Genomic DNA, 57671 nt, shown 5'->3' on the forward strand with positions numbered 1-57671 from the left:
TTTGCGACCCGCCTACGGCTACAGCAGCCGCTGTTTATTGCCGCCGCGGCCAAACTACAGCCACAGCTAAGCCAGCTGCTGATTCGTATCGTCCACGCCGCACCATCGCCACAGCGCTCTGCCGATACCACTCGCCAACTCTCTGAGCGCAGCGTCGAGACTTTAACCGAGTTTGCAGCCCAACTCGATAAGGAGAGTCCGCTGAGGGCGATTCTAACCCGAATAGCGGCCCAAACTCCACGCCAAAATTGAATTTAGAGGGGGGCTAACGCCGGCAGTAGCGAGGCGAGGGGGGGGGCAAGCGGCTGCTGTTCACCAAAACTGACCTCTTCCCACGCACTCTGATCGGCCATTAAGGCGTGTAGCAGCCGATTATTCATCGCATGGCCCGACTTATAGCCCCGAAACGCGCCTAAAATCGGCCGGCCAAGCAGATAGAGATCGCCGATTGCATCGAGAATTTTATGTTTCACAAACTCATTGGCATAGCGCAACCCATCTTCGTTCATCACCCGATACTCATCCAGTACAATGGCGTTATCCAGACTACCGCCCCGAGCCAAATTATTGCTACGAAGCTGCTCGATTTGGCTCATAAAACCGAAGGTTCTAGCGCGACTCAATTCACGCACGAAGGAGCTATTGCTAAAATCGATCTCGGCACAGTTAGCGCTACGATCAATCGCAGGGTGGTTAAAGTCGATCTCCATGGCGACACGAAACCCCTCATAGGGCTCTAGCTCGACCCACTTATCCCCCTCTTCAATCCGAATCGATTTGTTGATGCGTACAAACCGTTTCGCCGCCTGCTGCTCAACGAGTCCGGCAGACTGCAATAAAAAGACGAACGGACTGGCGCTACCATCCATAATCGGCACCTCGGCGGCACTGAGTTCAACCACCGCATTATCGACCCCTAGCCCTGCCATCGCGGCTAATAGGTGCTCTACTGTCGATATTTTAGCGCCACCTTGGGCAAGGGTAGAGGAGAGGATCGTCTCCCCCACCTGCGCATAGTGGGCTGGAATCTCGACAATCGGATCAAGATCGACCCGACGAAAGAGGATGCCACTATCGACCGGCGCCGGTCTTAAGGTCAGATAGACCTTCTCTCCGGTATGGAGGCCTACGCCGGTGGCGCGAATGCTGTTTTTAAGGGTACGCTGTTTAATCATAACGGTTAATTTCCGGCTTAAAGTGAAAGATAGAGTTAACAATAGTATCACAGCTAGTTAGTCACTCAAACTGTGAACAGCATCATAAATCACAAAATCAATCATTTAAAGCACTATTTTAATAAATTACCTTAAAAACAGGGTAGCGAACCGACATCTAATCGGCCTGACGACGCAAAAATGCCGGAATATCAAGCACATCTAAATTGGCATTATCGGGCTGGCCATTGCGAATCACCGTTGGTCGATCTAGGCCGCCATAATCGACATGGCCATCGGTACCGGTTCTCACCGCAGCTAAACGGGGCGCTTCGCTCTTACCCTCATTTAAGCCGGTTGCCACGACTGTCACCCGAATCTCTTCACTCAGCTCAGAATCGATCGCGGTACCGACCACTACCGTTGCTGTCTCAGAGGCAAAATTGTGCACAATATCCCCCACCTCATTAAATTCGCCAATGGAGATATCTTTACTAGCGGTAATATTGACCAAAATACCGCGTGCGCCCTTTAGGTTAATATCCTCCAGTAGAGGGCTATTAATCGCCTTTTCAGCCGCCATTCGGGCACGATCGGCCCCATTCGCCGAACCGCTGCCCATCATCGCAATCCCCATCTCCGACATCACGGTGCGCACATCGGCGAAGTCAACATTAATCAGCCCCGGACGGGTAATCAGCTCAGCTATCCCCTGTACCGCGCCGAGCAGTACATCGTTAGCCTCACCAAACGCCTCTAGCAGGCTGATATCCTTGCCCAGCACGCTCATTAGCTTCTCGTTAGGGATGGTAATGAGTGAATCGACATACTGTTTTAACTCATCGATCCCTTGGTTGGCGATCTCCATCCGCCGCTTCCCCTCAAACGAGAAGGGCCGAGTCACCACCGCAACGGTCAAAATGCCCATCTCTTTAGCGACCTGTGCCATGACGGGGGCCGCCCCTGTTCCCGTGCCGCCCCCCATGCCGGCGGTAATGAAGACCATATCAGACCCCTCCATCACCTCGGCAATACGATCTTTATCCTCGTTGGCCGACTGCCGTCCAATCTCTGGATTAGCCCCAGCCCCTAGCCCTTTGGTAATACTGCTACCGAGCTGAATTAAGGTTTTACTGGTCGATCGCTCCAGCGCCTGGGCATCGGTATTAGCGCAGATAAACTCTACCCCATCAATAGAGCGATCTAGCATGTGCTCTACCGCGTTACCGCCGCCGCCACCAACACCGATGACCTTAATGACCGCACCCTGTTTGTGAGTATCGATTAGTGTAAATGCCATTTTGACTGTCCCCTCTTAAATGAAATGACTAAAAAACTCAATTTCGCATCTAAAAGATGCTAAAAATTTCCCTGAAACCAGTTTTTCATCTTCTGAAAAACTATCGGTAAACCACCGCCATCACCTAGCTCAGCTAACGCGACACTGCGATTATTAACGCCGAACTGTAATAGACCGACACCGGTCGCGTGGATAGGGTTGCTCACCTCATGTACCAGTCCAGAGACCCCGCGGGGTAGCCCTAAACGAACCGGCATGTGAAAAATCTCCTCGGCTAGTTCAACCACACCAGCCATCTTCGAAGCCCCTCCGGTCAAGACGATCCCAGCGGCGCATAGCTCCTCAAAGCCGCTACGACGCAGCTCCGCCTGTATCAGGGTAAACAGCTCCTCATAACGGGGCTGCACTACCTCAGCTAGCGTCTGCCGTGCCATCTGTCTCGGTGGGCGATCACCCACTCCGGGCACTTCGATTAACTCTCTAGGATCGGCCAGATGGGTTAAGGCGCAGGCAAACCGCTTTTTAATGTCTTCGGCATACTGAGTCGGTGTTCTTAAAGCGACGGCAATATCACTAGTGACCTGATCTCCGGCTATCGGAATCACCGCCGTATGCCGAATCGCCCCTTCGGTAAAGACGGCAATATCGGTCGTGCCACCGCCGATATCGACTAAGCAGATCCCCAGCTCCTTCTCATCTTCACTCAACACTGCATAGCTTGAGGCTAACTGCTCTAGGATAATGTCATCAACCTCCAGCTCACAGCGCCGAATACATTTAATAATATTCTGCGCCGCACTCACCGAGCCTATCACCAGATGGACTCTCGCCTCTAGCCGCACCCCCGACATCCCAACAGGCTCCCGTATCCCCTCCTGCTGATCGATGACAAACTCTTGCGGTAACACATGTAGAATTTTCTGATCCGCCGGAATCGCAACCGCCTTAGCCGCATCGATCACCCGTTCGACATCGGCGGCGGTCACCTCTTTATCGCGAATCGCCACAATACCGTGGGAGTTAAGGCTCTTTATGTGGCTCCCGGCAATGCCGGCAAAGACCGCATGGACTTGACAACCGGCCATCAGCTCCGCCTCTTCAACCGCACGCTGAATCGACTGTACCGTCGCCTCAATATTGACCACCACCCCCTTCTTTAACCCTTTAGAGGGGCGTGAACCGATACCGATAATCTCTATCTCCTCCTCGCTATCGCCCACTTCGCCGACGATACAGACCACTTTTGAGGTGCCGATATCCAGACCGACAACCAGACTCTTTTCTGCTCTTTTAGACACCTAGTTCCTGTCCTCTGTATAAATGATTCATCCGCCAACGAATTGCCAACCCATTGGTATAGCGTAAATCGATCCAATCGATTCGCTCCAACCACGCCTCAATGCCGGCAGGGTAGATACGCAATAACCGCTCCACTCGCTGCACCTGATCACTGCGCCCCACTTTTAATAGCAGCCCCGAGGCCAGCTCTAGCTCTAACGAACGACGCTCATCAAGATCAAAGCGGACTAGCGCCATCGCTGAACGCTCAGCGAGCTGCTGTAGCTGCAAAAAGAGTCCGGCACTCTGCTCCCTAGCCCCTGTCGGAGCATAGATCTCCGGCAGCGCTAACTGCTCTAGCTGCTCTGGCGGCGGGTAGAACAGTTCGCCACGACGATTGATCACCGCTTTGCGGTTCCAAAGTGCTAAAGGCTGCTGCTCCTCTAGGCTGATTAGTAGGCTCTGGGGCCAGAGCCGTCTGACCCTCACCCGATCTAACCAGACTAACTGTTGTAACGACTGCTCTAACTCCTCTATATCGAGATGGAGAAATCCAGCCGCCAACTGCGGTACGATACGCTGCTCTAGCTGCTGTGGCATAACATAGTGCAGCTCCCCTTCGACCGAGACTGAGGTCACCGGCCAGCTCAAGACAAAGTAGAGCTGGCGCAGCCAGTAGCCGATACCAAACAGCAGTAGGGCGAGAAGCAGTAGGCTCACCCATCGCCCACCCGGCAGGAGGATCGGCGGCTCGACTCGCTCACCGCTATCCATGATCGCCCCCTGTTGCTGTTGCGGTTAAAATGTTGACCAGTAGCTGGTCAAAATCGATCCCAGCGGCTGCGGCCGCCTTGGGTACTAGGGAGTGTTCGGTCATCCCCGGCACACTATTCACCTCCAGCAGCCAGCTCTGCCCTCGACTATCGACCATAAGATCAACCCGTCCCCACCCTTGACACCCTAAGGCGTGATAGGCCCTAAGCGCTAGCTGCTGCAACGCCTGCTCTGTCACCGCCTCTAAACCACAAGGGATCAGATAGCGGGTATCGCCGCTGAGATATTTGGCGCTGTAGTCATAAAAGATATGTCCGGTTTCGAGCTTAATGACCGGCAGAGCGCTATCGGCGACAATGGCGATGGTATATTCGTCGCCCGTTATCCACTGTTCAGCGATCACCAAGGTATCAAATCGGCTCGCCTGCTGCCACGCCGCATAGAGCTGTTCGATGCAATTGACCCGACTCATACCAAGGCTCGACCCCTCCCGCGCCGGCTTCACCATCACCTCGCCACCGAGCTGCTGTAGTAGCTCGGCACGGCAGTTATCCTCAGTTAGCGCTACCGCTGGGGGTGTCGGTAGCCCCGCCCCACGCCACAGCAGCTTACTGCGCCACTTATCCATCGCCACCGCCGAGGCAAGCACGCCGCTACCGGTGTAGGGGAGGTGCAGCAGCTCCAAGAGCCCCTGTACCGACCCATCTTCGCCACCACGACCATGTAGCGCGATAAAGGCGTGCTCATACTGCCCCTGCTGTAGCGCGGCGATCCACTCGCCACTGGTATCGATGCCGGTGACATTAAACCCCTGTCGCGCCAAGCTAGCGAGCACCGCAGCGCCGCTCCTCAATGACACCTCTCGCTCCGCCGACTCGCCCCCATAGAGAACGACGATCCGCTGCTCTCTCATCTTATCGCTCATCCTACCTCTCATCAGGCCACCTCCCGCTGTGGGGCGGCGCGAGGGTCGCCAATCACCCTCACCTCCGGCTCTAACAGGAGACCAAACTGCTGCGCCACCCGCTGCTGCACCTCCCCTATTAGGGTCTCAATCTCGGTCGCTGTTGCCCCGCCAAGGTTGATAATAAAATTGGCGTGCTGTGGCGAGACCATTGCCCCCCCCATTCGTAGCCCCTTTAGGCCAGCGGCCTCAATTAATCTGGCCGCATACTCTCCCTCCGGGTTACGAAACACCGAGCCTGCGTTCGGCCAGCGGGTCGGCTGCGTCGCGCCACGGCGCTGCCATAGCGCCTTAATCTCCTGTTTTAGTTGCTCTTTGTCAGATTGAACACCCTGCATTAGCGCGGCGATAAACCACTCATCGGCTACCTTAGGGAGAACGCGCCGATAGCCGATATCAAACTCGGCCACACCGCGCTCAATCGACTCCCCGCGGCGATTCATCATCACGACCTGTCGAACTAGACTCCAAGTCTCGCTACCAAAACAGCCGGCATTCATCGCCAGCGCGCCACCGACCGTGCCGGGAATTGAGCCCATAAAGCTCAACCCCCCTAAGCCGCGATGGGCGGCAAAGCGAGCCAGTTTGGCTAGCGGTACCCCCGCTTCAACCATCACCTGCTCACCACGGCACTGCTCTAGCCGATCTACCCCTCCCTGTAGCGCGATCACGGTGCCATTAAAGCCCCCATCTCGTACCAGCAGATTACTCCCTAAACCGAGCCACAATAGCGGCTCATCCGCAGGCAGAGCGGCTAAAAAGGTGGCTAAATCGTCGCGATCAGCCGGCCGATACCAGCGGCGAGCCGCGCCACCGACACGCCAACTAGTATAGTCACAGAGCGGCACCTGATAGCGAAGCTCACCGCGTAGTCGATCACCCGCTGCCAAGCTCATCGCGTTAACGCCTGCGCTAGCTGTTGTGGCAGGGTAGCTGCGGTCGCGCCAATGCTGCCCGCCCCTAAGGTCAGCACCAGATCGCCCCCGCTCACAACCCCAGCTAACAGCGTCGGCAGATGGTCGGGGGAGTCAACAAAGATTGGTTCTAGCCGCCCCCGCACCCGAATCGCTCGGCAGAGATCGCGGCTATCGGCCCCCACTAGCGGCGCTTCGCCAGCGGCGTAAATCTCTAACAGCAGTAGCTGATCGGCCTGCTCCAGCACAGAGCAGAAATCTTCGAACAGATCACGGGTACGGCTATAGCGGTGGGGCTGAAACGCCACCACCAGACGCCGCTCAGGCCACGCCTGCCGAGCAGCTTTTAGGGTCGCCGCCACTTCGCTCGGGTGGTGGCCGTAGTCGTCGATAAACAGAATCGATCCGGTAGCCAACTGTAGCTCGCCTGTGGTCTGAAAGCGGCGCCCAATACCATCAAAACTGGCCAGCGCCTGCTGAATAGTGCCTATCTCAATCCCTAGCTGTAGCGCGACCGCAATCGCGGCTAGCCCATTTTGAACATTATGCTCCCCCGGCAGCGGCAGCTCGATCGCGCATAGCTCCCCCTGCTCTGAGTGGTTCACTTTAAAGCGGCTGACACAGCGCTGCTGCTCGATCTCGGTGGCAAAAAAGTCGGCATCAGCACGATTAACCCCATAGGTAACTACCCGCCGAGGCAGTTCGGGAATAAGTTCGGCCACCACCGGATCATCGAGACAGAGCACCGCGAGCCCGTAGAAGGGGAGGTGGTGCAGGAACTCAATAAAGGTCTGCCTGAGGCGGTTAAAGTCACCGCCGTAGGTTGACATGTGATCCGCCTCAATGTTGGTCACCACTGCGGTCATCGGCTGTAGATAGAGAAATGAGGCGTCACTCTCATCGGCCTCGGCCACTAGGTAGTGTCCCGCCCCCAGTTTCGCGTTCGTTCCGGCTCGATTCAGTCGGCCACCAATCACATAGGTCGGATCGAGCCCCGCCTCGGCCAAAATGGAGGCGATGAGGCTGGTGGTCGTCGTCTTACCGTGGGTACCGGCAACGGCGATTCCGTGCCGAAATCGCATTAACTCTGCCAACATCTCCGCTCGCGGTACCACCGGCAACCGCTCTGCTCTAGCTGCCCGCACCTCCGGATTATCGTCCCCAACCGCCGAGGAGATGACCACCACATCGCACCCGCGAATATTATCGCCATGGTGGTCAAAGTAGAGCGTCGCCCCGAGCTGCTGCAGGCGGCTAGTGGTCACCGATGCTTTTAGATCAGAGCCAGAGATCCGATAGCCTAAATTCAGCAGCACCTCAGCAATACCACTCATTCCCGCTCCGCCGATACCGACCATATAGATATGGCGAATATGGCCCATCTGTACCGCTTCTGCCCTCATCGCCGTCGCTCCATTAACGCCAGACAGGCGCTCGCTACCCGCTCGGTAGCATCACTCGGAAAACGGCGGGCAGCTCGCGCCCCCATCGCCTCTAAACGGCGTCGCCCCTGATCGGGATCGGTGCTATAACGGGCAATATGGGCTGCCAGCCCCTCAACGCTCAAATCGGCCTCAACCATGACCTCCGCCGCCTCCGCTTCCACTAGGTAGCGGGCATTAGCTAGCTGATGGTTATCGACCGCATAGGGGTAGGGGATAAAGAGCGCCGCTCGACCCGCCTGCGCTACCTCGCTCACCGTCAACGCCCCGGCACGGCAGATCACCCAATCGGCCCAGCGATAGGCTGCCGCCATATCCTCAATAAAGGGCTCAACTCGCGCCTCGACACCGGCGCTAGCGTAGGCGGCCAAACTCTGCTCATATTTCGAAGTACCACTCTGGTGCCACACGGTAGGCCGTGCCTGTGGTGTCAAGAAGCCTAGCGCCTCGGGCAGGGTACGGTTTAGCGCCGCCGCGCCCAGACTCCCCCCTAAGACCAAGACTCTAAGCGCCTCACCTAGGCGTGGTGCCCTCTCATCATCCGGCTGTGAGGTCACCAAACTTGCCCGTAACGGATTACCGCTCACCTCGACCCGCTTACCGCGAATCGATCCGGGAAAGGCGACCATCATTCGCTGCGCTAGTGGGGCTAACAGCCGATTGGTTAAGCCGGCAATCGCATTCTGCTCATGCAGCAGAAGGGGGGTTGCCGTCAATCGCGCCGCAAGCCCCCCCGGAGCGGTCACGAACCCCCCCATGCCGACCACTAGATCGGGCCGAAAATGGCGCACCACCCGTACCGCTTGCCATGCAGCTCGAACGACTCGCCATGGTGCGAGTAACCACCCCTTCACCCCCTTGCCGCGCAGGGCACGAATCGAAACGGTATGGAGTCGATAACCGTAGCGCGGCACTAGCTGCTCCTCCATTCCACCGCAGGCACCGAGCCACTCAACCTCGACCTCTCGCTGCTTTAGATGGTCGGCCAGCGCCAGCGCCGGAAATAGATGTCCGCCGGTTCCCCCCGCCACCATCAGGAGCCGCTTCACGATCTTCGCTCCGCTTGCGCCGTCTCAGTCACGACCCGCATCACCAGCGCCAAGGCGATAAAGATCATCAATAGATTAGAGCCGCCATAGCTCAGTAGCGGCAGCGAGAGCCCTTTAGTCGGCAACAGCCCCATATTGACCCCCATATTGATAATCGTCTGTAGCGCTAGCCAGATAGCGATGCCGTAACAGAGATAGCCGCCAAAGATCAGTCGCTGCGACATCGCCCGCTGACCGATAATAAATAGCCGCGCAATGAGCCAACCAAAGAGCAGTAGCAGCAGCGCCGCCCCCAACACCCCTAACTCCTCCGCCACAACGGCATAGACAAAATCGGTATGCGCCTCGGGTAGATAGAACAGCTTCTGCACACTGCTACCGAGACCGGCACCGATCCAGTCGCCACGACCAAACGCAATGAGCGCCTGAGTCAACTGATAGCCGCTGCCATACTGATCACTCCACGGATCGAGATAGGATTGTAATCGCTCCAGACGGTAGGGGGAGGTGAATGCCAATAGCGCCAAGCCGGCCATAGCAACCAATCCCGCTGAAGCGAAGATCCATATCCTAACCCCAGCGAGAAACAGCATGCCCATCGCAGTGGCCAAAATGACCACTACCGAGCCAAAATCGGGCTCCAAAATCAGCAGCAGTGCCGCCACCATCACCAACAGCATCGGCCGTAGGAAGGCGCTAAACTGCTCTCTTAGCGGCTGTTGACGACGGACGATATAGCCCGACAGGTAGAGAATTAGCGCCAGTTTGGCAAACTCTGAGACCTGAAAGTTAATCAGCCCCAAATTGAGCCAACGGGTGCTGCCATTGACTGTCCTGCCTAGCCCGGGGATAAAGACCGCCAGCAGTAGCACGATCGCGACCAGAAATAGCAGCGGCGAGAGCGTCTCCAATACCTGTAGCGGAATACGCCACACCGCCAGCGCCAACCCCAAACTAATCAGTAAATAGATCGCTTGGCGCTGCATAAAGTAGCCGCTATCGCCGGCCAGCCTCTCGCCAATCCCCACTGAAGCCGAGGCGACCATCAACACCCCAAATAGCGACAGCCCGATCCCTAAGAGCAAAAGCTGGCGGTCGATTGCATCGACTGCCATCTGCTGTAACAGTTTAAGCGCCATCAAGCGGCCCTTTGCAGCATCTTAACCGCTGCGGTAAAGGCTTCGCCTCGGGCGATATAGTGGCTAAACATATCGAAGCTCGCACACGCCGGCGAGAGTAGTACCGCATCGCCGGGGGAGGCTAATCGCGCCGCCTCAGCAACCGCCTCAGCCATTGAGGCGACCCTCACCACCGGCACTACCCCCTCAACCGCCGCCGCAATCGCCGGACTATCGATCCCCAGTAGCACAACCGCTCGGGTCGATCGCGCCACCGCCTGTCGCAGCGGTGAAAAGTCGGCCCCCTTGCCGACCCCTCCGGCAATCAAGACCACCGGCTGTTCAAATCCCGCCAGCGCCGCCACTGTCGCCCCCACATTAGTCCCTTTTGAGTCGTTAAACCAGCTCACCCCATTGAGAGAGGCCACCCATTGGCAGCGGTGCGGCAGGCCGCTAAATCGAGCCGCTGCCGCTCTCGCCGCCGCTCTGTCGAGCCCTAACGCCTCAATGACACTCCAAGCCGCCAACAGATTGACTCGATTATGGCCACCAGAGAGCTTCAGCTCTGCTAGCGGCATCAGCCGCTCGCTCTTTGTGACGATCCAGAGCTGCTCATCGGCCCCCCTCGCTACCCCTAACTGCTGTGGCCCTGAGGGCGGCTGTAGGGAGTAGCGCCACTCTCGTGCCGCCTTAGGTAGCCACGGTTCGGCCAGCGCCGCCACCGTCGGCTCATCGCTCTGCCAGACGATCTGTCTGGCGTGGTGAAAGATGCGCTGCTTAAGCTGGCCGTAGCGCTCTAGACTGCCGTGGCGATCGAGATGATCGGCGGTTAAATTGAGCAGTAGCGCCACCTCTAGCGCCAGCGACTCGGTCAACTCTAGCTGAAAGCTCGACAGCTCCAGCAGATAGAGCTCCTTCCCCTTATCGAGCAGATCGAGCGCTGGGGTGCCTAAATTGCCGCCGACAGCGACCTTCACCCCAGTGGCCGCAATCATCTCGCCTAATAGAGCGGTTACCGTGCTTTTGCCATTAGAGCCGGTAATCGCCACCACCGGTGCTTTGACAGCACGGGCAAACAGTTCGATATCTCCCACCACCTCAATACCGTGGCGACGCGCCTGCTGTAGTAGCGACATATCGGCCGCCACCCCTGGCGAAACCGCAATGGCCCGAGCCGCCATAAAATCGGTCGTGACAAAGCGGCCAAAGCGGTAGCCGGCACAACGCACTAGCAGTTCGGCCGACCCACTCTCCAGCGGCGGCTCTAGCCGGCTATCCACCCAGACTACGCGCTCTTTTTGAGACAAAAGGTGGCGCACCATTGAGGCCCCACTCAGACCCGCCCCGACGACCAGCCAATAGCCGCGCCGCTGCTGTTTAAGACGATCTACCTGCTCAACCATTAGCGTATCTTTAAGGTGGCCAGTCCCACCAGTACCAAAATTAACGAAATAATCCAAAAACGGACGACCACTTGGGTCTCCTTCCACCCCTTGAGCTCAAAGTGGTGGTGAATCGGTGCCATCTGAAAAATGCGCCGCCGAGTCAACTTATAAGAACCGACCTGAAGAATCACCGACACCGTCTCCATCACAAAGATCCCCCCCATAATCACCAGCACCAGCTCTTGACGCACAATCACGGCAATGGAGCCGAGCGCCGCCCCCAGCCCAAGCGCCCCGACATCGCCCATAAAGACCTGAGCCGGATGGGTGTTAAACCATAAAAAGCCGAGGCCAGCACCGACCAAGGAGCCACAGATCACAATGAGCTCCCCCGCACCCGCGACATAGGGGACAGATAGATAGTCGGCGTAGTGGATATGGCCGGCGACATAGGCAAAAATCCCCAACCCCCCCGCGACCATCACAGTCGGCATAATCGCCAGACCATCGAGCCCATCGGTTAAGTTAACCGCATTGCTACTACCGACAATCACCAAATAGGTTAGAACGATATAGCCGATGCCGAGCGGAATGACGATCTCTTTAAATAGCGGCACAATGAGCGCCGTATGGGCAGGGTCACTCGCCAGTAGATAGAGCACCACCGCCGCTCCCCCCCCGACTAAGCTCTGCCAAAGATACTTCTGCGCCGCACTGAGGCCGTTAGAGTGGCGACGCCGTAGCTTGAGCGCATCATCCAGCGCCCCAATCGCCCCAAAAGCGAGGGTCACCAGTAGCACCACCCAGACATAAGGGTTACTTAGATCACTCCACAGCAGCACGGAACAGGCGATAGAGAAGAGAATCAGCAGCCCCCCCATCGTCGGGGTTCCCTGCTTTTGCAGGTGGCTCTCGGGGCCATCCTCCCGCACAAACTGCCCCACCTGATAGTGGTTCAGGCGGCGAATAAAGTAGGGGCCAGCCATTAGGGAGATAAACAGGGCCGTTAACACCCCCAAAATCGCCCGAAAGGTGAGATAGTTAAACAGGTTAAAGGCGCTGTAAAACTGGCTTAAATAGTCGGCAAGTAGCAGTAACATAGGCTACCCCCCCTCCTGCTGGCGCAGTGCGGCTACGACCCGATCCATCGCCGCCGAGCGCGACCCCTTCACCAGCAGCGTCGTCTGGCGGTTCAATAGCTGCTGCAGCCTCTCAATGAGGCCACTCTGCCTCTCAAACGGCTCCCCCCCCTCACCAAAGGCCGCGACCGCTGCTGCTGAGAGCGGCCCACACCCGAATAGGCGCTCAATGCCGGCCTCCCGCGCCTGTTCACCGATGAGGGTATGGTAGTACTCAGCCTCCGTTCCCAATTCGCCCATGTCACCCACCACCAAAATTCGCTCGCCACTGTAGGTTGAGAGCACCTCAATCGCAGCGGCCATCGATGCCGGATTGGCGTTATAGCTATCGTCAATGAGTCGGGCACCGTTGTAGGCCGGCATCGAGACTAGCCGCCCCTGTTCGGGTTGAAACTGCGCTAACCCCCGCTGCATTAGCTCACTATCACGCAGACCGAACGGCCATACAGCCGCAACCGCCGCGAGCAGATTGCGCACATTGTGCTCCCCTAGTAGCGGCAGAGTCAGGGTAAAGCGCTCGCCGTGGAGAGCTATCTCGACCCGACTGCCAAGCGGCTCTGGCTGCCATGTAGCGCTAACATCAGCACGGTGATCCAACCCGAAGCTGACCACACTCACCCCCGCCATCGCCTCTAACTGCCGCCGCCACTGCGGTGTAAAGGGGGAGTCGGCCGGAATAACCGCCACCCCGTCAGGCTTTAGGGCGTTAAATATCTCCCCCTTCGCATCGGCCACCCCCTGTAGCGACCCAAACCCGGCTAAGTGGGCCGCGGCAACATTGGTCAATACCGCTACATCGGGCTGCACTAGCTGGGTTAAATAGCCAATTTCACCGCCATGGTTCGCTCCCATCTCAACGACCGCAAACTGGTGCTCTGGCCCAAGTCGTAGCAGCGTCTGCGGCACGCCGATATCGTTATTTAGATTGCCGCAGGTCGCTAGCGTCGGGGCGAAGGGCTCTAACAGCGCCGCGCAGAGGTTTTTAACGCTAGTTTTACCGTTAGAGCCGGTCAGGCCGATCACTTTAGGCGAGAGGGTTAAGCGCCAACGACGCCCAATCTCCCCTAGCGCTAGGCGGCTATCTTCTACCACTAGCTGCGGTAGCGGTAGCTGCGGTTTAGCACTTTCGACCACCATTGCCGCGGCTCCACGGGCTAGCGCTTCAGCCATAAAGTCGTGGCCATTAAAGCGCTCACCACAGAGGGCTAGATAGAGCGCCCCCTCCTGCAGCGTGCGGCTATCACTACTCAAACCGGTAATATCGACTTCAGCGTAGTGAATCTGCTGTCGCAGCATCGGCTGTAACCAGCGAATCAGCTCGGTTAGAGTCGTGTGCATCATGCCGCCTGCTCCTGCTGCTGCTGTAAATAGCACATCACCCACTGCTGATCACTGAAAGGGAGTGTTTGAGTACCGACTATCTGCCCCTGCTCATGCCCTTTCCCGGCAATCACCACACACTCCCCCGGTGCTGCCTCTCTCAGTGCATACTCAATCGCTTCGGCTCGATCAACGATCGATACCGCTCGCTCTGGTGCGGCCATGCCGGCAATAATGTCGTCGATAATCGCTTGCGGGGACTCGCTGCGCGGGTTATCGGAGGTGACAATCACAGATTCACTGGCCGACTCAGCCACTCGCCCCATCTGCGGCCGCTTGCCACGATCACGATCCCCCCCACAGCCAAACACCAGCCAAATCCGACCAAACTGGTGCTGTTTGAGTGCCTGTAGCAGCGACTGTAGCCCATCGGGGGTATGGGCAAAGTCGATCACCACCTCCACCCCCGTCGGCGTCGTTAAGCGTTCGACTCTGCCGGCGGGCAAATGGGCCGCTTGTAGCCGTCGGGGGAGGCTCTCCCAAGAGAGACCTGCTAGCCGTAACGCGGCCACGACAGCCAACAGGTTCTCACCGTTATGCTCGCCTAATAGTGGTAGTCGCCACTGCCCCTCTCCCCAAGGGGTAGCCACTTTTAGCGTCATACCGCTACGATCGGCGGCGACGATCTCTCCTGTTATCGCCGCGAGCGGATCAGGGCGCTCGCCCTGTCGCAGTAGCTGATAGCCGTAGCCTGTGACCGAGCGGGGGAGCTGTGCTATGAGCTGCCGTCCAAAGGGGTCGGCAATATTGATGATCGCCTGTTGTAGCGACTCAAACTGAAACAGCTTCGCTTTCGCCGCCCCATAACGGGCTAGGGTGCCGTGATAGTCGAGGTGATCGCGACTTAAATTGGTAAAGATAGCAGTCGTAAAGGGGACTGCGGCCACTCGATCTTGATCTAGTGCGTGGGAGGAGACCTCCATCATCGCATAGGAGAGCGCCTCGCTGCGCCACTGTGCTAACTGCCGCTGTACCGATACCGCATCGGGGGTGGTCATGCCGTTATAGCTTAACCGCTGTGGCCGCCCCGCGCCGAGAGTCCCCATTAAGCCACACTCCCGTTCGCCACACCCCTCTAAGGCGGTGGCGTAGAGGTGGGCAACGCTGCTCTTACCGTTTGTGCCGGTGACGGCGGTTAGATGGAGAGTACGGCCTGGGTGGTGAAAAAAGCGGGCGGCTATCTGGCTGATCTGTTGCGCTAGATCGGCGATAGCGAGCATGGGAATCGCTCCGTCGTAGGTACGACAGAGTTCAACTGGAGCCGATGTCGGCTCATAGAGTAGCGCAGCCGCTCCTCGCTCTATCACCTGGGGCAGATAGTGTAACCCGTGACCACGATGGCCATTTAGGGCGATAAATAGCTCCCCTCGTCGCAGTTGGCGACTATCGATCGCTACGCCGTGAACTAGCACCCCACCTATCTTAGTACCGGTGAGTTGTGGCAGCAGTTGCTGCAGCGCTACCGCACTCATGGCGCTAGCTCCGGTGGCTTTAGTCCGGTCAGTTGTAGCGAGCTGTCGGCCTCTACATCGTCCGGAGGGATATTGAGCAGCCGTAGCGCTCCGCCCATCACTTTAGCAAAGACCGGTGCGGCAACCACCCCGCCGTAGTAGTCTCCCGAATCGGGCTGATCGATTACGGTTATCATCACCAATTTTGGATCGTTAGCCGGTGCCATACCGGCAAAGAGTGCCAGATAGTTCTCTTCGTTATACCCCTCGGTATCGAGTTTACGCACGGTGCCGGTCTTACCGGCGATCTGATAGCCCTCAATACGGGCAAGGCGAGCGGTTCCCCCCTCATCGGTCACATGCGACATCATTGTCACCACACTGCGGGCAACCGCTGCCGAGACTACCCGCCGCGAGGGCATGGTCTCATCGGCTAAAAAGGTCACCTGCGACAATCTCCCCTCAGCCGCTAGGGCACCATAGGCGCGAGTTAGCTGCATCAGCGTGGTCGATAGCCCATAGCCGTAGCTGATCGTCGCCTGACGAATCGATTGCCACTGGTAGTGGGGCGGTAGATTGCCACTCTGCTCGCCCGGAAAACGGCTACCGCTTGACCATCCAAACCCAAACCCATCAAATAGCCGCCACATCTGCTCTCGATCTAGCGTCATGGCGATTTTACTCGCCCCGACATTGCTCGATTTTTTAATGACCGTCGCCAGATCGATGACCCCGTAGTTACGGGCATCACGAATGGTAAAGTTGGCTAGCCGCAGATAACCCGGTGCCGTATCGACCGTCGAGCTACTGCTAAACAGGCCACTCTCTAGGGCGGCGGCCACAGTGAACGGCTTCATAGTCGAACCGGGCTCAAAGATATCGGTCACCGCTCGGTTGCGCAGCGCATCAGCGGTTAACTGACTACGATTATTGGGGTTATAGGCTGGCTGATTGACCATCGCTAGCACTTCACCGCTATCGCTGTCATAGACAATCGCCATCCCCCCCTTCGCCTCATGTAGCTGTACGGCGGCCTTAAGCTCCCGATAGGCGAGGTATTGAATACGGCGATCAAGCGTTAGGCGAATATCCTCTCCCGCTTCGACCTCTTCTAGGCTTTCGACATTCTCAATGGTGCGCCCGAGTCTATCGCGAATCACCCGTTTTAGGCCCGATTTTCCCTGCAAGCGCTCATTGAGCAGTAGCTCTAGCCCCTCCTGTCCCCGATCATCGATATCGGTAAAGCCGACCACATGGGAGGCGATCTCAGCCATCGGATAGTAGCGGTGGTATTCGCGCTGGGTATAGAGCCCCTCTATCCCTAGCTCGACAATTCGAGCCGCTATCGCTGGCGATAGATGGCGTTTTAGATAGACAAAGGTTTTATCGCTGCGTCTGGCGATCAGATCGGTTAGCCGCTGTCGGTCAATCTCTAAAAGGGCCGCTAGCGCGGGGTAGTGGCGCTGATCCTGCGGCTGCAGCTGCTGCGGGTTGACCCAAATCGACTCTACCGGGGTACTGACCGCCACGACTTCGCCGTTGCGATCGGTAATCGTACCGCGATTGGCGGCAATTTCGACATCACGCAGAAAACGGGCATGGCCCTGCTCTTTTAAAAAGTCACTCTTAGCCGTATTAAGGTTGACCAGCCGCCACAGTAGCACGATAGCCGCTAGCAGCAGCAGAGCCTGTAGAAAGCGCAGCCGCAGGGTGAGATGAACCTCAACTTTAGAGCGTTTCATCGGGTTACCTTAATGACCGCATACTCCTGCGGCACGACCATTTTCAGCTCGTTACGGGCGATATGATCGATACGGCTATGGCCGCTATAGGTGCTCTGCTCTAACTGCATTTTGCCCCATTCGATATGCATATCATCCCGCTGCTGCTGTAGCTGCTCTAGGCGCACAAACGCTTGGCGCGTCTCATTTTTTACCTGTACCACCGCCAGCGAGGTGACAAACAGCAGGGCAACTAACAGCGTATTCAACATGATCATCAGGCCACTAGCCTCTGTGCAACGCGCATTATCGCACTACGACTGCGCGGATTGGCCGCTATCTCATCGGCCTGAGGGCGCACCGCCTTGCCGATAATCTTCAGTTTAGGTTTAAGGGCGCTGACAGGTATCGGCAGATCGGGGGGGTAGTCGTCACCACGGGCCGCTTGACGCATAAAGCGCTTAACTAGACGATCTTCGAGCGAGTGGAAACTGATCATCACCACTCTAGCCCCCTCGGCTAGTAGTGCTAGCAGTTGTGATAAGAGCTGCTCTAACTGCTCTAGCTCACCGTTGATATAGATGCGAATCGCCTGAAATGAGCGAGTTGCAGGGTGTCTATCTCGCTCCCAACGGGGGTGGGCTGCGGCGATAATTTTCGCCAGCAAGGTGGTGGTCTCAATCGGCCCCTCGCTCTCCCTGTAGCTGACAATCGCGCGGGCGATACGGTTCGCATAGCGCTCCTCGCCATACTCTTTTAATACCTTTGCAATATCACTCCAAGTGGCGATAGCCAGCCACGCAGCAGCACTCTCGCCACGACTAGGATCCATACGCATATCGAGTGGGGCTTCACCACGCCAGCTAAAGCCGCGATCTATCTCATCTAGCTGAGGAGAGGAGACCCCCAAATCGACCAAAATGCCATTCACCGCCCCCACGCGACGGCGCGTTAACTCCTCGCCTAGGCGGGAGAAGGGGGCGTGAATGATGGTAAAGCGGTTATCGCCACCGAAGTGGTGCTCGGCGTAGCGACACGCCTGCTGATCTTGATCCAGTGCCAGCAGCCGCCCCTCAGCCCCTAACTGCTCTAAAATCGCTCGACTATGGCCACCACGACCAAAAGTCGCATCGACATAGCAGCCATCGGCGCGAATCTGTAGCGCCCCGACCGCTTGAGACAACAGCACACTCTGATGCAGTGGCTGGCTCATATCCCCAGCTCCTGTAGCTCCAGCGGGATTTCGGCGTACCCTAACTGAATCGTCTGCTGCCAGGTCTGACAACGCTCATCCCACATAGCGCTATCCCACAGCTCAAATTTTCGTCCCTGACCGATAAGCACGAGCTCCTTCTCCAAGAGCGCATGGCTGCGCAGCTTTTTCGGCAGCAATACCCGACCGTGGCTGTCCATTGCGACATCGGTCGCATTACCCAGCACGAGTCGTTTAATCATCGCACTACGACTATCCATAGTGGAGAGCCGATCCAGCTTCTGCTGAATAGGCTCCCACTCACTCAATGGATAGATAGCCAGACAACGCTCTACAACATCAACCGTAATAATTAAATTCCCCTCACAACAAGTCAGTAATAGGTCACGCCAGCGGGTAGGAATGGCAAGTCGCCCCTTGCCATCGAGATTTAACTCCGATACTCCTCGAAACAGCGCCAACCCACTATGCCCCACAAAAACCCACTTTTTTGCACTATAGAGGGAGAGCCGATGAGCGTCAAGAGAGCGAGGTAATTATTGTGATAAAGTGTGCATAAGGTGTGGAAAATAGCCCCCCGCCACGGCTAAATAGGTCAGCGGAGGGGAGAGACGAGCGCTAATAGTCGCTGCATGGTGGCGTAGGCCTGCTGGCCATAGCCGCCACCAAACATATTAAAGTGGTTTAATAGGTGGTAGAGGTGGTAGAGCGATTTACGGTAGCGATAGCCGCTATCGAGCGGAAAGTTGGCGTGGTAGGCGCTGTAGAAGGGGCTCGGTTGGGCACCAAACAGCTCGCTCATCGCTAGATCAGTTTCGTGATCGCCATAGTAGGTGGCCGGATCGAAGATAACCGGCTCTCCCTCCCGAGTAAAACCGATATTGCCCGACCAGAGATCGCCGTGTAGCAGCGAGGGGCGGACTCGATAGCCGTTAAAAAAAGTGGCTAACTGCTGCTTTAGCCTCTCACCCGCCACCAGCGCCGCTTGCGGCAGACCATGTTGGCCTGCTAGCTTGAGCTGATGACCTAGTCGCTGCTGACGGTAAAAGTTGATCCAGTCGCTATCGGGGTTATTTAGCTGCGGGGTTTCGCCAATGGTATTATCGCGAAACCAGCCATAGTCTTGTTGAGTCGCGGTCGCTAGGTGCATCGCCGCTAGCTGTTCGCCGAGCAGGGCCGGATCCCCCCTACCTCCAAGCGATAGCGCTTCGAGTACTAAAAAGGCCTGAGCGCCCGCCTCGCCATAGCAGAGCGGACGCGGTACCCGAACTGTTTTTGTCGCCGCGATCGCCTCTAATCCTGCCGCTTCAGCGATAAACATCTCAAGCCGGTGCGCCAAATTCAACTTAACAAACCAGCACTCCCCTCGCGCCCCCTCCAGCCGGTAGGCCGAGTTAATATCTCCCCCGGCGACACTCTGCTGCCGTTGCAAGGTGAACGACTCACCCGCGGCCGCTCTTATCGCCGCCTCAATCTCGGCCCATAGGGGAGGCATCGGTTACTCATTCCAAGTAGAGAAGGAGAAGCTGAGCAGAGTCGAGGGGTCACCCGCCGCTAACTCTACGACGGCAAGCCAATCCATCCGTTCACTGCTGCAAAGGGGTAACATAATCTGCCCACTTAGCCCCCCCTCTGGCTGTCGCTGTAGCCGAAATCGAGTCTGACCCATCTCCATATTGATACCGGTCAGGGTCACAATCGCACTCTCGCGCTCGGTGGGTATCGCGCTGCCGTTTAGAGTTAACTGTAGCGGTTTAAGTACTTGCAGCGGTTTGGGATTGAGATCGATAGCCACGCCCCCCTCCCCCTTCATAGCGGCATAGCAGACGGAGCCGGTCTCGAAGTGGCAGGCGACGATCTCGGTTGAGAGTAGAGGGGCTGGGGCTAAGGGGGAATGCGTCAAGAGTAACCCCCCTCCTGCCAGTGTCACTAGCAGTAACAGCACTATAGTTAGCCATTTATGCCAACGCTTTACTTTCACTGTCAGCTCACCTAAATCTCGATGCCATGAGGACGACAGATCTTCTCCAGACACTGTAACCACTCCTCTTTCACTTCGCTGCCATATCGTTCACGCAGCTTCTCTAGGTTACCCTTATGGATCAGCTCTGCCTTTTGACGCCGATGGTTAATCATGACCGCAACGATATGGTTAATATCGTCAGTGACTTCAATTAGATCAACATCTTGGGGTGAGATCACTTCGCGCTCAACTAATGTCGTTCTTATCCATTCGACCAACCCTCCCCAAAAGGCGCTATCGTAGAGGATAATCGGCATACGGTAGATTTTGGCTGTCTGCACTAGGGTGAGTGACTCAAAAAACTCATCCAAAGTGCCAAAACCACCCGGCATGATGACATAACCGGTGGAGTATTTGACAAACATCACCTTACGGGCAAAAAAGTAGCGAAAGTTGAGCGAAATGTCTTGATAGGGGTTAGGCATCTGCTCAAATGGTAGTTCGATGTTGAGGCCGATGGAGTAACCGCTCCCCTTTTGGGCACCACGATTAGCCGCCTCCATAATGCCAGGCCCGCCCCCTGAGATCACTGAAAAGTTCTCTTGGCTTAATAGGTAGCCTAACTCCTCCGCCGCTCGATAAGTTGGCTCTTCATCTGCCGTTCGAGCAGAGCCGAAGATAGAGATGGCATATTTAATACCGTTAAGTTTATCAAACCCCTCAGTGAACTCACTTAAAATGCGAAATAGCCGCCACGACTCATCGCTCTGTAGATCTTCAATGGTAGGTCTCTTTTTAGGCAAGGACTGTCTCCTTTATCGCGCCCGCGCCTTAGATGGGGTAGGGGCTAAAGCTAAAAAATCGATGCCGATAGCTCGTCTATCGCCACCAGCATCTCGCTATCGTCAGTCAGTGCTTGGGCGATGGCACTATGACACGCCTCTACCGCCGACACGCCACTGGCTATCAGTTTAGCGGCATGAACTAGGAGTCGGGTGCTGGCCCCCTCATCCAAACCACTCCCTTTAAGATTACGGGTCATGAGGGCAAATTTAACTAGCTGCTGCGCCATGGTGGCATCTATCCCCGACTCGGTGGCGACAATGTCAGCCTCCAACTCGGCATTAGGGTAGTCAAACTCTAGCGCCACAAAGCGCTGCCGCGTACTCTGCTTCAGATCTTTTAAGACGCTCTGGTAACCTGGGTTATAGGAGACGGCTAGGGCAAAAGCGGCTCCCGCCTCCACCAGTTCGCCGCGCTTTTCAATCGGCAGTACTCGTCTGTCATCGGCTAACGGGTGGATGACTACCATGGTATCTTTACGCGCCTCGACAATTTCGTCCAGATAGCAGATAGCCCCCTCTCGTACCGCTCTCGTTAAGGGGCCATCGATCCAGACCGTCTCCCCACCGCGAATGAGGTAGCGGCCTACTAGATCAGAGGCGGTGAGATCGTCGTGGCAGGAGACGGTGATGAGTGGTCGCTGCAATCGCCACGCCATATACTCCATAAAGCGGGTCTTACCGCAGCCAGTCGGCCCCTTTAGTAGCACGGGCAGACGGTTCGCATAGGCCGACTCGAAGATGGCTACCTCGTTGCCAACCGGTGCGTAGTAGGGCTGTTGGTGAATCAGAAAATGGTCTATTGAATCCACAGTCTCTCCTAATTCTATTCGCTCTTTTGGGGGGCAGCTAGCTCGAAGGCGTCGGAGTAGCAGTGGTCGGCGCTCAGGCCATTGGCAACGAGCCTATCCCGCGCCGCGTGCACCATACTGGGGTTACCGCAGGCGTAAACTTCGTAGCTGTTAAGATCGGATATCTCTTTAACCACCTGCTCCTGCACAAAACCGGTGCGCCCTTGCCAACCAGCTTCGGGGTTGGTCAATACCGGCCGATAGTGAAAATGGTCATAGCTCTGCTGCCACTTCTCTACTAGCTCGTGCATGTAGATCGCCTGCTGGTTATAGGCCCCCCAGTAGAGATAGATCGGGCGGGTTAGGCCTTCGGCCACTATATGCTCAAAAATCGCCTTCACCGGACCAAAACCGGTGCCGGTGACCAGAAAGATAATCGGTCGTTCTGACTCTTCTCGTAGATAGAAGTTACCAAAGGGGCCTTCGATACGAATTATATCTCCTAGCTGTAGGGTATCGAACAGTCTATCGGTAAATTTGCCATCGGGTACATGGCGAATATGGAACTCTAATAGCGCATCTTTATGGGGGGCATTGGCAATCGAAAAGGCGCGTCTCTGTTCATTATCGATAAGAAAATCGACATACTGTCCGGCCATATATTGCAGACGAACCTCTTCTGGAAGTTTTAATCCTAGCTGCATCACATCTTGACCTAAGCGCTTCATTAGCGCAATTTTGGTCGGCATCTGCTCGACAGGTAGCGCGGCCCTCCCCTTTAGTTTGGCCCGCACGACCAGATCGCCCTTTGGTCGAGCCAAGCAGGCTAAAATTTTATCTGTCGCAAAACTGCCATCTGGCTGCTCTAGTGCCCAAGGTTTGGTCGGATAGCTCACCTCGCCACTCACTATCTCTAACTCACAAGCACCGCAGTTGCCGCCACGACAGCCGTAGGGGAGGGGGATGCCGAGCCGAATCGCCGCATCGATCAGACTCTCGTCCGCTTCGACCCTGAACGCCTTGCCGCTAGGCTGGAGGACGACTTGATGAGCGCTCTCTTTGAGCGATAGAGCGCTAGGCAGCTTAAGCTCTAGTTTAAGATCACCTTTTGCTTCAGCAACGCAGGGTAACCCCTTTCCCTCTACTCGATCTTGCTCTGAGAGCGCCATCGGATCGTCACGATAGTCAATATCGCCCTCAATTTTACACTTACAGGCACCGCAGGCACCGCCACGACAGCCGTGGGGGAGCGCAATACCCTGCCGTAGGGCGGCATCTAGCACCAGTTCGCCGCGATTCACTGTAAACTCTGTTCCGTCTGTGAGCGTTGCTTTAAATGTCATTAAACCGTAACCTTTTTTTCAATACCTTCGCCAAAAAGTTGGGGATGGCAAGGGGCTATAGTGGTAAGCTTAGGTAGAATCAAAAACCAGCCAACACATAGGAGCCTCTGCCCACGCCCGACATTATGCAACTTTTGAGCTGTTTGATCCACGCAGATTTAACCGATCTCAACGACGCCAGAAGACCGGAGTGAAGATGACCAACAGGGTAAATATCTCCAGTCTTCCTAGCAGCATGGCAAAACAGAGTACCCACTTCGCCGTATCGGAGAGGGTGCCGTAGTGGTAGCCGACCTCACCATGCCCTGGCCCCATGTTGTTCATGCAAGCGGCGACCGCAGAAAAGGCGGTCACCTGATCCAGTCCGGTTGCCATCAATGTCAGCATCATCATGCTAAATAGCGCAACATAGGTGGCCAAAAAACCCCATACCGCGCTAATCACCTTATCTGGCATCGGCTTGCCGCTTATCTTAATCGGGATCACTGCATTAGGGTGGATCAATTTTGCCACCTCCCGCTTGCCCTGCTTTAGTAGCAGCACAAACCGAATCACCTTCATGCCCCCTCCCGTTGAACCGGCACAGCCGCCAATAAAACTGGCAAATAGGAGCAGTACCGGTAAAAAGCTAGGCCAGTTATGGTAGTCGCTGGTCGTAAAGCCGGTCGTGGTAGTCATGGAGACGGTCTGAAATAGGCCATGTAGCGCCGATTCATACAATGAGTCGAAGTGACCGCTAAAGTAGAGATAACCAACGGTAATCACCCCCACCCCTAACAGCACCATAATATAGACCTGCAACTCCTCATCCAGATGGTAGGGGGCGGTGGTACGGCCACGCCAAGCCATAAAATGGAGCGCAAAGTTGATCCCGGCCACGAACATAAAGATAATCGCTACCACCTCAATCATTGGGGTATCGCTGTAGTAACCCATGCTGGCATCGTGGGTCGAAAAGCCGCCAATGGCCACAGTGGAGAAGCTGTGCCCTATCGCATTAAACAGCGTCATGCCCGCCGCCCAGTAGGCTAGGGCGCAGGCGACAGTTAAGCCTAAATAGATATACCATAGCGCTTTGGCCGTTTCGGCGATTCGGGGGGTGAGGCGACTATCTTTCATCGGCCCGGGCGCTTCAGCCCGATAGAGCTGCATCCCGCCGATACCGAGCATCGGCATCACCGCTACCGCTAACACCACAATCCCCATCCCCCCCAACCACTGTAGCTGCTGGCGATAGTAGAGAATCGAGTGGGGAAGTTGATCAATCGTAGTGATGACCGTCGCCCCAGTGGTGGTTAGCCCCGATACCGATTCAAATACCGCATCAGTCACCGACATATCAGGGATATCAATAGCGTGGTAGAAGATAAAGGGCAGCGCACCAAACAGGCTCAGTACCGTCCAAAAGAGCACCACCACCATAAAGCCATCTCGCAGACGCAGCTTTAACTTGACCCGACGCAGCGGCCAGTAGAGCAAAAAGCCACTCACTAGCGTCAACAGAAAGGTTTTAACAAAGGGAGGAATCGCCCCTTCGCTAAAGTAGATTAAGCCAACAAGCATAGGTGGTACCATCGTAAAGCTGAACAACATCAGCAAGATACCGATAATTCGCATGACAACCTGACTATGCATCGATGCGCCTTACCCTGTTTGATTAGATGAAGATCGCATCGACCTGAAATAGCTCCTCCACCCGAGGTATCAGACTCTTCTCAACAACAAAGATGATGAGGTGATCTCCAGAGCGAATGACGGTATCGTGGTGCGGTACAATCACCTCGCTCTCTCGTACAATTGAACTAATCACCGCTCCCGCTGGCAGACCGATAGCATCGACACGGCGATCAACCACCTTAGAGGAGCTGTTATCTCCATGGACAATCGCCTCAATGGCCTCTGCAGCACCGCGGCGTAGCGAGTGGACATTGACCACATCCCCCCGCCGAATATGGGCTAAAAGGCTTCCAATGGTCGCCTGTTGAGGTGAGATAGCGATATCGATCAGGCTACTTTCGACCAGATCAACATAGGCGGTACGGTTAATTAGCGCCATCACTCTACGCGCTTTAAGTCGTTTAGCTAGCATCGCCGAGAGGATATTGGCCTCATCATCATTCGTCAGGGCACAAAAGATATCGGTCTGATCGATATTCTCCTCTAGCAAAAGCTCCTCATCGGCGGCATTGCCGTGCAGTACAATAGTATTGCGTAGCTCTTCAGATAAGATACGGGTACGACTATAGCTACGATCAATTAACTTAATTTGGTAGTTGCGCTCTAGCGTCTGGGCTAATCTGCGACCGATATTTCCCCCACCGGCAATCATAATTCGCTTGACCGGTTTCTCTTTTTGGTGCAGCTCCTGCATGACTTTATGGATATCGCTACGCTTGGCAACAAAAAAGACCTCATCACCGGCATTAATTATCGTATGCCCCTTCGGTAAAATCGCCTGCTCATGGCGATAGATTGCCGCTAAGCGGGCGCTGGAGTTGGGCAGATGGTCGTGGAGATCGCGTAGCGGATGGCCGACCATCGGGCTATCGGAGAAGGCGCGAACCGCGACGAGCTGTAGCTCATTTTCGGCAAAATCGAGCACCTGTAGCGCACCTGGAAACTCAATTAAGCGGTGAATGTAGTCGGTCACTAGCTGTTCGGGGCTAATGGTGACATCGATCGGTAGGGCGGGGGATTTAAATAGCTCTGGATATTGAAAATAGTCTCGTGAGCGCACTCTGGCAATTTTGGTCGGCGTGCGAAAGAGTGTCGATGTCACCTGACAGGCGATCATGTTGACCTCGTCACTGTTGGTCACCGCAATCACCATATCGGCATCCTCAGCACCAGCAGAGCGTAACACTTCAGGGTGGGAGCAGGGGCCATGAATCGTCTTCAGATCCATCCTATCTTGTAATACGCTCAGCTTATCACTATCGACATCGACGACGGTAATATCGTTCGCCTCACTAGAGAGACTATTGGCCAGAGAGGTTCCAACCTGGCCGGCACCTAGGATAATAATCTTCATAACGCCTGTTTTAGCAGTAGTGCGTAGTAGAACCCATCCATACCATACTCACCGGGGAAAATCTGCCTACCATGGCCGATCTGCTCACCCCACGCCACCGCTACATTTTTAGACTGACAGTCGCGCTGTTGTGAGAGCCACCAGTGAATATTCTCCTCGTTCTCCTGCTTAAATAGCGAACAGGTGGCATAGAGCAGCCGCCCCCCCGGTTTAAGTAGCGGCCAAACTGCCGTTAAAATCGCCCGCTGTCGCGCCACCAAGACGGCAATATCGCTCTCTCGTCGCAAATATTTAATATCGGGATGGCGCCGAATGACGCCGCTGGCCGAGCAGGGGAGATCAAGCAATATCGCATCAAAGTATCGACCATCCCACCAACTGTCGGGATTAGCCGCATCCGCGACAACCACCTTGGCCTGAAAAGCGAGTCGGGAGAGGGTCTGCTCAATCCGCCGACAGCGCTCAGTCTCACTATCGAGTGCTAGCAACTCCAGTGTCGGTTCGAGCTCCATGAGGTGGGCGCTCTTCCCTCCAGGCGCGGCACAGGCATCTAAAATTCGCTCATACGGCTGCGGAGCCAGTAGTTCAGCAGCTAGCTGGGCAGCCCCATCCTGCACACTACAGCTACCGCTCTCAAAGCCAGGTAGCTGCTCAACCGCAACTGGCTGTGACAGGCATAACGCATGAGCCGGTAGCAGCGGTTCAGAGAGGACGCCTACCTGCTGTAACTGCGCCTGATAAGCCTGCCGACTCTGGCGCTGCTGGTTGACCCGTAGCGTCATCGGCGGGCGCTGATTATTCCCCTCGACTATCTCCCGCCACCTCTTAGGCCACTGTCTCTGTAGCTGCTCTAGCCACCACTTAGGGTGGGCATAACACCACGCCGGCTCCGCCTGCAGCGCTGCGGTAAGGGCGGTTGACTCTCGTTGCCAGCGCCGTAGTAGGGCATTCACTACCCCCTTAGCCCACGGCTTTTTTAACTGGTTAGTGACTTTCACCGTCTCAGAGAGCACCGCATAGTCGGGTAGTGAGAGCTGCTGTAGTTGATAGAGCCCTAGCGCCAGCAGAATCTTAATATCGCTATCTTTCGCTTTGAGTGGCTTTTGTAGCAATCTGTCAATCACTAACACTAACCGAGGCCAGAAGCGCAGCACCCCGTAGCTCAACTCCTGTGCTAGCGGCCGCTCACTCTCAGTCAGGTGAGGGAGCTGCCGCTGTAGTACGGTGGTTAGCGACTCGCCGCCATACAGCACCGCTTTAACCACCACCACGGCACCCAAACGGGCACTCTGCCCCCCAGCCCGACTCTCTATCGTCGGCACGATTTAAATCGTCTGATAGTAGATATTTTGCGGATGGTTCGCTTGGGCAAAGAAGAGCCAACGCTCAAAGAGTAGCCCAAGATACTGCACCATAACAGCGGCGGTCATTAGATTCGACTGCCCTAGCTGCATCCCTAGCCACAGCAGCAGTAGCGGCAAGAGGAAGGTTAATATCATCATCAGCCACTTAATTCTCTTGACCACCCCCCCTTTCACGCCATGAAAATATTCGCGAGTATTATAGCAGCCGCCCATCATCCCCATCGCTTTTTGCTGAATTTGGCTATGGCGCACACCGATGGCGCTCTGTAGGGTCGATTTTGGCTTTAAGCGAGCGTTACGAAACAGCGAGGCAAAGCGGGCAATCCACGCGATGGTGGTTATTAACATCGCAAAGTAGCCGTAGAAATAGACTAAATCCTGGGCATAGTTAGTCGCATAGCTAGTGGCCAGCATAAACCCAGAGGCGGTACCGAGTAGGGTAAAGTTAATCACCGTTAACGGGGTAGCCCACTCCCGTAAAAAGCGGATACTAGCGTAGATCATAGCGGTGGCGATAAAGAGTAGAAATATCGCCGCTGAGGTGATTGCCCCCAAAATTAGGCTAATTTGGTTACCCAGCTCTCGCCCTAGCACTACCGGATTCCACTCCAGATAGTGAATCAGCGTGTAGAGCGCCACCAGCCCCATCACCAGCGGCAGAATAATGACCTCCCGCGATAGCCAGGAGGTGCGCCACTGCGATACGGCTCGCCACGCCCGCTCTGGATGGCCTAAATGGAAAAAGGAGGCGATGAGTCCGGCAATAAGCAGCAGCAGCGAAATCGCGCCACCCACGGCAAAAAATTGGTGGCGCTGCTCAGGAATGAGATTGACCGCAGCGTAGCTCTCGCCGGTATAGAGGGCTAAAAAGAGACCCTGTCCAAGACCTATCAGGGTAGTTAAAAAGATGACAGAAAAGGCGGGATGCATGGTTAGTTCTCCTTGCTCAGAACATCCAGTCGTCGAGATTGGCCTCTTTAGTCGGCCCCTTGCGAATATCCTCTTTTCGTAGCGGATTATCCGATCTAACTAGCTCATCCGCATGGATATGGAGTTCAGTTCTGCGCCTAGGCAGATAGTGGTTCGCCGGCTGGGTGCCCCACTCCGGCATTAGGGGGTACCCACCGCGCTCACGAATTGCGGTTGAGGCCTCGGAGTAGGGGTCATGAACATCGCCAAAAATACGGGCACTGGTTGGGCAGGCGAGTACACAGGCCGGACGCCGTTCGCTCTCGGGGAGTGAGTTATCGTAGAGTCTATCGACGCAGAGGGTGCACTTTTTCATCACCTGCTGCTTCTCATCCAGCTCCCTAGCGCCGTAGGGGCAGGCCCAAGAGCAATATTTACAGCCGATACACTTATCGTAATCGACCAGTACAATACCATCTTCGGCCCTTTTATAGCTCGCACCCGTCGGACAGACCGGCACACAGGGGGGGTCTTCACAGTGGAGACAGCTTTTCGGAAAGTGGATAGTCTCGGTCAGCGGAAACTCCCCTACCTCAAAGGTCTGTACCCGATTAAAAAAGGTGCCAGTCGGGTTATGGCCATAAGGGCTATCATCGAGCAGCGGCCCCGCCTCGCCGGAGGTGTTCCACTCCTTGCAGGAGGTGACACAGGCGTGACAGCCGACACAGACATTGAGATCAATCACTAGCGCCAGTTGTGCCATCTCTACCCCTCCTTACCAAATAGTCCGGCGACATAGTTAAGCCAACTCCGTCGTCTGCCGGTTCCCGGTAGTTTTGGCATCGTCTCATAACGGGGGGCCGTTAGCGACGGCTCCCGACCATCGGCAGCATAGATCTGCACCCGTACGTCATACCACCCTGCCTGACCGGTCACCGGATCGGAATTCGATAGGTGTTCGCCGTCATATCCGGGCGGTAGCTCTTCTGAAATCACATGGTTAAGCAAAAATCCCTGCCGACTCTCATTGGCATTTGGGTCGAGATTCCAAGCACCACTCGCCTTGCCAATGGCGTTCCAAGTCCATACTGTCCCTGGCTCAACCGCTTCAGAGTAGCGAGCCAGACAGCGTACTTTGCCATGCATCGATTCAACCCACATCCAGCCACCCTCTTCAATGCCGCGGCTGCGAGCCGTTTTAGGATGGAGGTAGAGGTAGTTATAGGTGTGGATCTGTCGTAACCACGCATTTTGTGAATCCCACGAGTGGTACATCGCCATCGGGCGCTGGGTCACGGCATTAAGCGGATAGGCGGCTTGATCGGTTAGCTGCGACTCTAGCGTCTCGTAGTAGAACGGCAGCGGATCAAAGTAGCGCTCCACCCGTGCTCGTAGCCGCTCTGGTGGCTGGCGCCCAAAGGTCTTACCCTGCGCTGCGAGGCGAAACTTCTGTAGTACCTCAGAGTAGATATGGATATTAATCGGCTCGGCATAGCGGGTCATACCATGCGCCTGTGCCCACTGTAGATAGCCCTGATTCCAGTTACGCATATATTGATAGGAGCGCGGCAGGTGGTAGTGAAACACACAGTTATTCTTTTCATACATCTGCCACTGTGACGGATTCGGCTCCCCTTTAAGCGACTTCTGCCCCCCACTACCGCGCCAGCCTGCTAAAAAGCCGATACCGGAGCCAGGAGCGGTCTCAAAACGGGTCACAAAGTCGGGGTAGTTGCGATATTTACGCTCACCACTCTCATCGACAAAGATAGGTAGCTTTAAGCGACTCCCTAGCTCGATCAGCACCTCCTGAAACGGTTTACACTCACCGCTCGGGGGGAGCACTGGAATTCGTACCGAATCGACCGGGCCATCAAACTCTGAAATCGGCCTATCGAGCATCGACATCGCATCGTGTCGTTCCAGATAGCTAGTATCGGGCAGGACTAGATCGGCAAAGGCGACAGTCTCTGATTGAAAAGCGTCGGCAACGACAATGAAGGGGATCTTATATTCGCCATCCTCCCCCTTATCGTTCAACATCTGCCGTACCTTATCGGTATTCATGGTCGAGTTCCAAGCCATATTGGCCATAAACAGAAACAGAGTATCAATAGGGTAGGGATCGCCGCGCCAAGCGTTGGTGATGACATTGTGCATCAGACCGTGCACCGAGAGGGGGTACTCCCATGAGAAGGCTTTATCGATTCGCACCGGCTCCCCTTGCTCATCGACAAAGAGATCATCAGGATCGGCCGGCCACCCTAGCGGCATCCCGTTCAATGGGGTATTAGGCTGCACATCCTCAGGGGAGGTCGGGGTTTTAGGACAGGGGGGAATAGGCCGTGGAAAGGGCGCTTTATGACGAAAGCCACCTGGTCTATCGATCGTACCGAGCATGGTCATCAATATCGATAGCGCCCGAATGGTATGAAAGCCGTTAGAGTGGGCCGCTAGCCCCCGCATCGCGTGAAACGCCACCGGATTACCATAGATGCGATCGTGATCGTTACCCCAGACATCGGTCCAGGCGATCGGTAGCTCGATCCGCTTATCGCGAGCGGTAATCCCCATCTCGTGCGCTAGACGGGTGATCGTCGCCGCCGGTATGCCGGTTATCGTCTCGGCCCACTCGGGGGTGTACTGCTCTAGCCGCTCACTTAGCAGGGCAAAGCTCGGTTTTACTCTCGTGCCGTCATCGAGCTGAAACTCGCCTAAAAGGTAGGGATCGCTGCCGGGAGTATGGGTCGAAATCGGTTGATCGAGCTCTCTATCCCACCAGAGCTTATTTTGCGGATCAAAACAGCCCTCCTCTTCGGGTATTTCGGTACGAATAAACATCCCATACTCGGGGCTAGCGCTATCCATATTGACCAGTTCGGCGGCGTTGGTGTAGTTGATCAAAAAGTCGCGATCATAGAGACCTGTTTTTAGGAGGAGATGGCAGAGCGCTAGCAGCAGTGCTCCATCGCTCCCCGGCTTAATCGGCACCCACTCATCGGCAATGGCCGAGTAGCCGGTTCGAATTGGATTGATGGAGATAAAGCGACCCCCATTGCGCTTAAACTGTGCTAGCGCAATCTTCATCGGGTTAGAGTGGTGATCTTCGGCGGTGCCTATCATGATAAATAGCTTCGCCCGCTCTAAATCTGGTCCACCGAACTCCCAAAATGAGCCACCGAGGGTGTAGATCATCCCAGCGGCCATATTGACCGAGCAGAAGCCGCCGTGGGCGGCATAGTTAGGGGTGCCAAAATTTTTAGCAAACATACCGGTCAGCGCCTGCATCTGATCACGACCGGTAAAAAGCGCTAGCCGTTTAGGATCGGTGGCGCGAATATGGCCTAACCGCTCCTCCAGCATACCGAACGCCTCCTCCCAGCTAATCGGTTCAAAGTCACCCTTGCCTCGCTCACTACCGGGTTTACGCTTTAGGGGGCGGGTTAGGCGAGCAGGGGAGTACTGTTTCATAATCCCCGATGCCCCCTTAGCGCAGATCACCCCCTGATTTAGTGGGTGTTCGGGATTTCCCTGAATATAACGCACCTCGCCATCGCGCAGCGTCACTCGAATGCCGCAGCGACAGGCACACATATAGCAGGTAGTATTTTTGACTTCAATACGATCAGTTACAGCAATAGTCATGGCGACTCCAGAGTTGGCCAGTGCGGAACATTTTAACAATAAACCCCCCGCATGGATATGGCCAAGATCAACTGTTTGCCCAATGAGGGCGGTAAAATCGGGATAAGTTTCTGCATAAAGCTGTGGATAAGTCGGGAGAAGCGGGGTAAACTGACGCCCCTCCCCCCTGATAACGCCCCACTGACTAGGAGAGCAGATCACCCTATGCAAATAGAAGCGGACGAGATATGGCAAAGCTGTCTGCAGCGGCTCAAATCGCTCTGTAGCGGTAGCGACTTTAACCTCTACCTCAACCCCCTCCAAGTCGAACTAAAGCAGACTCTCTTCTGCCTGTACGCCCCTAACGATATCATTCGGGAGCAGGTGCAGAAGGTCTATGCCGCCCAAATACACCAATGCCTACAGAGCCACTCAGAGGAGCTGAAGCTACAGATCAGCGTCGGTAGCCTCAAAAAAGCGCCGCTACAGGAGGAGTTGCCCCTGCCTAAACCAAGGAGTGCTCAGCCTGCGGAGAGTGAAGCCACTCCGCAAGTCGCCAAAAGCAACTTTAAAAGTAACTTAAACGACAACTATACCTTTGAACAGTTTGTCGAGGGTAAATCGAACCAGCTCGCGCGTGCGGCGGCGCTTCAGGTCGCCTCTAATCCGGGAACCGCCTATAACCCGCTGTTTATCTACGGTAAAACCGGACTGGGCAAAACCCACCTGATGCACGCCATCGGTAATGCGATTAAAAAAGATAACCCGAACAGCCGAGTCGTAGCGCTCTTTTCAGAGAAGTTTGTCCACGATATGGTCAACGGCTACCACCACGGTAAAATTGAAGAGTTCAAGCGCTACTACCGCACCCTTGATGCGCTGCTCATTGACGATATTCAGTTCTTTGCCGGCAAAGAGGGCTCCCAAGAGGAGTTTTTCCACACTTTTAATACGCTGCTAGAGGGGCAAAAGCAGATTGTGCTCACCTGTGATACGCTGCCACAGGGGGTGGAGAAGATCGATGATCGGCTCAAATCGCGTTTTAGTTGGGGGCTGACTATCTGTATTGAACCGCCCGATCTTGAGACTCGGGTTGCCATCTTAAAGCGCAAAGCGGAGCGGCTCGGCTCGCTGCTGCCCGATGATGTTGCCTTCTTTATCGCTGAAAATGTGCGCTCGAATGTGCGTGATCTAGAGGGGGCTCTAAGCCGCGTTAACGCTAATGCTCAGTTTAGGGGAAAGAGTATCGCCCTAGAGTATGCACGGGAGGCGCTACGGGATCAGCTAGCGATCGCGGCTAAACAGGTCACCGTAGATAACATTCAGCGGGTGGTCGCGGGCTACTACCAAATTCGTGTCGCCGATATTCTCTCTAAAAACCGTACCCGCTCCGTTGCTCGTCCAAGACAGGTAGCTATGGCGCTAGCTAAGGAGCTAACCCGTCACAGCCTGCCCGAGCTCGGGCGGCTCTTCGGTGACCGAGATCACACGACCGTCATGCATGCTTGCAAACAGATCCATAAATTACGCCTAGAAGATCCAACCATTGAGGAGGATTACCACAATCTGTTGAGTAAATTAACGACTTAACTGTGGATAAGATGTGAAGCGATGGGGATAGTGAACTTATCCCGATCTTATCCCACCCTATCCACACTCATAAGCGAGTAATAATACACAGCGATGGTTAAACTAACTAAATGAATTTAAACAAAAAAATTGACTTATCAACATATCAACAGCCCTAATAATAACAATAGGTATTAGATATATATAAACAATATTATTAATAATAGCCTGTGGATAGTGTGGATAAGGGTGTAGATAACTTTTGAATAACTTGTTAATAGGATAGAATCATGCAATTTACAATTTCTAAAGAGCGGCTATTACCGGCGCTACTCATGGTCAATGGGGTGATCCCCCGTAATCCGAAACAGCCCGCTTTAACCCACATGCTACTCAAAGTTGAGGGGGAGAAGCTGATATTAATCGGTACAGATCTTGATGTGCAGATTCAGACCTCAATCAGTGAGTTTAAGCCGCTTGTTGGTGAGGTAGCCTCTTTTACTCTTCCTTCGAGAAAATTAACTGATATCTGCCGTAATTTAGATGATAACTCTGATGTTAAGTTTGATATTGGTGAGAGTCGTACAATCATTCGTTCAGGAAGAAGTCGTTACACACTGACCCATCTGAGTGGTGAAAATTTTCCAGCTATGAAGAGCACTGCCGAAATGGCTCAGGATAGTGATACGACTTCATTGCGGTTAACTCTTAAAGAGTCTGATGTTAGAAATCTGCTAGCTAAGACTCAATTCTGTATGGCGACCCAAGATGTCCGTAGCTATCTTAATGGGTTGATGCTTGAATTTAATGCCCGACAGATTCATGCGGTCGCTACCGATGGCCATCGGTTAGCGGTCTATTCGATTGAGAATAGTAACCCGACCGATACGCTGCTCGATCGGCAAATTATTATTCCGCGCAAATCGGTAGCCGAGCTGTTTCGGCTGCTAGAGGAGGGGAGTGAGCAGCAGGTGACGCTAGAGTTGAGTGATAAATCGTTTTCGCTCTACTTCGGTGCAAGTATCTTTACATCAGGATTGATCGATAGTCGCTATCCTGACTACGCTGATGTCATCCCTAAGGAGAGTGATAGCTCCCTCTATATGGTGGTGAACTCTGAAAAGCTGCGTAATTCACTCATTCGTGCCTCGGTACTCTCTAATGAGAAGTATCGCGGTATCCGTTTTACCCTTAGTGATAACCAGCTCTCGCTCACGATTAATAATATGGAGCAGGAGGAGGCGCAGGAGGATATGGGTGTTGAGTTTAATTCTGAACAGCCGTTTGAGATCGGTTTTAATATCTCCTATCTAATTGAGATTTTGAATGTGATTGGAAGTGGCGATGTGCTGTTTATGTTTCCTGATAGTGAGAGTACTTCGTTAATTACTCCTAAAGATAATACCCAGCTTAAATATGCCATTATGCCGATGCAGATATAGCGTTGGGCATTGAGAGTCGGTGGCGCAGATCTCCTCTCTCTATGGCTGCCACTTTCGTTCGCTGAAGGAGTTTAGCCTCACTCCGGCAGCGACACTCAATCTGATTGTCGGCGCGAACGGTAGTGGTAAATCGACGCTATTAGAGAGTATCGAACTGTTAACCAGTGGTCGTAGCCATCTTACGCGACAGTTACGCCATCTAGTACAGCAGCCGCAACAACAGCCATTAATTAGCCGAGCTGAGTTGAAGGAGTCTAGGCAGGGGCGGCAGCAGCGGCTGGCGGTGAGGGTCGATCCGGTACAGCACTATCGATTACAAATCAAGCTAAATCAGCAGTTTATCTATCGTAGCTCGACTTTAGCTCAACATTTTCCTCATCTGCTGATTGCCCCTGAAACGCTGCAGTTGATCGATGGGCCACCGGAGTTGCGGCGCCGGTTTATGGATTGGTTACTGTTTTATCTCCATTCTGGATATCAGCAGCTCTATAGCGATTACCGCCGGGCTCTGCGCCAACGAAATCAGCTTTTGAAGCAGAGAGATACTCACCAACTTCGGTTTCATGATGCTGTTTGGGAGACTCTTTTAGCCGAAAAGGGGGAGCAGATTGCTCTGTTGCAGCAGCAAGTCCTTGAGCAGGTTTTGCAACAGTGTCGTAAGATAGTTAATCATATCGAGCTTGAGTTACCCGCAGCTGTGGCAACTCTGAGGGGGGAGGGGGTAGAGTTGGAGTATCAGCGTGGTTGGCCAGCAGGGAGAGAGTTACTGGAGATAATGCAGCAGCAGCAGCAGCACGATCTGTTGCGAGGCTTTAGCTCTCATGGCCCCCATCGTGCCGATTTTAAGTTGCGAACGGTGCTAGCAACAGCAGCAGCAGCGACCCCCGCACGACAAGAGTGGCGTTCGGTAAGTGAGTACTGCTCTAGGGGAGAGAAGAAACGGCTCAATATTCTGCTGCTATTAGCTCAGCTCGGCTTAATGATAGAGAGGATTGGGGCTCAACCGATCGTGCTGGTGGATGATCTCTTTGCCGAGTTAGATCGCGATAATGGGGAGTGGCTGCTGCAACAGCTACGGCTAAGTGGTTTGCAGATATTTATGACGATGACCGATAGCGAGCTAGCGCGGCAGCTACTACAGCCTCAGCGAGGCGAGAAACTCTTTCATGTGCAACAGGGCACTGTTAGTGAGGTGGAAGTGGTATAATTGGCTAACTAGTTAACGCTTTTTTTAACCTTAAAACAATCCGGAAGCAGAATGATGACCGATATTACCCCCTCCAGTTACAACTCCTCTAGTATTAAAGTGCTCAAAGGATTAGATGCGGTGCGTAAGCGCCCTGGGATGTATATTGGCGATACCGATGATGGTACCGGTCTGCACCACATGGTGTTTGAGGTGGTCGATAACTCGATTGACGAGGCGCTAGCCGGTTACTGTAGTGCGATTAAGGTGACTATTCATGCCGATGGTTCGGTTAGCGTATCGGATAATGGTCGCGGCATTCCGGTCGATATCCATGCTGAGGAGGGGGTCTCAGCAGCAGAGGTGATTTTGACAGTACTCCACGCCGGAGGCAAATTTGACGACAACTCCTATAAGGTCTCCGGTGGGCTGCATGGTGTCGGGGTGTCGGTAGTGAATGCGCTATCAGAAGAGCTTGATTTAACTATCTATCGTAACGGAGAAGTGTATCAGCAGCACTATAGGATGGGGGTGCCGCAAGCGCCGCTATCGGTCACCGGTACGACGACTGAGAGTGGTACGATGATTCGTTTTTTGCCGAGCAGGACGATCTTTACCCAGACTGAATTTCACTACGATCTGCTCGCGAAACGGATTCGGGAGCTCTCATTTCTCAACTCTGGGGTACGGATTGAGTTAGTTGATGAGCGGGTGGAGGGGAAACACGATATCTTTGAGTATAAAGGGGGAATAAGTGCCTTTGTGCAACACCTCAATCGTAAAAAGACGCCGCTGCATGAGGATGTCATCTATTTTATCGGGGAGCGGGATGGGATGAGCGTTGAGGTGGCGATGCAGTGGAGTGATATCTACCATGAAAATATCTTCTGTTTTACCAATAACATTCCCCAACGAGATGGGGGAACCCATCTAGCTGGTCTAAGAACGGCGCTAACCCGAACGCTGAACCACTATATTGAGAGTGAGGGGGTAGCGAAAAAATCGAAAGTAAATACTACCGGCGATGATGCCCGCGAGGGGTTAACCGCCGTGCTATCGGTTAAGGTGCCCGATCCTAAATTCTCCTCCCAAACTAAAGATAAACTGGTCTCCTCTGAGGTCAAGGGGGTCGTGGAGTCGCTAGTTGCTGAGCGGCTACAGGAGTATCTGCTCGAAAATCCGCCGGTAGCGAAAATTATTAGTCATAAAATTGTCGATGCTGCTCGGGCGAGAGAGGCGGCTCGTAAGGCGCGTGATATGACTCGGCGCAAGGGAGCGCTCGATATCGCGGGGCTGCCGGGTAAATTAGCCGACTGTCAGGAGCGTGATCCGGCTTACTCTGAACTCTATCTAGTGGAGGGTGATTCGGCGGGTGGATCGGCTAAGCAGGGGCGTGATCGTAAAAATCAGGCCATTTTGCCCCTTAGAGGTAAAATTTTAAATGTGGAGAAGGCGCGTTTTGACAAAATGCTCTCCTCGCAAGAGGTCGGCACTCTCATTACTGCCCTCGGTTGTGGGATCGGCCGGGAGGAGTTTGATATTGCCAAGCTGCGCTACCATCGAATTATCATTATGACCGATGCCGATGTCGATGGCTCCCATATTCGCACCCTGCTGCTGACCTTCTTCTATCGTCAGCTACCGCAGTTAATTGAGAATGGCTATGTCTATATCGCTCAACCCCCGCTCTATAAAGTGAAAAAGGGCAAACAGGAGCGCTATGTTAAAGACGATATGGAGCTATCGCGCCATCTGCTACAGAGCGCCCTAGAGGGAGCAGAGCTACAGACCGGTGCTGAGGTGCCGCCGATAAAGAGCAGTGCCCTAGAGACGCTGGCACTAGAGCACCAGCAGCTACAGAGTGTCATACGCCGCATTGCTCGGCGCTACCATCCGCTGCTAGTCGCGGCAATGGTCGATCAACCGCGCTTAACCCGCGAGCGCTTTGCAACGGAGGCTAAGCTATGGTTTACCGAGCTGTTACAGAACCGTCAGCTCGATCTCTGTCGCCACTATATGAGACTCGATGTTGAGCAGGGAGAGGAGGGGAGAGTTGAGCGGGTCACAGTGAGCGAAGATTATCATGGTCGCTTGAATCGCTATCAGTTTAGTGGTGAATTTTTTGCCACCACAGAGTATGACCAGGTTGCCGAGTTTGGTGAGAAAATTGACAACTTGCTCGAAGAGGGGGCAACTCTTCGTCGTGGTGACAAGAGTTGGTCGGTAACACACTTTAATGAGGTCATAGAGTTTCTGTTGCAGGAGGCGAAGCGGGGACAGCATGTACAACGCTATAAAGGGTTAGGTGAGATGAATCCTGACCAGTTATGGGAGACGACGATGGATCCAAATAGTCGCCGGATGTTGCAAGTTCGCATTGAGGATGCTGTTGCCGCTGATGAGATATTTACCACTCTGATGGGGGATGATGTCGAGCCACGGCGAGAATTTATTGAATCAAATGCGCTCTATGTGAGTAATCTCGATATTTAGTACCAAGTCTAGCTGCTACATTCGTTCAACGACTGCGATCCCAAGAAGTGAGAGGCCAACTTTAAGCGTTTGAGAAGAGCCGTGGCATAGTGCCAATCTAGCCTCGCGCACAGACTGATCCGCCTCTGTACTGATAGGACAACTTTCGTAAAAAGACATAAAATGTTTTGCAAGGGAGTAGAGGTAGTTACAGAGCAGATGGGGCATACCTGTATGCGCTACGGCTTCAACCGTTTCGGAGAAGCGAGTCAGGGAGACGGCAAGGGTGCGCTCATTAGGATGTTGAAAAGAGTAATCGGCACTCAAATCGGCATCAGACGGGTTGTAATCTATTTTGCGAAAGATGCTTACTATACGGGTATAGGCATACTGTAGGTAGGGAGCGGTATTGCCTTCGAGTGAGAGCATCGATTGAAGGTCAAAAATATAGTCATTGGTTCGAGCTTTGGAGAGATCAGCATACTTCACGGCTCCAATACCGATGGTATGAGCAAGCGCTCTCTTCTCGCTCTCTTCTAAGTCAGGATTTTTATCCTCGATAATACTAAGTGCCTGATGCTCGGCCTCGTTGAGTAGATCTAGTAGTTTTACCGTATCTCCTTGACGAGTCTTGAACGGTTTACCATCTTTTCCCATCATGGTGCCAAAGGGCATGTGTTCGAGGGAGGTTTGGGGCGGTAGAAAATCGGCATGTCGGGCAACTGCAAAGACCTGCTGTAGGTGTAGTGTCTGCCGAGAATCCACCACATATATTATTCGTTGCGCCTTGAGAACATTGGCTCTATAGCGAATAGCTGCAAGATCGGTTGTTGAGTAGAGGAAGCCCCCATCCGATTTCTGCACGATGACGGGAACCACCTCATCGTTGTCGTTCTTAAACTCATCTAGGAAAACACACAGGGCACCTTCGGATTCTGTGATCAGATCTTTATGCCGTAGATCATCAATGACACGCGGTAAATCGTCATTATAGAAACTCTCGGGAACGACATCTTCACGACGAAGCGAGACATCAAGCTTATCGTATATCTCTGCACAGTGTTCAATAGAGGTGGAGATAAAGCGCTGCCATAGATCACGACACTTCCCATCCCCTTGTTGCAGGCGTACGGTAAATTCGCGTGCTTTTGTTTTAAAATCGGGGTCTTCATCGAAGCGACGCTTAGCGGCTCGATAGAAGCCTTCAAGATCAGCGAGTGATCGTTCACCAGAGAACTGCTCGCACTCATCCAGATAGGCTATTAACATCCCAAATTGCGTGCCCCAGTCACCCATGTGGTTGTGACGGATGACAGAGTGGCCGGTAAATTCGAGCACTTTGACAATCGTATCACCTATAATTGTGCTGCGTAGGTGGCCAACATGCATCTCCTTAGCGAGATTGGGATGGGAGTAATCGACAACAATTGGCGCAGAACTACTAGGGTGGGAAACCCCTAAGGAGGGGGAGTGCAACAGAGAAGAGAGGGTTGAGGTAATGAAAGCAGCCGTTAATTTAGCGTTAATGAAGCCAGCGCCCGCTATTTCAAAACAAATATCGGGGGCAAGTGGCTTGAGAGTATCGATAATTGCTTCGGCGAAGATGCGTGGGGGCTCTCCTCGTCTGTTGGCTTGAACTAGGGCAATGTTTGTTTGGTAATCACCGAAGCGCGGATTAGTCGCCTCTTTAAATGAGGTTGCATCATCAATAGAGATGGAAAACTGTTCCATTGCCGTAGCAAGAAGAGTGGAAAGGTGTGATTTTACATTCATTTTAGACCCTTTAACAAACATAAAGTTTGAGGTTTGACTGACCAAATTCTGCCTGCTTAATTTCATTGCGGCTACGGCAGGAACAGTATCTTTCGTTGTAACACGATACAACCTCATTCTACCCTAAAATAGACATTGGAGTCACTATTGGGTATGGGGGCATAGGGAGGGTGATAGGAGGGGCTACGCTGCGGTTGCTCTATCCTATCAAGATGCCCATATTACCTGTATCAATTAACTTTGGAGTCGAGTGAAATGGTGACAGTACGAGCAGCAGCTAAGCGGGGTTATTTTGAAAATAGCTGGTTACAGAGTTATCACAGCTTCTCTTTTGGTGATTACTACGATGAGATGCAGATGGGATACTCTCTGTTACGGGTCATGAATGAGGATGTGATTGCGCCGGCGAGCGGGTTTCCGACTCATGGCCATCAGAATATGGAGATTGTTACCTACCTGCTCTCCGGTAGCTTAGAGCATAAAGATAGTATGGGTAATGGGAGTACCATCTACCCGGGTGAGGTGCAACGAATGTCGGCGGGGAGGGGGGTGACCCACTCCGAATATAACCCTTCAACCACCGATGAGACCCATCTCTTGCAGATTTGGCTACTGCCAAACCAGCGCAATATTGAGCCAGGATATGAGCAGAAACGGTTTGAGGACGAGGGGCGTAACCATCGTTGGCAGCTACTGGCCTCTCCAACGGGAGAGGAGGGAGCAGTGACTATCTATAGCGACACCCTGCTCTATGCGGCGCTACTCGATCCTAAGCGGGTGCTTGACTACTCATTCGCTAGCGATAGGGTCGGTTATCTTCAGCTCGCTTCGGGGGAGCTAATCGTGAATGGTGAGGCGTTATCGGCAGGCGATGGGGCGAGGCTATCAGCCGGCGAGAGGTTACAGCTACAGGGAGGAGGGGAGAGAGCCGAGCTGTTGCTGTTTGATCTCCCCCAATAATTTCGCGAGCGTCATAAGGCTATCCTATCCTGAGGCACTCCGCCTCAATCCACTCTTGAGCCTGTTGATTAATGGCAGCCGCTTTTTGGTCAGCTACAATCGGCGGGCCGATAGAGAGGGTAATGGTGCCGGGTTTTTTAATAAAGCTATCTTTAGGCCAAAATTGGCCTGCATTGTGGGCTACCGGCACGACAGTGGTGCCGGTTTTGGCGGCTAACATCGCTCCCCCAATGGCATAGCGACTCTCTCGACTGCCGTAGGCAGTTCGAGTCCCCTCTGGAAAAACGACCAGCCAAATCCCCTGTTGCAATCGCTGCGCTCCCTGTTCTAACACCTGTTTTAACGCCTTTTTGCCCTCAGTTCGGTTGATAGCAACCGGTCGGGTCATGGCCAGTCCCCATCCGAAGAAGGGTAGCCACAGTAGTTCGCGTTTTAAGACCCAAGTCTGAGTTGGGAGAATCTGCTGCATGGCAATGGTCTCCCATGCCGATTGGTGTTTAGCTAAAATAATCGCGCTTTGCACTGTAGGGATATTCTCTCTACCGATAACTCTATAGTTGAGTTGACAGGTGACCTTTAACCAAAAGAGGGCAAAAATACTCCACCATCCTAACACCCGTCGTCGTAGTGAAAAGGGGAGTAGCCAACCGAGTGTGGTGGTTAAGAGGGTAAAAGGGATGGTAAACAGAGCTAAGCCGAGATAGAACAGCAGTGAACGAATGACAAGCATAGTTTAGGTGAAACCTCTATTTTTTAGAAGATGGTTAACATACTCCGCCAGATCACTAAACAGAGGGATCTGCCACTGTTGTAGGCGAAAGCTATAGTTCGCTATTGTACGCTCTCCTTTACCGCTACGCACCAAGGCGGTTTGGCAGCCCATGTTGCGTCCGGTTTCGATATCGCGCAGAGAATCTCCTACCGTTGGAATACCAATTAAGTTTTGGCGTTGAAAGTGGGCCGCTATCTGTTCAAATAGACCTATCTCTGGTTTACGGCAGTGGCATTTAGCTTCGGGAGCGTGGGGGCAGTAGGCGATATAGTCTATTTGGGCACCTAGTGGTTGCAGCAGTTGGGCTAGTTTGTGATGCATGGCTTCTAAAGTCTCAATACTATAGTAGCCTCGGCCAATGCCTGATTGATTGGTGGCGATAGCGATTTGATATCCGGCTTGGTACAGTTTGGCGATTGCCTCTAGCGAGCCGGGGAGAGGGATAAACTCCTCTACGCTGCGGATGTAGTGATCGGAGTCGAGATTAATCACTCCGTCGCGGTCAAGAATAATGAGATGTTTCACGTGAAACCAGAGATTCCTTTGAGCTAGGGGGAGGGGGAGGTTAACCGGCAACCAATGTTCCACATGAAACATTGGTTACGGTATAGCGGGTGGGGGAGGGCTATTTAAATTCGGAGACGCGAATTCGGCCATTAATCATACGCGATTGGCGCTGATTAATCTTCTCCATCTTCTCCCAAAAGGCTTGGTTTAGATCAAAACCGGCGGAAATAGCGGTACCCATTAATAGAATCAGTAGATCAGCACTCTCTTCTGCTAGCTCCTCAATCGGCTTGCCTTTGGTAACACAGGCGGCAATTTCGCCTAACTCCTCTGCCATTAGTGCCATGCGATAGGGGAGATCTTCACCGCCAGTGCCTTTAAAGTCGTGTTTATCGTGAAACGCCTGCACTGTAGCGAGCATAGCTTGGTATGAGTCTTGATTCATTTAATTTACCTCCGCGGGTAGGGCTGCAATATCGGCGACTTGACTAAAGAGTCGCTGTATATAGGAGAGTAGGGTGAGGCGGTTTTGGCGCACAGCGCTATCCTCTGCCATCACCATGACTTGATCAAAGAAGGGATCGATGACCTCTTTTAGAGTTGCTAGCAGTGTTAACCCCTCGCTATAGGCTCGCTGTTGGAACAGTTGCTCTGCTACTGGTCCGAGTTGTTGTAGCTGTTGCCATAGCTGTTGCTCTTCGGGGTGCTGAAACAGATCGGCATGAATGGGGGCGCTCTCATGGGTAAGGTCGTGGCCGTTTTTACGCAGAATATTACTAATGCGCTTATTGGCTGCGGCTAGGGCTGCGGCTTGGGGTTGCTGCTGAAATCTCTTTACCGCTTCAATACGATGGGCAATATCGAGCGGTTCAGGTGGGGAGAGGGCAATGACCGCCTCGGTAATAGCGCTATCGATACCCTGTTCGCTAAAGTAGCCGTTACAGCGCTCTAAAATATAGTGAAAGCACTCGGTGACGACTTCGCTAGAGGCTAGGCGGCTAACGATGACTGGTTCATCTAGCTGTTGCTGGTAGAGCGTGGCGGCGTGCTGTAACAGAGTATAGATATTGAGCGGTAGTTGTCGTTCAATGGTTAGTCGTAGCAGGGCTAAGGCGGCTCGCCGCAGGGCGAAGGGATCTTTAGTCCCGCTCGGTTTTTGACCAATAGCGAAGATACCTACTAGAGTATCGATGCGATCTGCTATCGCTAGGGCGGTGCCTAACTCCCCCTGCGGTAGGGTATCGCCGGCATGGCGCGGGAGATAGATCTCATTCATCGCTGCGGCAACGGTTGTAGGGATTCCCTCGGCTACGGCATAGTGGCGACCCATCACTCCCTGTAGTTCAGGAAATTCGCCGACCATATCGGTAAGTAGATCACATTGACAGAGTCGTGCCGCCTGTTGCGCCTCTTTAACAGGAAGTTTGAGTTCGGTCGCGAGTCGAGCCATTAGTTGTTGTAGTCGCTCTGATTTGGCTTTGAGAGTGCCTAGCTGCTGTTGAAAAATAATGCTGTCGAGTGCCTCATAGCGACTATCGAGCGTGCTCTTTTGATCTTGCTGCCAGAAGAAGGCGGCATCGGCGAGGCGAGGACGAATCACTCGCTCATTGCCCTGCTGTACTAGGTGTGGTTGGCGGCTGCTAATATTGCTAATGGTAATAAATTTCGCCAGTAGCTTGCCCCTATCATCAATAAGATGAAAATATTTTTGGTGCCCTTTCATCGCGGAGATAAGGCACTCAGCGGGGATACGCAGAAACTCAGGATCAAAGCTACCGACAACAGCGGTAGGCCACTCGACCATGGCGGTCACTTCATCGAGTAGATCGGGGTCAATGACTGCTCTGCCCCCAGCGGTCGTTGCGGCCTGTTCAATCTGGTGGCGGATCTGTTCACGGCGCTGTTCAAAATCGGCAACGACAAAGGCGTGTTGTAGCGAGGGGAGGTAGTCAGCGCTGGAGTTTAGCTCAATGGCGGCAGGAGCCATAAAGCGGTGGCCAAAGGTAACTCTATTAGAGTGTTGCGCTAGTAGCTCTATCGGAATGATCTTTTCACCATAGAGCACGGTTAGCCAGTGTACCGGCCGGACAAATTCGGCCTTTAAGTCGCCCCAGCGCATCCGTTTCGGGATCGGTAGCAGGTTAACTGCCTGTTCGATAACTTGGGGGAGTCGTTGTGCGAGCGATTGGCCTGGCTGTTGAGTGCGATAGAGTAACCAGCTCCCTTTGGGGGTCTGAATCTGCTCTAACTGCTCTGGAGGAACGCCGCAGGAGTGGGCAAAGCCGAGTAGCGCTTTGGTCGGTTTACCTTGACTATCGTAGGCCGCTTTTAGGGCGGGGCCGCGCCGCTCAACGCTCTGATCTGGCTGTTGGCCGCTAACGGCAGTGACAATAACAGCTAATCGGCGCGGAGTGGCATAGCTATGAATCGCTTTAAAGGGGAGTCGAAGCTGCTCTAACTGGGTGCCGATAGCGTCGCTAAAGGCGCGACTCAATCTGTTTAGCGCTTTGGGGGGTAGCTCTTCGGTACCGATCTCAATTAATAGATCGGGTGGGGAGGGGGGCATTGTCGTGCTCATATTAGCGGTTTACCTCATTCGTATTAGCAGTGGCCATCTTGGATAACATCGGGAAACCGAGCCTCTCTCGGGCGGCGTAGTAGCTCTCAGCGACCTGACGAGAGAGGGTGCGCACTCTAAGAATATAGCGCTGTCGCTCAGTAACCGAGATGGCGTGGCGGGCGTCGAGTAGGTTAAAGGTATGAGAGGCTTTAAGTACCATCTCATAGGCGGGTAGCGGTAGTTCGGCAGCGATGAGGCTGTTCGACTCAGCTTCATAGAGATCAAACAGGCGCAGCAGTTCAGTGACATTGGCGTGATCGAAGTTATAGTGTGACTGCTCTACCTCGTTTTGGTGGTAGATATTGCCGTAGCTCACCGCACCGGCAGGGCCATGGTGGGTCCAGGTGAGATCGTAAACCGATTCGACCCCTTGTAGATACATTGCAATACGCTCTAAGCCGTAGGTGATCTCACCGGTTACCGGACGGCAGTCGAGGCCACCGACCTGTTGAAAATAGGTAAATTGGGTCACCTCCATGCCGTTAAGCCAGACCTCCCAACCTAGTCCCCAGGCACCGAGAGTGGGGGATTCCCAGTTATCCTCGACAAAGCGAATATCGTGATCGAGCGGATCGATACCGAGCAGCCGCAGCGAGTCAAGATAGAGCTGCTGAATATCGAGTGGCGAAGGTTTAATCACCACCTGAAACTGATAGTAGTGCTGTAGGCGGTTAGGATTGTCGCCATAGCGGCCATCGGTCGGTCGGCGAGAGGGCTGAACATAGGCCGATGCCCATGGCTCTGGCCCGATGGAGCGCAGAAAGGTTGCCGGATGAAAAGTACCGGCACCGACCTCCAGATCGAGCGGTTGTAGAATAACGCACCCCTGTTTGGCCCAGTAGTCCTGTAGGGCAAGAATTAATCCCTGAAAGGTTGAGATATCAAATGGTGTAGTAGCAGTTGCAGACAACAGAGTCACCTTCTGTGTTGGTTAAAGAAAAAAGAGTGACGCTATTATACCTTGAACAGGCTGGCGATGTGGTTTGGTAACTTTAAGTCTGGAGCAGATGCTGTTTGATAAAGGGGATAGTCAGCCGTCGCTGTGTTGCTAGCGAAGCGTAGTCGAGATCATCCATCAGCCGAAACAGCTTTGTGGTATCGCGAGAGATATGTTTGAGCAGATAGTGGCCGACCTGCGGGCTCATTGAGAGCCCCTGATCCTGAGCCCGTAGCTGTAACGCTTCGATTAAGGCCGCCTCATCCATCGGTTGCAGTTGATAGACAGGTCCCCAGCGCCAGCGGGAGAGGAGATCGTTTAACTGCCACTGGCTCTCTTCAGGGGGGTGGCGATCGGCGACTAGCAGACGGTGGTGGTTGTGGCGTAGCTGGTTAAAGAGGTGGAACAGGCTCTCCTCCCACAAGGTGGTCGCGGCGAACGAGACCGAGTCGATAGCGACCAGATCGATCTGATCACAACCGCGCAGAATCTCCACCCCCAGTGCCATAATCTGTTCTAGTGGCAGATAGATAGAGCGGACGCCCTGCTGACTCGCCTGTTGACACATCGCCTGTAACAGATGGCTCTTGCCACAGCCCGCCTCTCCCCAGATAAAGAGCGACTTAGCCGACTGCTTGCGATAGAGCTGATTAAACAGTTCGTGATTAGCGCCTATCACAAAATTATGCAGGGTAAAGCTAGGGCGTAGCTGCACATTGAGCGGTGGTTGAGGGTAGCGCTGAGTCGTCATGGGGCCAGATACCAGCTACTATTAAGATAGGCTCGACTACCGTGGCGTAACCAGACGGCCAGCACAGCTGTGACCGGCAGGGCAAGCAGAATTCCCCAAAAACCGAACAGCTCACCGCCAGCCATAATGGCAAACAGTACCAGTACCGGATGGAGACCGAGTTTATCCCCCAATAACCAAGGAGTGAGGAAGAAGCCCTCAATTAGCTGCGCGATGCTGAAAACGGCGACAATTGAGAGCAGTGGTGTCCAGTCGTGGAACTGGAGTAGCGCCGCGATACTCGCTAGCGCAATACCGACGATAAAACCAAGATAGGGGGCGATACTCACCAGACCGGCAACCATGCCGATAAGGAGTGAGAACTCTAGCCCCACCCACCACAGACCGATAGAGTAGATGGTGCCGAGCAGCATGGCGACCAACAATTGGCCGCGAAAGAAGGCACCGAGCATACTATCCGACTCCTGCATCAGTTTGACCACTGTAGGATGGATAGGGCGGGGGATCCAGCGAGCGAGAAAGGCGATCCAAATATCCCAATCGCGTAACATATAGAAGGTGACCAGCGGCAGTAGCAGCAGATTGGTAACCCAATAGATGAGCGCCATACCTGAGCCGGAGATGAGAGCAAAGATCGAGCTAAAGGCCTGCCCAGTCTGCTCTATATTTGGTTTTAACTGATTGAGCAGGCTATTGAGCGAAAATAGCTCCTCATCGACCGGAATCCATTGGGTTAATACCGGTATCCAGTGGTTTTGAAAGTAGCTGATATACTCTGGAATGCGTGCTAGCAGAATCGCTAGCTGCTGCTGTAGCAGTGGCACAATAACGAGCAGAATCCCTAGGCTAATCACCGAAATGGCGGCAAAGACGATAGTCACTGAACGGGTGCGGGAGAGTGGACGCCTCTCTAGCTTGTCAACTAGCGGATCGCCGATATAGGCCAATAACATACCGATTAAAAAGGGGGGCAGAATCGGCATCAATAGCGAGCCAATGAGCCATAACAGCGTGAGTGTAAGTAGCAGCAGTAGCGATATTTTGAGTCGAAGCATAACGCAGAACCGAATTAGCGCAGACGATAGTTTAGATCGGCACTCGGCAGCTCGACAGAGCGCTCGTCACCATAGAGGGGAGGGGGATAGTTACTATCGACGGTTAACAGTTCACCTAAATCGATTAGCTGTTCGATGTTGCGTCGATCCCCTTTAGGAGTCAGCATAAACTGTAGAGTATCGCCACTAATCTGCTCTAAAGAGAGCTGCTTAACGGCATTGAGCTGCTGTAGATAGTTGAAGATGCGCACATAGTGCTCAAACTGCGCCACCCCACTCACCTGTAGCCGTAGGGACTCACTCTCTCCGCCGAGCCGAAAGGCGAGCTGGCGGCCGAGGCGATCGGCAAGTTGATGAATAGTGTGACCGATTAACGCACTAGGAGAGCTAGCACGACTCTGCCATCTCTCGCTATTGTGCCCCTCCTGCTGTAGCTGCAAGTTAATCTGCCACTGTTCACCGACCGGACGAAGATAGCCTTGCAAAATAAGCTGCGCCCCCTCGTTAGCGGCAATCTGCTCCATCCGACTATCGATAGTGCGTTGAATTGTGGCTACCGAGATAGCGCGGGTGTTGCTGTCGGTCAGATTAGGTAGCACCACGGGCAGACCCCGTTCGGTAGCTGTGTCGGTTAGCAGCTCCTTCGCTAGACCGGTATCGAAGCGATCCACTAAAGTGAGCTGCCCCGACTCACCGACCACTAGCCAGATCATAATCAGCGGTCGAGTGACTCCCCAGTAGGGGAGGCCTGTGGTGCGAATCAGCCGCTCAATGGTGATTGGATCGAACTCTACCCACAACTCGGTTCCGCCCCCTAAGCGGCTGCGATAGCTATACTGTTGGACATAGGTTGAGGCACGCAAGAGCTCACTATTGAGCAGATCACTGTTCGGTAGGGTACGCAGGCCGGTCATTCGTTGCAGTACCTGTTGCAGGGCCTGTTTTAGAGCCGCTTGCCGCTCCTGCTCACTCTGGGTGGCGACATAGATGGCGCTCTGATAGAGCTCTGGCATATTAACAGCCTGGAGTTGACACGGCATCAGGACGAGTAGTGTCAGTAGCAGAACGTAATAGCGGTGGTCTGTTGGGCGGAACAAGTGGCTTACCCTCTTATCAGTGGATATTGTGAGTTCAATGGTATTGATAACTGAGAGGTGATTATAGCCTATTCTCTCGCAATTTAGAGAATATGTGATCCAATTCCCCAACGAGTGTGACTTAGGTGCCGTTTTTTTAGCGCTAATGTCGCTATGCTATAGCGTATAGAGTGACCGTTACCGTTATGGAGTAGAAGCTATGTCCGTTCCAGCAAAAATTCGTGAATATTTACTACAGCAGCCGGGGACTTTTCGCGCCATCAGTCGTGAACAGATCGATCCTGAGGCCCACATTCAAGTCCACTTAGCGAGAGCAGGGCGCAACTATCTTCTGCTGCTGACCCGTTTAGGTCATCAGCCCGATATGGCGCGGCTCTCTGAGCTGCTAAAGCGGCGGGTTGACAAAGTAGAGAGTGGTGAGGCTCTGCCCGATACCATCGACCATTTGGAGCATATTCCGCCGCTGCCCCATCTGCTCAATCTGCAAGGGATTATCGATCCGGAGGTGCTATCGCTTGGTCGGCTCAGTTTTGATGCCGGTGATGGTCAACATGCGATTCGTACTACCTTGGCCGATTTTAAACGGCTGTTACAAAACCGAATTAAGGTGGCCACTCTAGTTCGCTATGGTGAGAGCGAGACCGGACTTGGGGTCAATATGATCGATGCGATTCGCGACTGTGAAGCGTTACCGCCCTTCCCTAAGCTAGCCCGAGATATTTTGCAGCTACGAAACAATCCGTACGCCTCGGCATCCGAATTAGCTGCCGTAGTGGAGCAAGATCCGGCAATGGCGATTCAAATTATCCGCTATGCCAATAACCCCCTCTTCGCGAGCGCCGATGAGGTGACCTCAATCGAACGGGCGATTGTCGCCTTAGGGTATGAGTTTGTACTCAATTTAGCGCTGGGGTTGGCGATGGGACAGTCGATGGCGATGCCGCGCAGTGGCAGACTAGGAGCAGAGGCGTTTTGGGAGCACGCGCTAGCGACAGCAACACTGACCCGACTACTCATACAGGCGATGCCCTATAGCGAACGGCCAGCGGCAGATACCGGCTATCTTGCCGGACTTTTACACAATATCGGTCTGCTCTATATGGGTCACCATCAGCCTAAAGCCTATGAGCGGTTGATGCAGGTTTGGGGTGGGCAGTCGCAGCTAGCACTAACCGATATCGAAAATGCACTGTTCGGTGTCGATCATACCCTGATTGGCAATGCTCTATTAACCGCTTGGCAGCTAGAGGGGGATCTAATTGAAGTTATTACACACCACCACGATGTCGGCTATCGAACTGCTAGCCTCTACACCCGACTGGTTACCTTAGCGACGGATCTACTGCGCTACCACTATCAGCTGGGAGATGGCGCGATGTTGCAAATTGAGAGTGAGCGCTGGGAGTCACTACAGATTAGTCATGAAGCGATAGAGCAGATATTAGCGACAATAGAGCAGGAGCTACCCTATCTCAATGCGATGGCGACACAGCTAGCGGCATGAATTCGCTTTCGCCAGTTGCGCTTTTACGCGGGTGTGCTAACATACCGAACTGTTGAGTGCCGCCTGGGTGGCGAAATTGGTAGACGCAGCAGACTCAAAATCTGCCGGTGGTAACACCGTGTCGGTTCGACTCCGACCCTAGGCACCAGATTGACTCTTTTTTCCCTTACGGACGCCCCTTGGCGTCTTTTTTATCGTCCGAATAAAAGCCAGATAACTCTGCCGCTATAAAAAAAATCGGATTAATTTATCCAAGCCTTTGTTTTGCAGCGAAAACTCATTTATGATGTCCTCGTTTTAGCGAAAGGGGCTGAATTTTGCCAATGATGCAACAAAATATCTTTTTGGTCGGGCCAATGGGGGCGGGCAAGAGTACCATCGGGCGCCAGCTAGCCTATACGCTTAATGTGCCGTTTAGGGACTGTGATCATGAAATTATCAATCGTACCGGTGCCTCCATTCCGCTCATCTTTGAGTTAGAGGGTGAGGAGGGGTTTCGTCGGCGCGAGAGTGAGATGCTTGATGAGTTGACACAACTCTCAGAGGTGGTGATGGCCACGGGAGGGGGGGCAGTACTTAAAGAGCAGAATCGACAACTATTGCGATCACGCGGGGTGGTTATCTATCTCTACGCCTCGCAGGAGCAGCTCTATCAGCGGACTTGTCGTGATAGAAATCGGCCACTGTTACAGACCGACAACCCGCGTCAAAAAATTGCTGAACTGCTAGAGCAGCGTGATCCACTCTATCGTCAGGTGGCGGATCTTATTGTTCATACGGAAGAGCGTTCGGTAAGAAGTGTGGTAAAAGAGGTAGTGGCCCGTCTAAGGCGGGAGTTACAGATTATCGACTGAAGTGGCAGCGATAGGTAGATCATTGGGATTATCAAGGAGCTATTAACAGAGAATGGAGAGATTAACGGTCGATTTGGGGAGTCGTAGCTACCCCATCCATATTGGTGCCGGGTTAATTGACCAGAGTGAGCTATTTACCCCTCACATTCATGGACGCCAAGTGTTGGTTGTCAGTAATGAGACAGTCGCCCCACTCTACTTGCAACGACTACTCAATACGCTACAGGGGTTGAGTGTCGCTAGTGTGGTGCTACCTGATGGGGAGCCGTATAAAAATCTTGAGGTATTAAACCAAATTTACGATGCTCTGCTCCAGTTACGCTTTGATAGGCGTTGTACCTTAGTTGCTCTCGGAGGGGGGGTGATTGGTGATATGGCGGGGTTTGCCGCAGCGACCTATCAGCGTGGAGTTAATTTTATTCAGGTACCGACCACACTACTCTCCCAAGTTGACTCTTCGGTCGGGGGCAAGACTGGGGTTAACCACCCACTCGGCAAGAATATGATTGGAGCCTTCTACCAGCCGCAGTGTGTGGTGGCCGATACCGAGACGCTCAATACGCTAGACGATCGGCAGCTTAGTGCCGGTCTAGCCGAAGTGATTAAGTATGGTCTGATTAACGACTGGCCCTTTTTTGAGTGGTTAGAGCAGGCTATGGTATCGCTACGGCAGCGTGATTCGGCGGCACTCTCCTATGCGATTGAGCGCTCTTGTCGGGATAAGGCAGCCATTGTTAGTGCCGATGAGCGCGAGAGTGATCAGCGGGCACTCCTCAATCTCGGCCACACTTTTGGTCATGCCATAGAGACCGGTATGGGGTATGGCGAGTGGCTACATGGTGAGGCAATTGGTGCTGGAATGGTATTAGCAGCTAAATTGTCGCACACCCTAGGCTGGATTGACGCCGAGGCGGTTGGGCGGGTAGAGCGGCTACTCACTGCGGCAGGGGTGCCGACTCGACCCCCACCAGAGCTCACCGCCGGACAGTTTTTGCAACACATGGCGGTGGATAAGAAGGTTCAGGATGGTCAATTACGGCTAGTTTTAATGGCCCAACTGGGTCAGGCAAAAATTGTCACCGATATCGATACGACCCTAATTCGGCAGGTTATTGGAGGGTGTTAGTTTAATTGGTAGGCAGGCACCTTTGTCAGGCAACTACTTCGGAGTGTGTGAATTTATATGCGCATCTATATGCAGACCCGTCCCGATGAGGGTAACCAGCTCCGCTTCTACCAGCTACAGCTACAGCGAGATATGTTTGGCGGCTGGAGTATGATTCGTGAGTGGGGCGTACAGGGTAGCTCAGGTACGGTTAAGCGAACCCACTTCGATGAGTTTGATAAAGCACTCGCCGCGATGATGAAGCTGCGTAGTACCCAACTTAAACGCGGTTACTATTTAATGTTTGTCAATGGCGATCTGCCAGAACTGCGCGACATGGGAAGCTGATCGATGAGTAGTGACGCCTTTTTTGTGACAGAGGCGCAGGAACAGCAGCTTGATCTGTTAACCCATCTGATTCAATTCGGGGATGAGGTGTTGATTGTGACAGGTGAGGAGGGTAGCGGTAAAACGACCCTTATGGCTAGAATTGAGCAGCGGCTCCAGACGCGCTGGTCGATCTGCTGTCACGATGCTTTAGCCGAACCGCTCCTATCGCAGCTATTTCCCCATATCGCCTCGGCGGCTCGTTTCGATGATAGCACCTCTGATCCGGAGCATTTGATTGCCGATTTTCAGCACCACTTAAGCCACACTTTTGAGCAGGACAGCTTGCTAGTTATGGTCGATAGCGCCGAACAGTTAGAGGGGGATGCGCTACAGGCGCTACTCTATCTCGCTTCGCTGCAACACGATGGCACCGCTCTGATTCGGGTGGTGCTGATAGCGCTGCCCGATCTCAAATTACGGCTAATGCAGCCTGAGTTGGCCCCTTTATCAAAAAAGAGTCGTCTGCTGAGCATCGATCCTATCGCATCTAACCAGATAGAGCCCTTTATTCAGTTTCTACAGCAGCAGGGGAGGATAGAGCAGCTCCCCGATGCAAAACTGTTGCGCCAAATTATTCGCCGTAGTCGCGGTAACCCGCAGCAGATTCTGTTGCAGTTACAGTTACCGCAGATCGCCTCGGCAGCGGGAGTGGGGATAGGGTGGCCTTGGATTGGGGGAGTAGCGGTGGTGATTGTGACCCTCTCGGCGCTTTTATGGGTCGATTTTGGCCAGCTAGCGACCGATACAGCACCAAAAACAGCGCCCTCTGAGGGTCGGGTGGAGCTAAAACCAGAGAGCGAAACTCGTCCCGATGAGCCCTTCTATCCTAATGAGTTAGCTCGTCAATTGGCGCAGCAGCAGCTAGCAGAGGAGCCAGTCAGGGCGCTGGTTGAACCGAGGCCGCTACTACCACCAGCGGCCGAACAGCCATTGATGGCTGAAGAGGATCGCGTTACCCCAGCACAAGAGCGCCGTCCCGATACTTCGGTCGCAGTAGCGCAGGAGCCGTTGCAGGTAGAAAATAGCGAGATAGATAGCTTAGAACCCTCTGCTGTGTCACCTGAGCCTGTGGTAACAGTGACCGACCCAGAACCAGAACCAGAACCAGAGCCTTTAGTGGCGACTGAGGAGGTGGGTGAGGTAGGGGGCGAGAGCGAGAATAACGCAGACTGGTTAGCCTCTCAGCCGCCACAAAACTACACAATTCAACTTATTGCGTTAAGCGATGCGAGTGCGATAACTCGTTTTGTGCAGGAGCGAGGGCTCCAAGGGGAGTTGGTTGAGGTGACGACAACAAAAAATAGTCGCCCACTCTATACCCTGATTGAGGGTAGCTATCGAGATCGCGCTGCGGCGATGGCGGCCGTTACCAAGCTGCCACAGGGAATATCTACCTGGGTGAGAACTCTGGAGAGCCTACAGAGCCAGGCGTCGCAGAGCCGTCACCTAACTAGCCCTGTCGCACCGAAGCGAGTGGCGGGTGAGAGAGAGGAGGGGGGGCAAACGACAACAGAGAGGCAGGCCGCTGATCCCATTCAGAGCCGCGATGTGGCTTGGCTATGGAGTCAGCAGCCAGATCTATTTACGATTCAGCTCATTAGTAGCAGTGAACGAGAGAGGTTGGAGCAGTTTGCCCGACAATACGATTTGGCTACAGAGGCGGTGATTATTGCCACAAAACGGGAGCAGAGAGCGTGGTACCAGCTCTTTTATGGCACCTATACCAGCCGTAGCGAGGCGTTAGTGGCGATAGGTTTGATGGCCGATGAGCTACAGAGGAGTCGCCCATGGGTTAGGAGTTATGGGGCGGTGCAGGAGGATATGGGCGCGGATAGCGCTAACTGAGGGGGGAGGGCTTTCTTTAGGGAGCGATTGCCACTATGCTAATACGCCTTTTTAAGCATGGCGTACTGATAAAATGGTGAAAATAGGTTCCTATAGCCTCTCAAATCAACTGCTGTTAGCTCCGATGGCTGGTGTGACAGATCGCCCGTTTCGTCAGCTCTGTCGTCGCCTCGGTGCCGGCATGGCGGTCTCGGAGATGGTCTCCTCTAACTCGCTGTTATGGGGTAGCGATAAGACTCTGCGCAGAGCCGACCATCGTGGTGAGGAGGATCCTCGCTCGGTGCAGATTATGGGTGCCGATCCGGCCATGATGGCCGAAGCTGCGCGTTATAATGGCGATAACGGGGCGCAAATTATCGATATCAATATGGGCTGTCCGGCGAAAAAGGTCTGCCAGGTGGCGGCAGGATCGGCACTATTGAGAGATGAACGGCTGGTTGAGTCGATTTTGACCGCCGTGGTTAAAGCGGTGCCTGAACTACCGGTCACCTTGAAGATTCGTACCGGTTGGGATAGAGAGAGCCGTAATGCGGTGACTATTGGCAAAATGGCCGAACAGTGCGGCATTCAGGCGCTGGCGATTCATGGTCGTACCCGTGCGGATGGCTATCGGGGTGAGGCCGAATATGAGACCATCGCCAAGGTGAAGGCGGCTGTTGCCATGCCAATTATCGCTAATGGAGATATCACAACCCCAGAGAGGGCGCGGCAGGTACTCGACTATACTGCCGCCGATGCGATTATGGTGGGGCGGGCAGCGCAGGGGCGGCCATGGATATTTCGCGAAATAGATCACTACCTTCGCACTGGCGAGAGGCTGCCTGAGCCCGATTTAAACGAGATAGAGAGCCTGCTTACCGACCATCTACGCAATTTATACGCCTTTTATGGCGACTATACCGGCGTGCGTATGGCTCGCAAACATATTAGCTGGTACACCAAAGGGCAGCGTCATGGCGCCGCTTTTCGACAGGCGGTCAATCGGGTCGAGAGTCGTGAGGCGCAGCTAGAGATGGTGGCTCGCTTCTTTGCGCAGCTACAGCAGCAGGAGCAGGCGGCATGAGCGAGTGCAGTGCCTCCCCCGATTCAACCCTCAACGGCGATGTTAAACAGGCGCTACTGCGTTACTTCGATTCACTGGAGGGGCAGGATCCAATCAACCTCTACAACATGTTTTTAGGCGAGGTAGAGAGGCCGCTGCTAGAGTTTGTGATGGCGCACACCAGAGGTAACCAGAGCCATGCAGCAGCGATTCTCGGCCTAAATCGCGCCACCTTGCGTAAAAAATTGAAACTCTATCAACTGCTCTAGCTCCGCTTCTCCCTTGTTTCTCACTCTAGGTTATGGCACAATGCCGCGCCATTAAGGGTACGGTCGTGTTGAGATGAGCGAATTGCCTGGAAACCGCTATGAGCCATTTTGATTTAGGTTTTTAGGAGCAGTGACATTGCGTCAAGAGATAAGCGATACGAGGTGGAGCCTCTCCAGCCATGAGAGCTCCGTGCCCCGCATTTTTGAGTATATTGCGCAGAGATTACCCCAGCAGACGGCGGTTTTTCACGATAACCAACCCCTTAGCTACGATGGGCTCAATCGCCAAGCGAACCGTTTAGCTCACTATCTCATCGCAACCGGTCTTCCCCCAGGTACCCCTATTGCGGTCAGTCTTGAAAAGTCACATCATGCGGTAGTCGCCTTTATGGCGGTGCTGAAGGCCGGTGCGACCTATCTGCCCTTAGATCCTGACTACCCGATTGACCGAATTAACTATATTCTTGATGATACATCAGCGCCCATCTTATTGATAAATAAACAAAAAGAGGCAGCGCTAGCGGCAGCTAAAACCCGTGTAATCGACTATGAGACCCTTGCGCCGGCGCTTCTATCGTATCCAGAGAGCAACCCGAGCCGTCCTGTCGGAGCCACAGACTTCTCCTACATCATCTATACCTCCGGCACTACCGGTCAACCTAAGGGTATCCGCCTGACTCAGCAAACTTTGGTAAATCTCATCGCCTTTCAAACGCGCGATAGAGGCTCTAAACCCGACCTTCGAGTGAGCCAGTTTGCCAGTTTCAGTTTTGATGTCTCCCTCCAAGAGCTCTGCTACACCCTGACTAACGGCTATACGCTCTATGTTGTTCCGTTAGCGGTAAGACGCTCTACGATGGAGTATGCCCACTATCTCATCGGCCACCGTATCACCTCGCTGTTTATTACCACCAGTATGCTGGAGCTACTAGCAGAGGCGATGTTGGCTATACAGCCAGAGGCGCTCGCCTTAAGCGAAATATTTGTCTCTGGTGAGACCCTTAAAATTACCCCCACCATTCGCCGCCTCTTTTTACGCTACCCCGATATCACCCTTATCAATCAGTATGGCCCCTCTGAGTCTCATGTCATGCTGAGTTATACCCTGCCAAAGGGGGCGGAGAGTTGGGAAGATTACCCCCCTTTAGGCTGCGCTATCCCCCATTTTGAGACCTATGTTCTCAACGACGAGCGAAAACCACTCTCGGTCAATGAGATCGGCGAACTCTACATTAGCGGCATCGGCTTAAGCGCCGGCTATATCAATCGCCCTGAACTGACTGCCGAAAAATTTGGCCCCAACCCCTTCAACAGCGCACCGGGTTATGAGCGCCTCTATCAGACCGGTGATTTAGTCCAGTGGCGTAGTGAC

51 protein-coding genes and 1 tRNA gene (2 of these 52 only partly in view) are annotated in these 57671 nt (G+C 53.8%); 15 read left to right on the forward strand and 37 right to left on the reverse strand.

Translation table 11 applies throughout. From position 1 onward, the window contains the following. Positions 1 to 252 carry the 3' portion of a DUF721 domain-containing protein gene (locus D5085_07885; protein QEP43041.1) on the forward strand. 201 nt of this gene lie to the left of the window's left edge, so the window shows 252 of its 453 coding nt (coding positions 202-453); its start codon lies off the left edge, out of view; it ends in the stop codon at positions 250 to 252. Positions 253 to 254: 2 nt separating this feature from the next. Here the strand turns inward: D5085_07885 and D5085_07890 are convergent, their stop codons facing one another. From D5085_07890 to D5085_08025, 28 genes are all read right to left on the reverse strand, one after another. Beyond that, positions 255 to 1175, reverse strand: a complete 921-nt coding sequence (locus D5085_07890) for a UDP-3-O-acyl-N-acetylglucosamine deacetylase (GenBank protein ID QEP43042.1) — start codon at positions 1173 to 1175, stop codon at positions 255 to 257. Between the two features lie 157 nt (positions 1176 to 1332). Beyond that, complete coding sequence (gene ftsZ / locus D5085_07895) at positions 1333 to 2454, reverse strand: cell division protein FtsZ (GenBank protein QEP43043.1); 1122 nt, start codon at positions 2452 to 2454, stop codon at positions 1333 to 1335. Positions 2455 to 2513: 59 nt separating this feature from the next. Continuing rightward, on the reverse strand, positions 2514 to 3752 hold the full coding sequence (gene ftsA / locus D5085_07900; protein QEP43044.1) for a cell division protein FtsA: 1239 nt from the start codon (positions 3750 to 3752) through the stop codon (positions 2514 to 2516). Beyond that, complete coding sequence (locus D5085_07905) at positions 3745 to 4506, reverse strand: FtsQ-type POTRA domain-containing protein (GenBank protein QEP43045.1); 762 nt, start codon at positions 4504 to 4506, stop codon at positions 3745 to 3747. Before D5085_07905 ends, ftsA begins: the two co-directional genes overlap by 8 nt. Continuing rightward, the gene (locus D5085_07910) at positions 4499 to 5443 is read right to left on the reverse strand and encodes a D-alanine--D-alanine ligase (GenBank protein ID QEP43046.1); all 945 of its coding nucleotides are present in this window, start codon (positions 5441 to 5443) and stop codon (positions 4499 to 4501) included. Before D5085_07910 ends, D5085_07905 begins: the two co-directional genes overlap by 8 nt. Further along, complete coding sequence (gene murB, locus D5085_07915; GenBank protein QEP43047.1) at positions 5443 to 6366, reverse strand: UDP-N-acetylmuramate dehydrogenase; 924 nt, start codon at positions 6364 to 6366, stop codon at positions 5443 to 5445. The genes D5085_07910 and murB overlap by 1 nt, the downstream gene beginning before the upstream one ends. Then, the gene (locus D5085_07920; protein ID QEP43048.1) at positions 6363 to 7787 is read right to left on the reverse strand and encodes a UDP-N-acetylmuramate--L-alanine ligase; all 1425 of its coding nucleotides are present in this window, start codon (positions 7785 to 7787) and stop codon (positions 6363 to 6365) included. The genes murB and D5085_07920 overlap by 4 nt, the downstream gene beginning before the upstream one ends. Beyond that, positions 7784 to 8860 (reverse strand): undecaprenyldiphospho-muramoylpentapeptide beta-N-acetylglucosaminyltransferase, encoded by a 1077-nt coding sequence (murG, locus tag D5085_07925; GenBank protein ID QEP45096.1) that lies wholly within the window; start codon positions 8858 to 8860, stop codon positions 7784 to 7786. Before murG ends, D5085_07920 begins: the two co-directional genes overlap by 4 nt. Before the next feature lie 11 nt (positions 8861 to 8871). Beyond that, positions 8872 to 10014: a putative lipid II flippase FtsW gene (gene ftsW, locus D5085_07930; GenBank protein ID QEP43049.1), complete on the reverse strand. Its 1143-nt coding sequence runs from the start codon at positions 10012 to 10014 to the stop codon at positions 8872 to 8874. Continuing rightward, positions 10014 to 11396 carry a UDP-N-acetylmuramoyl-L-alanine--D-glutamate ligase gene (gene murD / locus D5085_07935; protein QEP43050.1) on the reverse strand — a complete coding sequence of 461 codons (1383 nt, stop codon included), beginning with the start codon at positions 11394 to 11396 and terminating at the stop codon, positions 10014 to 10016. Before murD ends, ftsW begins: the two co-directional genes overlap by 1 nt. After that, entirely contained in the window at positions 11396 to 12478 is a 1083-nt protein-coding gene (locus tag D5085_07940; protein QEP43051.1) for a phospho-N-acetylmuramoyl-pentapeptide-transferase, read from the reverse strand. The genes murD and D5085_07940 overlap by 1 nt, the downstream gene beginning before the upstream one ends. Positions 12479 to 12481: 3 nt before the next feature. Next, complete coding sequence (locus D5085_07945; GenBank protein ID QEP45097.1) at positions 12482 to 13813, reverse strand: UDP-N-acetylmuramoyl-tripeptide--D-alanyl-D-alanine ligase; 1332 nt, start codon at positions 13811 to 13813, stop codon at positions 12482 to 12484. A gap of 41 nt (positions 13814 to 13854) precedes the next feature. After that, positions 13855 to 15369, reverse strand: a complete 1515-nt coding sequence (locus D5085_07950; GenBank protein ID QEP43052.1) for a UDP-N-acetylmuramoyl-L-alanyl-D-glutamate--2,6-diaminopimelate ligase — start codon at positions 15367 to 15369, stop codon at positions 13855 to 13857. Beyond that, entirely contained in the window at positions 15366 to 17090 is a 1725-nt protein-coding gene (locus D5085_07955) for a penicillin-binding protein 2 (protein QEP43053.1), read from the reverse strand. The genes D5085_07950 and D5085_07955 overlap by 4 nt, the downstream gene beginning before the upstream one ends. Next, on the reverse strand, positions 17087 to 17347 hold the full coding sequence (gene ftsL, locus D5085_07960) for a cell division protein FtsL (protein ID QEP43054.1): 261 nt from the start codon (positions 17345 to 17347) through the stop codon (positions 17087 to 17089). The genes D5085_07955 and ftsL overlap by 4 nt, the downstream gene beginning before the upstream one ends. Next, complete coding sequence (rsmH, locus tag D5085_07965) at positions 17347 to 18282, reverse strand: 16S rRNA (cytosine(1402)-N(4))-methyltransferase RsmH (protein ID QEP43055.1); 936 nt, start codon at positions 18280 to 18282, stop codon at positions 17347 to 17349. The genes ftsL and rsmH overlap by 1 nt, the downstream gene beginning before the upstream one ends. Further along, positions 18279 to 18737 (reverse strand): transcriptional regulator MraZ, encoded by a 459-nt coding sequence (gene mraZ / locus D5085_07970; GenBank protein ID QEP45098.1) that lies wholly within the window; start codon positions 18735 to 18737, stop codon positions 18279 to 18281. Before mraZ ends, rsmH begins: the two co-directional genes overlap by 4 nt. A 140-nt stretch (positions 18738 to 18877) precedes the next feature. Beyond that, complete coding sequence (locus tag D5085_07975) at positions 18878 to 19777, reverse strand: fructosamine kinase family protein (GenBank protein ID QEP43056.1); 900 nt, start codon at positions 19775 to 19777, stop codon at positions 18878 to 18880. Between the two features lie 3 nt (positions 19778 to 19780). After that, a complete protein-coding gene (locus tag D5085_07980) occupies positions 19781 to 20263 on the reverse strand; it encodes a hypothetical protein (protein ID QEP43057.1) in 483 nt (160 codons plus the stop codon). Between the two features lie 11 nt (positions 20264 to 20274). Continuing rightward, positions 20275 to 21048: a TIGR00730 family Rossman fold protein gene (locus D5085_07985; protein QEP43058.1), complete on the reverse strand. Its 774-nt coding sequence runs from the start codon at positions 21046 to 21048 to the stop codon at positions 20275 to 20277. Between the two features lie 50 nt (positions 21049 to 21098). Beyond that, positions 21099 to 21917: a CbbQ/NirQ/NorQ/GpvN family protein gene (locus D5085_07990; protein QEP43059.1), complete on the reverse strand. Its 819-nt coding sequence runs from the start codon at positions 21915 to 21917 to the stop codon at positions 21099 to 21101. Next, positions 21914 to 23221 (reverse strand): CDP-6-deoxy-delta-3,4-glucoseen reductase, encoded by a 1308-nt coding sequence (locus tag D5085_07995; GenBank protein QEP43060.1) that lies wholly within the window; start codon positions 23219 to 23221, stop codon positions 21914 to 21916. The genes D5085_07990 and D5085_07995 overlap by 4 nt, the downstream gene beginning before the upstream one ends. A 168-nt stretch (positions 23222 to 23389) precedes the next feature. Further along, positions 23390 to 24856, reverse strand: a complete 1467-nt coding sequence (locus D5085_08000) for a potassium transporter (GenBank protein ID QEP43061.1) — start codon at positions 24854 to 24856, stop codon at positions 23390 to 23392. Positions 24857 to 24878: 22 nt separating this feature from the next. Beyond that, positions 24879 to 26252, reverse strand: a complete 1374-nt coding sequence (trkA, locus tag D5085_08005) for a Trk system potassium transporter TrkA (GenBank protein QEP43062.1) — start codon at positions 26250 to 26252, stop codon at positions 24879 to 24881. Then, positions 26249 to 27532: a 16S rRNA (cytosine(967)-C(5))-methyltransferase RsmB gene (gene rsmB, locus D5085_08010; GenBank protein ID QEP45099.1), complete on the reverse strand. Its 1284-nt coding sequence runs from the start codon at positions 27530 to 27532 to the stop codon at positions 26249 to 26251. The genes trkA and rsmB overlap by 4 nt, the downstream gene beginning before the upstream one ends. A gap of 45 nt (positions 27533 to 27577) precedes the next feature. Continuing rightward, complete coding sequence (locus D5085_08015; GenBank protein QEP43063.1) at positions 27578 to 28546, reverse strand: DMSO reductase; 969 nt, start codon at positions 28544 to 28546, stop codon at positions 27578 to 27580. Positions 28547 to 28562: 16 nt separating this feature from the next. Next, positions 28563 to 29288, reverse strand: a complete 726-nt coding sequence (locus D5085_08020) for a 4Fe-4S dicluster domain-containing protein (GenBank protein ID QEP43064.1) — start codon at positions 29286 to 29288, stop codon at positions 28563 to 28565. 2 nt (positions 29289 to 29290) lie between these two features. Further along, positions 29291 to 32170 (reverse strand): formate dehydrogenase, encoded by a 2880-nt coding sequence (locus D5085_08025; GenBank protein QEP43065.1) that lies wholly within the window; start codon positions 32168 to 32170, stop codon positions 29291 to 29293. A gap of 204 nt (positions 32171 to 32374) precedes the next feature. Here D5085_08025 and dnaA point away from each other — a divergent pair, with 204 nt between their 5' ends. The 4 genes from dnaA to gyrB all read left to right on the forward strand — a co-directional run bounded on the left by dnaA (position 32375) and on the right by gyrB (position 38839). After that, on the forward strand, positions 32375 to 33739 hold the full coding sequence (gene dnaA, locus D5085_08030) for a chromosomal replication initiator protein DnaA (GenBank protein QEP43066.1): 1365 nt from the start codon (positions 32375 to 32377) through the stop codon (positions 33737 to 33739). Between the two features lie 269 nt (positions 33740 to 34008). Continuing rightward, complete coding sequence (locus D5085_08035) at positions 34009 to 35160, forward strand: DNA polymerase III subunit beta (protein QEP43067.1); 1152 nt, start codon at positions 34009 to 34011, stop codon at positions 35158 to 35160. A gap of 19 nt (positions 35161 to 35179) precedes the next feature. Beyond that, positions 35180 to 36367: a DNA replication and repair protein RecF gene (recF, locus tag D5085_08040; GenBank protein QEP43068.1), complete on the forward strand. Its 1188-nt coding sequence runs from the start codon at positions 35180 to 35182 to the stop codon at positions 36365 to 36367. Positions 36368 to 36421: 54 nt separating this feature from the next. After that, on the forward strand, positions 36422 to 38839 hold the full coding sequence (gyrB, locus tag D5085_08045) for a DNA topoisomerase (ATP-hydrolyzing) subunit B (GenBank protein ID QEP43069.1): 2418 nt from the start codon (positions 36422 to 36424) through the stop codon (positions 38837 to 38839). A 15-nt stretch (positions 38840 to 38854) separates the two neighbouring features. Here the strand turns inward: gyrB and D5085_08050 are convergent, their stop codons facing one another. Then, a complete protein-coding gene (locus tag D5085_08050; GenBank protein QEP45100.1) occupies positions 38855 to 40591 on the reverse strand; it encodes an arginine--tRNA ligase in 1737 nt (578 codons plus the stop codon). A 255-nt stretch (positions 40592 to 40846) separates the two neighbouring features. On the opposite strand from D5085_08050, the gene D5085_08055 reads away from it, so the two are divergent. Beyond that, positions 40847 to 41551 (forward strand): pirin family protein, encoded by a 705-nt coding sequence (locus D5085_08055; protein QEP43070.1) that lies wholly within the window; start codon positions 40847 to 40849, stop codon positions 41549 to 41551. Positions 41552 to 41570: 19 nt separating this feature from the next. Here D5085_08055 and D5085_08060 read toward each other — a convergent pair whose 3' ends face one another. From D5085_08060 to D5085_08095, 8 genes are all read right to left on the reverse strand, one after another. After that, the gene (locus D5085_08060; GenBank protein ID QEP43071.1) at positions 41571 to 42281 is read right to left on the reverse strand and encodes a 1-acyl-sn-glycerol-3-phosphate acyltransferase; all 711 of its coding nucleotides are present in this window, start codon (positions 42279 to 42281) and stop codon (positions 41571 to 41573) included. A gap of 3 nt (positions 42282 to 42284) precedes the next feature. Then, the gene (locus D5085_08065; protein ID QEP43072.1) at positions 42285 to 42920 is read right to left on the reverse strand and encodes a D-glycero-beta-D-manno-heptose 1,7-bisphosphate 7-phosphatase; all 636 of its coding nucleotides are present in this window, start codon (positions 42918 to 42920) and stop codon (positions 42285 to 42287) included. Positions 42921 to 42948: 28 nt separating this feature from the next. Beyond that, positions 42949 to 43275, reverse strand: coding sequence for a pyrophosphatase (locus D5085_08070; GenBank protein QEP43073.1), 327 nt, complete (start codon positions 43273 to 43275; stop codon positions 42949 to 42951). Next, the gene (locus D5085_08075; protein ID QEP43074.1) at positions 43276 to 45408 is read right to left on the reverse strand and encodes a glycine--tRNA ligase subunit beta; all 2133 of its coding nucleotides are present in this window, start codon (positions 45406 to 45408) and stop codon (positions 43276 to 43278) included. 1 nt (position 45409) lies between these two features. After that, positions 45410 to 46330, reverse strand: coding sequence for a glycine--tRNA ligase subunit alpha (gene glyQ, locus D5085_08080; GenBank protein QEP45101.1), 921 nt, complete (start codon positions 46328 to 46330; stop codon positions 45410 to 45412). Positions 46331 to 46442: 112 nt separating this feature from the next. Beyond that, positions 46443 to 47138 (reverse strand): DnaA regulatory inactivator Hda, encoded by a 696-nt coding sequence (gene hda / locus D5085_08085; protein ID QEP43075.1) that lies wholly within the window; start codon positions 47136 to 47138, stop codon positions 46443 to 46445. After that, entirely contained in the window at positions 47135 to 48193 is a 1059-nt protein-coding gene (locus tag D5085_08090) for an AI-2E family transporter (protein QEP43076.1), read from the reverse strand. The genes hda and D5085_08090 overlap by 4 nt, the downstream gene beginning before the upstream one ends. A gap of 14 nt (positions 48194 to 48207) precedes the next feature. Continuing rightward, complete coding sequence (locus D5085_08095) at positions 48208 to 49290, reverse strand: DUF2066 domain-containing protein (protein QEP43077.1); 1083 nt, start codon at positions 49288 to 49290, stop codon at positions 48208 to 48210. A gap of 199 nt (positions 49291 to 49489) precedes the next feature. Here D5085_08095 and D5085_08100 point away from each other — a divergent pair, with 199 nt between their 5' ends. The 9 genes from D5085_08100 to D5085_08140 all read left to right on the forward strand — a co-directional run. After that, positions 49490 to 50794, forward strand: a complete 1305-nt coding sequence (locus D5085_08100) for an HDOD domain-containing protein (GenBank protein QEP43078.1) — start codon at positions 49490 to 49492, stop codon at positions 50792 to 50794. Between the two features lie 61 nt (positions 50795 to 50855). Then, positions 50856 to 50942 (forward strand) — tRNA-Leu (locus tag D5085_08105). A gap of 175 nt (positions 50943 to 51117) precedes the next feature. Beyond that, on the forward strand, positions 51118 to 51648 hold the full coding sequence (aroK, locus tag D5085_08110) for a shikimate kinase AroK (GenBank protein ID QEP43079.1): 531 nt from the start codon (positions 51118 to 51120) through the stop codon (positions 51646 to 51648). Positions 51649 to 51700: 52 nt separating this feature from the next. Then, positions 51701 to 52774, forward strand: a complete 1074-nt coding sequence (locus D5085_08115) for a 3-dehydroquinate synthase (GenBank protein QEP43080.1) — start codon at positions 51701 to 51703, stop codon at positions 52772 to 52774. A gap of 57 nt (positions 52775 to 52831) precedes the next feature. Beyond that, positions 52832 to 53101 carry a WGR domain-containing protein gene (locus D5085_08120; protein QEP43081.1) on the forward strand — a complete coding sequence of 90 codons (270 nt, stop codon included), beginning with the start codon at positions 52832 to 52834 and terminating at the stop codon, positions 53099 to 53101. A gap of 3 nt (positions 53102 to 53104) precedes the next feature. Beyond that, positions 53105 to 54988, forward strand: a complete 1884-nt coding sequence (locus D5085_08125; GenBank protein QEP43082.1) for a hypothetical protein — start codon at positions 53105 to 53107, stop codon at positions 54986 to 54988. A gap of 76 nt (positions 54989 to 55064) precedes the next feature. After that, complete coding sequence (gene dusB / locus D5085_08130; GenBank protein QEP45102.1) at positions 55065 to 56051, forward strand: tRNA dihydrouridine synthase DusB; 987 nt, start codon at positions 55065 to 55067, stop codon at positions 56049 to 56051. Then, the gene (locus tag D5085_08135) at positions 56048 to 56299 is read left to right on the forward strand and encodes a DNA-binding transcriptional regulator Fis (GenBank protein QEP43083.1); all 252 of its coding nucleotides are present in this window, start codon (positions 56048 to 56050) and stop codon (positions 56297 to 56299) included. The genes dusB and D5085_08135 overlap by 4 nt, the downstream gene beginning before the upstream one ends. Positions 56300 to 56429: 130 nt before the next feature. After that, positions 56430 to 57671 carry the beginning of an amino acid adenylation domain-containing protein gene (locus D5085_08140; GenBank protein ID QEP43084.1) on the forward strand. It continues 7668 nt past the right edge of the window, so only the first 1242 of its 8910 coding nucleotides appear in the window; it begins with the start codon at positions 56430 to 56432; the stop codon falls past the right edge of the window.

It is taken from the genome of Ectothiorhodospiraceae bacterium BW-2 (assembly GCA_008375315.1).
Lineage (GTDB): Bacteria > Pseudomonadota > Gammaproteobacteria > Thiohalomonadales > Thiohalomonadaceae > BW-2.

Bases quoted from the DNA above. Each gene is read 5' to 3' on its own strand.
- D5085_07890 (QEP43042.1), bottom strand. From the start codon at position 1,175: ATGATTAAACAGCGTACCCTTAAAAACAGCATTCGCGCCACCGGCGTA.
- ftsZ (QEP43043.1), bottom strand. From the start codon at position 2,454: ATGGCATTTACACTAATCGATACTCACAAACAGGGTGCGGTCATTAAG.
- D5085_07905 (QEP43045.1), bottom strand. From the start codon at position 4,506: ATGGATAGCGGTGAGCGAGTCGAGCCGCCGATCCTCCTGCCGGGTGGG.
- D5085_07910 (QEP43046.1), bottom strand. From the start codon at position 5,443: ATGAGAGGTAGGATGAGCGATAAGATGAGAGAGCAGCGGATCGTCGTT.
- murB (QEP43047.1), bottom strand. From the start codon at position 6,366: ATGAGCTTGGCAGCGGGTGATCGACTACGCGGTGAGCTTCGCTATCAG.
- D5085_07920 (QEP43048.1), bottom strand. From the start codon at position 7,787: ATGAGGGCAGAAGCGGTACAGATGGGCCATATTCGCCATATCTATATG.
- murG (QEP45096.1), bottom strand. From the start codon at position 8,860: ATGGTGGCGGGGGGAACCGGCGGACATCTATTTCCGGCGCTGGCGCTG.
- ftsW (QEP43049.1), bottom strand. From the start codon at position 10,014: ATGGCGCTTAAACTGTTACAGCAGATGGCAGTCGATGCAATCGACCGC.
- murD (QEP43050.1), bottom strand. From the start codon at position 11,396: ATGGTTGAGCAGGTAGATCGTCTTAAACAGCAGCGGCGCGGCTATTGG.
- D5085_07940 (QEP43051.1), bottom strand. From the start codon at position 12,478: ATGTTACTGCTACTTGCCGACTATTTAAGCCAGTTTTACAGCGCCTTT.
- D5085_07945 (QEP45097.1), bottom strand. From the start codon at position 13,813: ATGCTGCGACAGCAGATTCACTACGCTGAAGTCGATATTACCGGTTTG.
- D5085_07950 (QEP43052.1), bottom strand. From the start codon at position 15,369: ATGAGTGCGGTAGCGCTGCAGCAACTGCTGCCACAACTCACCGGTACT.
- D5085_07955 (QEP43053.1), bottom strand. From the start codon at position 17,090: ATGAAACGCTCTAAAGTTGAGGTTCATCTCACCCTGCGGCTGCGCTTT.
- ftsL (QEP43054.1), bottom strand. From the start codon at position 17,347: ATGATCATGTTGAATACGCTGTTAGTTGCCCTGCTGTTTGTCACCTCG.
- rsmH (QEP43055.1), bottom strand. From the start codon at position 18,282: ATGAGCCAGCCACTGCATCAGAGTGTGCTGTTGTCTCAAGCGGTCGGG.
- D5085_07975 (QEP43056.1), bottom strand. From the start codon at position 19,777: ATGCCTCCCCTATGGGCCGAGATTGAGGCGGCGATAAGAGCGGCCGCG.
- D5085_07995 (QEP43060.1), bottom strand. From the start codon at position 23,221: ATGACATTTAAAGCAACGCTCACAGACGGAACAGAGTTTACAGTGAAT.
- D5085_08000 (QEP43061.1), bottom strand. From the start codon at position 24,856: ATGCATAGTCAGGTTGTCATGCGAATTATCGGTATCTTGCTGATGTTG.
- trkA (QEP43062.1), bottom strand. From the start codon at position 26,252: ATGAAGATTATTATCCTAGGTGCCGGCCAGGTTGGAACCTCTCTGGCC.
- D5085_08015 (QEP43063.1), bottom strand. From the start codon at position 28,546: ATGCATCCCGCCTTTTCTGTCATCTTTTTAACTACCCTGATAGGTCTT.
- D5085_08020 (QEP43064.1), bottom strand. From the start codon at position 29,288: ATGGCACAACTGGCGCTAGTGATTGATCTCAATGTCTGTGTCGGCTGT.
- D5085_08025 (QEP43065.1), bottom strand. From the start codon at position 32,170: ATGACTATTGCTGTAACTGATCGTATTGAAGTCAAAAATACTACCTGC.
- dnaA (QEP43066.1), top strand. From the start codon at position 32,375: ATGCAAATAGAAGCGGACGAGATATGGCAAAGCTGTCTGCAGCGGCTC.
- D5085_08035 (QEP43067.1), top strand. From the start codon at position 34,009: ATGCAATTTACAATTTCTAAAGAGCGGCTATTACCGGCGCTACTCATG.
- gyrB (QEP43069.1), top strand. From the start codon at position 36,422: ATGACCGATATTACCCCCTCCAGTTACAACTCCTCTAGTATTAAAGTG.
- D5085_08050 (QEP45100.1), bottom strand. From the start codon at position 40,591: ATGAATGTAAAATCACACCTTTCCACTCTTCTTGCTACGGCAATGGAA.
- D5085_08055 (QEP43070.1), top strand. From the start codon at position 40,847: ATGGTGACAGTACGAGCAGCAGCTAAGCGGGGTTATTTTGAAAATAGC.
- D5085_08060 (QEP43071.1), bottom strand. From the start codon at position 42,281: ATGCTTGTCATTCGTTCACTGCTGTTCTATCTCGGCTTAGCTCTGTTT.
- D5085_08065 (QEP43072.1), bottom strand. From the start codon at position 42,920: ATGTTTCATGTGGAACATTGGTTGCCGGTTAACCTCCCCCTCCCCCTA.
- D5085_08070 (QEP43073.1), bottom strand. From the start codon at position 43,275: ATGAATCAAGACTCATACCAAGCTATGCTCGCTACAGTGCAGGCGTTT.
- D5085_08075 (QEP43074.1), bottom strand. From the start codon at position 45,408: ATGAGCACGACAATGCCCCCCTCCCCACCCGATCTATTAATTGAGATC.
- hda (QEP43075.1), bottom strand. From the start codon at position 47,138: ATGACGACTCAGCGCTACCCTCAACCACCGCTCAATGTGCAGCTACGC.
- D5085_08090 (QEP43076.1), bottom strand. From the start codon at position 48,193: ATGCTTCGACTCAAAATATCGCTACTGCTGCTACTTACACTCACGCTG.
- D5085_08100 (QEP43078.1), top strand. From the start codon at position 49,490: ATGTCCGTTCCAGCAAAAATTCGTGAATATTTACTACAGCAGCCGGGG.
- aroK (QEP43079.1), top strand. From the start codon at position 51,118: ATGATGCAACAAAATATCTTTTTGGTCGGGCCAATGGGGGCGGGCAAG.
- D5085_08115 (QEP43080.1), top strand. From the start codon at position 51,701: ATGGAGAGATTAACGGTCGATTTGGGGAGTCGTAGCTACCCCATCCAT.
- D5085_08120 (QEP43081.1), top strand. From the start codon at position 52,832: ATGCGCATCTATATGCAGACCCGTCCCGATGAGGGTAACCAGCTCCGC.
- D5085_08125 (QEP43082.1), top strand. From the start codon at position 53,105: ATGAGTAGTGACGCCTTTTTTGTGACAGAGGCGCAGGAACAGCAGCTT.
- D5085_08135 (QEP43083.1), top strand. From the start codon at position 56,048: ATGAGCGAGTGCAGTGCCTCCCCCGATTCAACCCTCAACGGCGATGTT.